35 protein-coding genes and 1 pseudogene are annotated in these 41,212 nt (G+C 40.3%); 21 read left to right on the top strand and 15 right to left on the bottom strand.

Going from position 1 to position 41,212, the window contains the following annotated elements:
- Positions 1-95: 95 nt before the first annotated feature.
- The 3 genes from HWQ36_RS32480 to HWQ36_RS32470 all read right to left on the bottom strand — a co-directional run bounded on the left by HWQ36_RS32480 (position 96) and on the right by HWQ36_RS32470 (position 4,382).
- Positions 96-1,676 (bottom strand): ABC-three component system protein, encoded by a 1,581-nt coding sequence (locus HWQ36_RS32480; protein WP_292710685.1) that lies wholly within the window; start codon positions 1,674-1,676, stop codon positions 96-98.
- A gap of 9 nt (positions 1,677-1,685) precedes the next feature.
- The gene (locus tag HWQ36_RS32475; protein WP_292710683.1) at positions 1,686-1,994 is read right to left on the bottom strand and encodes a hypothetical protein; all 309 of its coding nucleotides are present in this window, start codon (positions 1,992-1,994) and stop codon (positions 1,686-1,688) included.
- A gap of 174 nt (positions 1,995-2,168) precedes the next feature.
- Positions 2,169-4,382 carry a phosphoketolase gene (locus HWQ36_RS32470; RefSeq protein ID WP_292710680.1) on the bottom strand — a complete coding sequence of 738 codons (2,214 nt, stop codon included), beginning with the start codon at positions 4,380-4,382 and terminating at the stop codon, positions 2,169-2,171.
- Positions 4,383-4,900: 518 nt separating this feature from the next.
- Here HWQ36_RS32470 and HWQ36_RS32465 point away from each other — a divergent pair.
- The 8 genes from HWQ36_RS32465 (at position 4,901) to HWQ36_RS32430 (ending at position 12,644) form a co-directional block, all read left to right on the top strand.
- Entirely contained in the window at positions 4,901-5,653 is a 753-nt protein-coding gene (locus tag HWQ36_RS32465) for a DUF2993 domain-containing protein (RefSeq protein WP_292710677.1), read from the top strand.
- A 203-nt stretch (positions 5,654-5,856) separates the two neighbouring features.
- Positions 5,857-7,551 (top strand): beta-carotene ketolase CrtO, encoded by a 1,695-nt coding sequence (crtO, locus tag HWQ36_RS32460; protein WP_292710674.1) that lies wholly within the window; start codon positions 5,857-5,859, stop codon positions 7,549-7,551.
- Positions 7,552-8,395: 844 nt separating this feature from the next.
- Positions 8,396-9,139, top strand: coding sequence for a tetratricopeptide repeat protein (locus tag HWQ36_RS32455; protein WP_292710671.1), 744 nt, complete (start codon positions 8,396-8,398; stop codon positions 9,137-9,139).
- A 78-nt stretch (positions 9,140-9,217) separates the two neighbouring features.
- Positions 9,218-10,093 (top strand): NAD(P)-dependent oxidoreductase, encoded by an 876-nt coding sequence (locus HWQ36_RS32450; protein ID WP_292710669.1) that lies wholly within the window; start codon positions 9,218-9,220, stop codon positions 10,091-10,093.
- A 56-nt stretch (positions 10,094-10,149) separates the two neighbouring features.
- Positions 10,150-10,320, top strand: coding sequence for a hypothetical protein (locus tag HWQ36_RS32445; protein ID WP_292710667.1), 171 nt, complete (start codon positions 10,150-10,152; stop codon positions 10,318-10,320).
- A 54-nt stretch (positions 10,321-10,374) separates the two neighbouring features.
- A complete protein-coding gene (locus tag HWQ36_RS32440) occupies positions 10,375-10,725 on the top strand; it encodes a histidine triad nucleotide-binding protein (protein WP_012408957.1) in 351 nt (116 codons plus the stop codon).
- Between the two features lie 472 nt (positions 10,726-11,197).
- The gene (locus HWQ36_RS32435; RefSeq protein WP_292710657.1) at positions 11,198-11,707 is read left to right on the top strand and encodes a hypothetical protein; all 510 of its coding nucleotides are present in this window, start codon (positions 11,198-11,200) and stop codon (positions 11,705-11,707) included.
- 49 nt (positions 11,708-11,756) lie between these two features.
- Positions 11,757-12,644: a hypothetical protein gene (locus HWQ36_RS32430; protein ID WP_292710654.1), complete on the top strand. Its 888-nt coding sequence runs from the start codon at positions 11,757-11,759 to the stop codon at positions 12,642-12,644.
- Positions 12,645-12,772: 128 nt separating this feature from the next.
- Here HWQ36_RS32430 and HWQ36_RS32425 read toward each other — a convergent pair whose 3' ends face one another.
- The gene (locus tag HWQ36_RS32425; RefSeq protein WP_292710652.1) at positions 12,773-13,492 is read right to left on the bottom strand and encodes a hypothetical protein; all 720 of its coding nucleotides are present in this window, start codon (positions 13,490-13,492) and stop codon (positions 12,773-12,775) included.
- A gap of 669 nt (positions 13,493-14,161) precedes the next feature.
- Here HWQ36_RS32425 and HWQ36_RS32420 point away from each other — a divergent pair.
- The 3 genes from HWQ36_RS32420 to HWQ36_RS32410 all read left to right on the top strand — a co-directional run bounded on the left by HWQ36_RS32420 (position 14,162) and on the right by HWQ36_RS32410 (position 17,992).
- Entirely contained in the window at positions 14,162-14,824 is a 663-nt protein-coding gene (locus HWQ36_RS32420) for a class I SAM-dependent methyltransferase (RefSeq protein WP_292710649.1), read from the top strand.
- Positions 14,825-15,041: 217 nt separating this feature from the next.
- The gene (locus HWQ36_RS32415) at positions 15,042-16,424 is read left to right on the top strand and encodes an AAA-like domain-containing protein (protein ID WP_292710647.1); all 1,383 of its coding nucleotides are present in this window, start codon (positions 15,042-15,044) and stop codon (positions 16,422-16,424) included.
- Positions 16,425-16,429: 5 nt separating this feature from the next.
- Positions 16,430-17,992, top strand: coding sequence for an AAA-like domain-containing protein (locus HWQ36_RS32410; RefSeq protein ID WP_292710645.1), 1,563 nt, complete (start codon positions 16,430-16,432; stop codon positions 17,990-17,992).
- 33 nt (positions 17,993-18,025) lie between these two features.
- Here HWQ36_RS32410 and HWQ36_RS32405 read toward each other — a convergent pair whose 3' ends face one another.
- Positions 18,026-18,442, bottom strand: coding sequence for a transcriptional regulator (locus tag HWQ36_RS32405; RefSeq protein WP_292710643.1), 417 nt, complete (start codon positions 18,440-18,442; stop codon positions 18,026-18,028).
- 185 nt (positions 18,443-18,627) lie between these two features.
- Between HWQ36_RS32405 and HWQ36_RS32395 the strand changes: the two genes are divergently transcribed.
- The 5 genes from HWQ36_RS32395 to HWQ36_RS32375 all read left to right on the top strand — a co-directional run bounded on the left by HWQ36_RS32395 (position 18,628) and on the right by HWQ36_RS32375 (position 23,658).
- Positions 18,628-18,873 carry a hypothetical protein gene (locus tag HWQ36_RS32395; RefSeq protein ID WP_292710639.1) on the top strand — a complete coding sequence of 82 codons (246 nt, stop codon included), beginning with the start codon at positions 18,628-18,630 and terminating at the stop codon, positions 18,871-18,873.
- The gene (locus HWQ36_RS32390; RefSeq protein WP_292710638.1) at positions 18,866-19,150 is read left to right on the top strand and encodes a type II toxin-antitoxin system YafQ family toxin; all 285 of its coding nucleotides are present in this window, start codon (positions 18,866-18,868) and stop codon (positions 19,148-19,150) included. The genes HWQ36_RS32395 and HWQ36_RS32390 overlap by 8 nt, the downstream gene beginning before the upstream one ends.
- Positions 19,151-19,323: 173 nt before the next feature.
- Positions 19,324-21,489: a DNA helicase RecQ gene (gene recQ / locus HWQ36_RS32385; RefSeq protein ID WP_292710636.1), complete on the top strand. Its 2,166-nt coding sequence runs from the start codon at positions 19,324-19,326 to the stop codon at positions 21,487-21,489.
- Positions 21,490-21,882: 393 nt separating this feature from the next.
- Positions 21,883-22,455 carry a Uma2 family endonuclease gene (locus HWQ36_RS32380; RefSeq protein ID WP_292710633.1) on the top strand — a complete coding sequence of 191 codons (573 nt, stop codon included), beginning with the start codon at positions 21,883-21,885 and terminating at the stop codon, positions 22,453-22,455.
- 12 nt (positions 22,456-22,467) lie between these two features.
- Positions 22,468-23,658 carry an MFS transporter gene (locus tag HWQ36_RS32375; RefSeq protein ID WP_292710631.1) on the top strand — a complete coding sequence of 397 codons (1,191 nt, stop codon included), beginning with the start codon at positions 22,468-22,470 and terminating at the stop codon, positions 23,656-23,658.
- Positions 23,659-23,960: 302 nt separating this feature from the next.
- Here the strand turns inward: HWQ36_RS32375 and HWQ36_RS32370 are convergent, their stop codons facing one another.
- The 6 genes from HWQ36_RS32370 to HWQ36_RS32345 form a co-directional block, all read right to left on the bottom strand.
- Positions 23,961-25,454: a radical SAM protein gene (locus tag HWQ36_RS32370; RefSeq protein WP_292710630.1), complete on the bottom strand. Its 1,494-nt coding sequence runs from the start codon at positions 25,452-25,454 to the stop codon at positions 23,961-23,963.
- On the bottom strand, positions 25,447-28,239 hold the full coding sequence (locus HWQ36_RS32365) for an AAA family ATPase (RefSeq protein ID WP_292710628.1): 2,793 nt from the start codon (positions 28,237-28,239) through the stop codon (positions 25,447-25,449). Before HWQ36_RS32365 ends, HWQ36_RS32370 begins: the two co-directional genes overlap by 8 nt.
- 14 nt (positions 28,240-28,253) lie before the next feature.
- On the bottom strand, positions 28,254-29,912 hold the full coding sequence (locus tag HWQ36_RS32360) for a hypothetical protein (protein WP_292710626.1): 1,659 nt from the start codon (positions 29,910-29,912) through the stop codon (positions 28,254-28,256).
- Between the two features lie 5 nt (positions 29,913-29,917).
- Complete coding sequence (locus HWQ36_RS32355) at positions 29,918-30,805, bottom strand: trypsin-like peptidase domain-containing protein (protein ID WP_292710624.1); 888 nt, start codon at positions 30,803-30,805, stop codon at positions 29,918-29,920.
- A 6-nt stretch (positions 30,806-30,811) separates the two neighbouring features.
- Positions 30,812-31,153, bottom strand: a complete 342-nt coding sequence (locus tag HWQ36_RS32350; RefSeq protein ID WP_292710621.1) for a CU044_2847 family protein — start codon at positions 31,151-31,153, stop codon at positions 30,812-30,814.
- 1,354 nt (positions 31,154-32,507) lie between these two features.
- Positions 32,508-32,648, bottom strand: coding sequence for a hypothetical protein (locus tag HWQ36_RS32345; protein ID WP_292710619.1), 141 nt, complete (start codon positions 32,646-32,648; stop codon positions 32,508-32,510).
- Positions 32,649-32,877: 229 nt separating this feature from the next.
- On the opposite strand from HWQ36_RS32345, the gene HWQ36_RS32340 reads away from it, so the two are divergent.
- Entirely contained in the window at positions 32,878-34,827 is a 1,950-nt protein-coding gene (locus tag HWQ36_RS32340; RefSeq protein ID WP_292710617.1) for an AMP-binding protein, read from the top strand.
- A gap of 42 nt (positions 34,828-34,869) precedes the next feature.
- Positions 34,870-35,319, top strand: coding sequence for a YlqD family protein (locus HWQ36_RS32335; protein ID WP_012412623.1), 450 nt, complete (start codon positions 34,870-34,872; stop codon positions 35,317-35,319).
- Positions 35,320-35,398: 79 nt separating this feature from the next.
- Here HWQ36_RS32335 and HWQ36_RS32330 read toward each other — a convergent pair whose 3' ends face one another.
- The gene (locus tag HWQ36_RS32330; protein WP_292710612.1) at positions 35,399-35,923 is read right to left on the bottom strand and encodes a hypothetical protein; all 525 of its coding nucleotides are present in this window, start codon (positions 35,921-35,923) and stop codon (positions 35,399-35,401) included.
- Between the two features lie 390 nt (positions 35,924-36,313).
- A complete protein-coding gene (locus HWQ36_RS32325) occupies positions 36,314-36,493 on the bottom strand; it encodes a hypothetical protein (RefSeq protein WP_292710609.1) in 180 nt (59 codons plus the stop codon).
- Positions 36,494-36,595: 102 nt separating this feature from the next.
- Here HWQ36_RS32325 and HWQ36_RS32320 point away from each other — a divergent pair, with 102 nt between their 5' ends.
- The 3 genes and pseudogenes from HWQ36_RS32320 to HWQ36_RS32310 all read left to right on the top strand — a co-directional run bounded on the left by HWQ36_RS32320 (position 36,596) and on the right by HWQ36_RS32310 (position 38,949).
- On the top strand, positions 36,596-37,894 hold the full coding sequence (locus tag HWQ36_RS32320; protein ID WP_292710606.1) for a dihydrolipoamide acetyltransferase family protein: 1,299 nt from the start codon (positions 36,596-36,598) through the stop codon (positions 37,892-37,894).
- A gap of 161 nt (positions 37,895-38,055) precedes the next feature.
- Positions 38,056-38,250, top strand: a pseudogene (locus tag HWQ36_RS32315) (hypothetical protein); the annotation flags it as partial.
- Between the two features lie 93 nt (positions 38,251-38,343).
- Positions 38,344-38,949: a DUF411 domain-containing protein gene (locus tag HWQ36_RS32310; protein ID WP_292710602.1), complete on the top strand. Its 606-nt coding sequence runs from the start codon at positions 38,344-38,346 to the stop codon at positions 38,947-38,949.
- 218 nt (positions 38,950-39,167) lie between these two features.
- Here the strand turns inward: HWQ36_RS32310 and HWQ36_RS32305 are convergent, their stop codons facing one another.
- Positions 39,168-40,115, bottom strand: a complete 948-nt coding sequence (locus HWQ36_RS32305) for a tetratricopeptide repeat protein (RefSeq protein WP_292710599.1) — start codon at positions 40,113-40,115, stop codon at positions 39,168-39,170.
- A gap of 249 nt (positions 40,116-40,364) precedes the next feature.
- The gene (locus tag HWQ36_RS32300; RefSeq protein ID WP_292710597.1) at positions 40,365-40,835 is read right to left on the bottom strand and encodes a hypothetical protein; all 471 of its coding nucleotides are present in this window, start codon (positions 40,833-40,835) and stop codon (positions 40,365-40,367) included.
- Between the last annotated feature and the right edge of the window lie 377 nt (positions 40,836-41,212).

Genomic DNA, 41,212 nt, shown 5'->3' with positions numbered 1-41,212 from the left:
GAATTAAATCTTACCCTACCTCGGATGGTGTCACTTTGTTTCCAACAAAGATTGCTGATCAGGCAAGTCCTCTTGTCAATAGGCTTTGAGACGCGCTAACCCTGGGATACTTGTCTCTCATCTACACCATCAAAAATTGTGCTGTCATGAATTAATATACGCGGTGAGGGGTCACGCTCTGACCAAAGTTGCGCCAACATTAAGTCATAACAGAATATCTTCATCTTATCGATCCCTTCACTACCATCACGTCTAATTTCTACTCGGAAACTAAAGCCATTGCTTCCTACATCAATAACAAGTGTTCCTGGAACATCGTAAAGGAATCGAGAGTTAATGCTGAATAAATTAATAGCACGTTCTGCTTGCTCATTCCGTTCTCCATAGTCACGACGTGCGCGTTGTAGTAACTGTTCTTTTTCAATTTTTAAGGTACTTTTTTGTTCCTCAAATTGTTTTAGTTCTTCGATGCGTTTATTAATTTCATTGAGATTAGCTACATCATCAAGATAAATTTCTTGTAGCATTGTGTATTCTTCTAAAGCTCCATGCGTCTTTAGCACTTCTAAAAGTTCGGCACGCTCATTAGTTTTCTCTCTAATAAAACTTTCTCTAGAGGATATTTGCCTTCTAATACGTTGAATTTCACTTCCTAAAAACTCCCTACGATTCTCTATTAGTCTGCGATGAAATAGTTCTACTTCTTCTAGTCTTCTAATTACTGAACCTGGTAACTCAACACCTGCATTCTCATATATACGAACAACCTGATCTGGTCTGGGTTCATCCTCTGAGTCAAGACTAGATTGATAAAACTCCAGTAATTTATTTTCAATAATCTTTTTATTTGTTGCTTCGTGAATTTGTGAGGTTAAACGGTTAGCAGTTGCCTCTAATTCATGGTATTGGGACGCTACCCTAAAATTGTTAAGAGTTTCTTTTCTTTCACGTAATTGTGCTTCTACTTGAACCTTTAAAGCTTCAAGCTCACCTAGAGAACCAAAAATTGCAATTGCAACTCCAGGTTCTGTATCTTTTTTAAGTTTTTTAATATCTGCGATTAATTTCTGTTTATCCTTTAAAAGTTGTAAATCTCTTGCCTCTTCCCAAGCAAGACCTAATAAAAAAGCATTATTAACTTGCTTATCCCATCCAGGTTGCTTTGGATGATGCTCGAATGGTGTAGAAAATGCATCTCTTCCCCGACGGATAAAGTAAGAAATTAGTCCTCTAAAAGTAGGTTTATATTTTTTAGCTTCATTATCACTAGTTAATCCAAATGTTAACTCTCCCAAAACAGTCTTCCAGTCTTCCAAACTGAGAACTTTTTGATCTTCTTGTTGTTTTGGTTGAATAGGCCAGTTAGCAGTATCTCCATCAATTACTACCTGAGTCCTATCTTCAGTATTTCTTGTAACAGTGATAATTTGATTTGCAAGTGTAAGCTCTAAACTAAAAGCCCAACCACGAAGAGTCCTAGAACCAAGCCCTTTGGCAGTTGGAATCGTGCCTCCAAGACAAAAGTGAATAATTTCAATGAGAGTCGATTTACCCAATCCATTACGAGAATCTCTTCTGCCAGAGTCTTCTGTGCGATCTGCTAAAACTACGTTAAAGCCAGGTCTAAACTCTACGGTTTTGAATGATGCACGATTACAACGAACAGCATGAATCATCGGTGACACCTATGAAGTAATCCTGCATTCATGACCAGCAGATAATCTATCTATTCTGGTGTTTATCTGTTGCAATTGAATGGCTACATTCTGCATTTGTACAGTTGGCTCACCAGTTATTTGCATTTGCAGTTCATCGTATTCCTTCTGATAACGATTAGCCGATTCGCGCAATTGCTCAATTTCTCTTGTGTACTTAGCCTTGCGACGTGGATCATCTTCATACCGCAAGGAATCTTCATACTCTTTGAGTAAATCCTGGTCTTGTCTAATGTTGTCTTCTAAATGTTGGAGTCTCAAGTCGAAGTTTGAAGGCATCACTGTCTAAGAGTTATTATTTTAAGTTAGGCATGAAAAACACTGTAGCATTTTAGACTCAATAACGGTTAATTCTAATAGTTAACTTAAGTAATAATCCCAGTTTTTTAAACGTAAAAATTCCTACCCAGTTTTAGACTAGATAGGAATAATACATCCAGACTACATAGAATATTAATGCACTAACGCGATCGCACGTTTCGTCAACGCTTCAGCAGTCAATCCATTAAACGCCATCAACTCTCCAGCACTGGCTGTAGTTTCGCCACGTTTCCACGCAAAAGTATCACGCTTGGCTGTACTCCGTAACAAAATTGGTTCCAGCATCCCCGCAGCACCACCTGTCACCGCAATTAGCGCATCGCCATCAAATAATTCGGCAAATTTGGCATCATCCAAGAAACCGCCTTCGGGTTCAGAACAGGTATCCCACGCAGTATCATGGCTACGGTATAATTGCCGAGGATTGATGACAGTAACTATCTTCACGCCAATACCTTCAGTTTCTAAGAAAGCAGCAGCTTCAAATACTGGTATTAATGTTAAATCGCCAATTACAGCAAATACAACTTGTTTATCACCAGCGACTTCATGTAATAGCACCGCACCATCGCGCAACCCTTGACGAGTTTGTTCTAAAGTTGTGCGAATTGGCAATGGCGATTTACTTGCAGTTATCACAATTCCCTTATTCTTAGTTTTCAATGCCCAGTCATAACAGGCTTGAATACTATTAGCATCAGGCGGAAATAATGGGAAAACATTTCCATTTCGCATCAACGAGGCAAAGTAAGCTTCAATCTCTGGACGTTGGTGAGTCCAACCATTGCGCCCTTGCTCTAATGCGCCTGCTGTGAATAAAGTAATAGTCGAGGGAGTTTGACGGCGTAATTCTGCCATTGCTTGGGTTACAGTTTGCCAAATTGGTAATCCGTTGATGGCAAAAGATTCGTAAGAACACCACAAAGTTCTCGCACCCATTAACGCTAAACCCGCAGCTAAACCGGCACAAGCATCTTCACTCAATGGTTCATAAACTTGTCCATTTGGTGCTTGATTATATAAGTCGTCGGTTGTGGGGTGAATAATCTTTAATGCTTGGTTTATGTTGGCAATTCCTGATGCTTCATTACCATCGGCGTTGGTGACAAGGAAATTCCGATCTTTCTTTCCAACTATTCCTACTAATCGTCCCATTGCGGTTGTGGAAACTTTTGGTTCACCTCCAACGGCATATTCTTCTAAAGGTAATTCGCCTAATTCTGGCAATGGTAATTCAAATTCTGTAACTACAGTTTTTGCAGCTGGGCCACCGCCTGCGCGTTCGGCATTTGTTCTGACTAATTGCCAAGCTTCCGCAGACAAAGCACGGGTTTGCAATGCACTGACAATATGCGGCGCATCTAACGTGTCTTTAGGATAGAGGTTGTGAGATTTTGCACCCCGCGCGTGGACTCCTGCACCTTTGAGTTGTTTAATAATGAAGACGGTAAGTTTACCACTCAATGCCGATCGCGCTGCTTTATCTACACCTGAAAGTACTGCTTGCGTAAATGCTAGGCGTTTCTCGAAGGAAAAGGCAGTGCTATCAACGTAATCCCCTGGTTGGTTTTGATCGTCAAAGTCTTTGGCATCAACTAATATGACTTCATCAAAACCGTTACCTTGCCAATATGCTTGCATCTGTTCATTGGTTTTCAGGGAAACCATGCTGTGATGTTCTTGGCTGTAACCGTTCCACACCAATACCGGTAAAAAGTTAGTGACAGCAGGATAAGCAGTATGGAAATGTGCGATCGCACTTACAATATAAGGCTCACCCAATCCACCATCCCCAACTGTAAAGGGGAACAACTTATCTTTGTGCAACAGTGCAGCCGCCATTGCAAAGTGTTGTCCTTGTCCCAAAGGCCCCGCAGGTGCGAGAATACCGGGGATGAAACCAGAAAGATGTCCTAAAAGTCCGTGCTTTTCTCGGAAGCGATCGCGCAATTGTTGGACTGTAAAAATTCCCATGTCCTCTAGCGAACGATCCAAGAACATGGCACTATAAAATCCAGGGGCATGGTGTCCGACTTCGGTAATAATGTTCTTGTATCCCAGCATGACAAGAGATGCGTAAGCTTCTGCTTGGCTGGCGAATCCGCCGGGATGTCCAGAAGCCTTACTAGCAGTAACTTGCAAAGTTAGGTAGCGCAGGGCATCGGCAGCTAGTAAAGTTTGATATACAGCTGCTTTGTCTGTGGGAGATGCGATCGCTATTTTGCCCGACTCGATAGCAGGTGTTGCACCATGAGTTTCAAAATCTGGTAGCGCTTCACCAAAATATTGAATTCCTTCAGAAAAATTGGGAAGCGCTGAAGATGCTTTTGGGGAGATTGCAGTCATGCTGAGTACCTTATGACGATGAGATGAAACTGTAGATGCTCGTTGAATTTAACAAAAATTTTACATCTTTCAGGTTGTAACAGTTTATTGCTTTTTTGCAACGTTAGAATAAGTACTTTAAATGGTCACGCAACCAAAACTTGAGTTAGTTTAATATCAATTCTGTGTGAAGATGCGCCTATGGTGCAAGAAATAAAGAACGAACCGCCAAGTGCGCCAAGTACGCCAAGAAATAAGAAATTAAGAGATTTGGCGCAGCTTCACAAACAAACGGTATAAGATTCAAAGCCTCTCTCCTAAGAGGAGAGAGGTCAAAATCCATCGCATACAAATGAGCGTAGGCGTAGCCCGTCGTAGACATCGCTATATATATTTAGATAGATTTTCAAGCTAATGCATAATTAACGATCGCAATCCTGATTCCAAATCACGAATTACATATACCCCAATATAGATTCACTCTTCAGAATCTGCCTTTACAGTAAATAGTAGTAGGAAACTTATGAGATTACCACTTCATGCCTGATGAGCATCGGTTAGAAGAAAAATTTCTATCCCAGGAAGCTGAAAAGATAATATCTGAAAAGCTAGATGGAGCAGAAAAAATAGAAATAGATATACAAACTGATCTGTTGAAAATAGTTCAGGGACAGGCAGATGGAGTTTCGGTTGTAGGCCAAGGATTAGTAATCCAAGAAGACATTCGTATACAGGAAATAAGACTGCAAACAGATAGTATTGCCATCAATCCCTTCAGCGCTCTTTTTGGTCAAATAGAACTCAATGAGCCAGTAAATACTACTGCTCAGATTATACTCACAGAAGTAGATATTAACCGCGCATTAGCATCAGACTTTGTTCTCAGCCAGATACAAAACTTTTCTTTAGATGTCGATAGCGAAATTGTGAGTTTTGAGCCGCAACAAATTCAAGTATTTTTACCTGGTGATGGCAAAATAGAATGTAGGGGAAGAGTAATGTTAAAAGAAATGGGGAATACTCGCCCTTTAGCTTACACTGCGATCGCACGTCCACGCACTAATTCCCAACCCGCGATGCTGGAGAGTTTTAGCTGTACTGAAGGAGAGGGGATTTCAATAGAATTAGTTACAGCTTTTATGCAGAAAGCCAAAGAATTGATGAATATGCCATATTTAAAATGGGAAGATATGGCATTCAATATTAAAGATATAAAAGTAGAAATTGGTAGTTTAACACTTTTGATAAAAACTCAGATGAAGCAAATACCATCATCAACAACTGTAAGCTAATCGTCATTTATTTCTCCAGATTTATTCGCTTGTAGTCAGGGCTTCAGCCCTAGTTTTGTGATGCAATTTAAATGCTCACTAGCTTACTATCTCCTTCGGAAGATTGACTCTAGTTAAAGATAATTTTTGTTACTGACGGGTGATGTAAAGTTAATAAAAGTTTTCTATTATTTGTAAAGTTACTTAATTTCAAAATAACAATTATGCAAGAGTATGATGTTGTGCTGATCGGTGCTGGACACAATGGGCTAGTTTGTGCAGCTTATTTGCTAAAAGCTGGTTATAGTGTCCTGTTACTGGAAAAGCGTTCTGTTCCGGGTGGTGCAGCAACAACTGAAGAATGTTTACCTCAAGAAGCACCTGGGTTTAAATTTAACTTATGTGCTATTGACCATGAATTTATTCATTTGGGGCCAGTTGTTGAAGAATTAGAACTAGAAAAATACGGCTTGCATTATCTAGAGTGCGATCCAGTTGTTTTCTGTCCTCATCCTGATGGCAAGTATTTCTTAGGACATAAGTCAGTGGAAAAAACTTGTGCAGAAATTGCCCGTTATAGTGAACGTGATGCCAAAAAATACGCCGAATTTGTAGACTTTTGGCAGCGATCGCTAGGTGCAATGATTCCTATGTTTAATGCACCACCAAAGTCAATTATAGACATCCTTGGTAACTACGACATCACCAAACTGAAAGATTTGTTTTCGGTTATTGGTTCTCCAAATAAAACGCTGGACTTTATTCGCACCATGTTAACCAGCGCTGAAGATTTACTTAATGAGTGGTTTGATGAAGAATTTCTGAAAGCGCCACTAGCCAGATTAGCATCAGAACTTGGTGCGCCGCCATCGCAAAAAACCCTTGCTATTGGTGCAATCATGATGGCAATGCGTCACAATCCGGGGATGGCTAGACCTCGCGGCGGAACTGGCGCACTTGTGCAAGCTTTGGTGAATTTAGTCACAAGTAAAGGTGGCGTTATTCTTACAGACCAGCATGTTGAAAAAGTTTTAATTGATGATGGTAAAGCTGTTGGTGTGCGAGTTGGTGGTGGTAAAGAATATCGCGCTAAACACGGGGTTATTTCTAATATTGATGCCAAGCGGTTGTTCTTACAAATGACTGATAAAAGCGATGTTGATGGAGCCGACCCAGATTTATGGGAAAGGTTAGAACGCCGCATCGTTAACAACAACGAAACCATCCTCAAGATAGATTTGGCATTAGACGAACCACTGCGCTTTCCACATCACGCTCACAAAGATGAATATCTCGTTGGTTCTATCTTAATTGCCGATTCTGTTACTCATGTAGAACAGGCTCATAGTAAATGCACCTTGGGAGAGATCCCTGATGCTGACCCATCAATGTATTTGGTGATGCCTAGTTATTTAGATCCCACATTAGCACCACCAGGCAAGCACACCCTATGGATTGAGTTTTTTGCCCCTTATCAAATTGCTGGTGCAGAAGGCACTGGTTTAAAAGGTACTGGTTGGACAGATGAATTGAAAAACAAAGTTGCAGATAGGGTAATTGATAAATTGGCAGACTATGCACCAAATGTCAAGAATGCAACTATCGCTCGTCGTGTAGAAAGTCCAGCAGAACTAGGAGAAAGATTAGGTGCATATAAAGGCAATTATTACCATGTTGACATGACTTTAGATCAGATGATATTTTTCCGTCCATTACCAGAAATAGCGAACTACAAAACGCCAATTGACAATCTATTTTTGACTGGTGCAGGGACTCATCCAGGTGGTTCCATTTCGGGAATGCCGGGACGCAATTGTGCGCGTGCATTTTTACAGGCAAAGCATCCAATTAGTCAAACTTTAAAGGATGCGCGGGATTCGATTAAGTCAACTGTCGAATCAGTGTTTGGGATTAATTAGGTATTGCAAAGATAGAATCTATCGTTATCTATTTTGTGCCTTCGTGTCTTTGTAATGAAATCCAATTTTGGTATCACAAAGACATGAAGGTATTATTTTAAATGTCCTTTTATAGATATTAAATCGCTTTTTTTCATCTGCTATAGGAATCCGATTTGATTAATGAACATACTTGTGTAGGGAGGGAATAGGGAACAGAAAAGAAGGGAGTTAGAGGTGTACTGAGTTTTTTCAGAAATCAAATATGAGTCCTATATATACATTAAATTGATATACTTATCATAATTTTTGCAAATGTAATGATAATCATCATTACCAATCAGCTATTGGCATCCCCCTACCGACAGATGTTAATCTGATGCGCTTTTAATTTGCATAGTCTCAACCGCTAAAAAGACGCAAAGATGTAATTTAGATGATGATTAACTTAGATAACTGCTTGAAAGAATAAAGCAACTAACATCATTGTTTAGCGAAAAACTAGTATGATCGCCTACAGTGTGCGGGTATGTCACAGCATCCTTGTTAATTAAAAGGGAAATTACCAAACGCTTGCGATGTCTACGACGGTCACTGAGCGAAGTCGAAGTGCGGGCTACATCTACGCAATATATACAGCAAGACAAATAATTGTTTTTTTAATGAAATAGGTTCTAAGCAATTGCTTTATGTATATTTAATATGATAATCTAGCCTACGCTTGATTTTAATAAACATCTATGCGTCGTCAACAAAGCTCTTTCTGAAAATATAAGTGAATTAATGGGTAAAAACTAGTGTATTTTGATAATACTCAAAAAAAGAACGAATTTTAACATCATCTCATTAGTTTTGTAGGTACAGCATGATTGTTCAGCGCTGCTTCGTTGCATCTGGTTTGATAGCTTTCTTCACATTTGGTTGTAGTAGTGGGGCAAACTCATCAATAGAAAATACTACACAAGTTGTCCAAGAAAGTAATGTAACCCAGCTTTTCATAGAAGCGAAGGCTACCCAAAAAGCAGAAGACTTTTTTCATCAAGGTAATAATTTATTAGATGGGCAACTTTATGAAGATGCGATCAAAGCATACAACAAAGCGATCGCCATCAAAGCCGAGAATCCTGAAGCTTGGATTAACCGTGGCATAGCTTTAACATCGTTGCAACACTATAAAGATGCTCTGGCATCTTACGACAAAGCGATCGCCATCAAACCCGACAAATATGAAGCCTGGTATAATCGTGGCATAGCTTTGACATCGTTACAGCGCTACAAAGACGCTATTGCATCTTACGACAAAGCGATCGCTATTCAACCCGACAAATATCAAGCCTTAATTAACCGAGGCATTGCACTGACAAAGCTACACCGCTACCAAGATGCCATTGCATCTTATGATAGAGCGATCGCCATCAAGCAAGATTTACACCAAGCATATTACAACAAAGCTTGCTCTTATGCTTTACAAAGCAATCTGGAATTAGCAATTGAGAACCTAGATAAAGCAATCGAGCTTGTTCCTGATAAATACAAGAAATTAGCAAAAACTGACCCCGACTTTAACAAAGTGCGTAGTGAAAAGCAGTTTCGGGAATTACTGCAATAGTATTTTGTCCCCACCACTCAGTGTAGAATATAAGCCTGCTGTAGCAAGGATTTTTTCTTGAGCGGTTTACGATTAGACATGAAAAAATTGTTAATCACCGGAGCAAGTGGTTTTTTGGGATGGCATCTTTGCCAACTCGCAAAACAAGAATGGGAAGTTTATGGCACTTATTTATCCCATCCTTTAGAGATTCCTGACATTAAAATGTTAAAAGCAAACTTAACAAATTTCCAGGAATTGAAACGCATATTTAATGATGTCAAACCAGCAGCAGTTATTCATACTGCTGCACATTCACAACCAAATTTTTGTCAAACCAACCCTAAAGAATCGCACGCAATTAACGTCATCGCATCCTGCAATATTGCCGGACTTTGCGCTGATAATTCTATTCCTTGTGCTTTTACCTCAACCGACTTAGTTTTTGATGGGTTAAATGCCCCTTACCTAGAAACAGATGCTGTGTGTCCTGTCAACCTTTACGGTGAGCAAAAAGCGATCGCAGAAGCAGATATGCTAGAAAGGTATCCCATGACCGCAGTGTGTCGAATGCCGTTGATGTTTGGTGCGGCAACACCTACAGCTAAAAGCTTTATTCAGGCATTTATTCAAACTTTACAAGCCGAAAAAAAACTAAGTTTATTTATAGATGAATTTCGCACACCAGTAAGTGGAAAAACTGCCGCCAAAGGACTTTTATTAGCATTAGAAAAAGTTAACGGCATCATTCACTTAGGTGGAAAAGAGCGGATTTCGCGTTATGATTTTGGACAAATATTAGTGGAAGTATTTCAGCTTCCCGCCATTGGTCTTAAATCCTGCCGACAACAAGATGTGAAAATGGCAGCACCTAGACCGGCAGATGTTTCTTTGGATAGTTCCAAAGCTTTTGCATTAGGTTATCAGCCTTTATCTGTAAGGGAAGAATTGCAGGAATTAATCAATAGTCAATAAAATCCCTAATCCGATGGTAATTTATCAGGATTTACTGCAACACTCAATCAACTAATTTGACTTTTGGCGACTATGACCAAAGCGATCGCTCTCCAGGTGGGGTCATCTCACAAAATTGCATTGCTCCCATGCTTAACTTAGAGGCGCTGTCTGGTGAAAAGCCGCAAAGCGTCTATGTATTTATGGAAGACTCGATCGCAGAAAAGAGGATTTTGTCGTGTAGATAATCTAGTGACTACAGTAAACCTTTAAAATCTTTAGCAGATAATTAGGTAGATGGTATGAGTGAAACTACAGAAACGATTTTCAGCAAAATCATTCGTCGGGAAATTCCCGTTGATATTGTTTATGAGGATAATTTAGCCCTAGCCTTCAAAGACATCCACCCCCAAGCGCCTGTTCACATCCTCGTCATTCCTAAAAAACCCATTCCCACACTAGCTGATGCTGAATCTCAGGATCATGCTCTATTAGGGCATCTTTTATTAACAGCCAAACGTGTTGCAGAAGAAGCTGGACTGAAAAACGGTTATCGAGTTGTCATCAACACTGGTGATGATGGTGGTCAGACAGTCTATCACTTACATTTGCATATTTTGGGAGGACGGCAGTTAGACTGGCCCCCTGGTTGATCAAACCTGAATTTATCAAACAGAATACATGCGTCAGTCGCCAGAATAATGCCTCCGGCACGCTCTTCGCGTTCAGAATGAATTTTGTGCGACTGGTGGATGAATAAACGGCGTTTTTGCACCCCCACCAAATTGAAAATTTGGTGGTCAACAAGACAGTGGCGGGTCTGAATCCCCCACTGATTGCATTCTGACCGGAGGCGGAGCGTTTCCGGCTCCGCTCCTGAATTCTGTTAGCGGATAGCTAGGGTTTAGCCCCTTCTGAATTCTTCTTCAACTATAAATCAAAGATACTTTCTCGAAAGAGCTACGGTGTGTACACACCGTAGCCCGAAAGGGAGGCATTTTTGCGTTGAGTTTATTGGTATGTTAAGCACTTAGGCAATAATGATCAAAAAGTAAATTTTACGAGTAATAATTGCTAGCAGCGCAGATAATTGCCTCAAAGTTCAAGTATAAGGAAAAGCCAAGAATGATTTTACATAGTGGGCGTAGAGTGGTAGCTGCTTTATTGCTGTCAGTGGTACTACTGACAACAGCCTGTAGTCCAAAAGCACCTGGACGTTTTGACCAGGCGCAAAAAGAAAGCACTCAACAAAAACGCGGTCAAGCCGTAGCTAAGACCGCAACTCAGGGTAGCGAGTTTAATAAACTTTTCCCTGATGCAGGTAATGGCTACCAGCGTGTCTTTACCCAAGAGAAAAAAGGCTTTGCAGAAGCGAAGTTGAAAAAAGGTGGTAAAGATATAGCATTGCTGTCTATTTCTGATACTACTAGCACACCTAGTACAGCAGCAAAGTTCTCGAAAAGCACCAAAAAAATTGGCGGTTATCGCGCAGTAGAAGTTGGTAAGACGCAAACTGCAATTTTGGTAGGTAAGTACCAAGTAAAAGTACTTTCCCGCGATTCGTCATTTACAGCTAGCGATCGCGCCGATTGGCTAGAGAAGTTTAATCTTAATGGTCTGGCTAAACTGAAATGAGCCGGATTGCTGACATCGAAGATAACAAAACCTAAGTAAGGAGATTTTTGTGAGCAAATCGATTGTTGATTTAGTCGATCAATTGCCAACCGGCGGCTTGACTATTTCTATGTTGAAGTCCCTCGATTTTGTTGCTCCTGGAGAGTGGCAAAATACCGTCGGCTTTGTCAACACTATTAAGACCGTCACCGGCGAAGATGACGAAGATTTAATTCAACAAATTGGTGAAAGAGCGATTTATCTATTCAATGACAAATCCCAAGGATATCAAACAGCCTTGTGGTTATATCAAACTGTTGATGGTACAGATAAAGCCCTTGGTGCAGCCGCTTTAGCTAACAAAGTTGGCGAGAAAATTCCTTTGTTGGGTTTTTTAAACTCTGTTACTCCCAAACCAGACAAAGCCCAAACCATCGATCTGACATTAAAGTTAGTCGCTGAATTGGTAGCCTTCTGCCAAATTAATGGCATTCCTGGAGACAGCATTGGCGATTTTGTCGCCTCTTTAGGTGAGTATAGTGGTGAGTCACTCATCCGCATGGTGGCATTAGTTTGTGTTGATGGTTTAATACCTTTAGGCCCAGACTTTATCAGCAAAGCGATATCTGGGATTAATCAAACAAGTCCCAATGAGTTAGAACAGAACTCGACTTTCCAAAACATCAAAGATGTGATTCCAGGAAACAATGCTGGCAGCAAACTCAACTTTATCGGCGAAAGCTTTGACTCAGTTAAAGGTTGGATGAATGGTATTGTCAGTGCGAATAATTTAACGCCACACAAGGTAGTTAGCAACTTACACAGTTTTATCGATATTGCAGATGATAAGTTAGACTACCTGGCTGCATTCTTGGATGTATCTACAAATTATTATGAACACACTGGCACGCAAACTTTAGCACGTCGCTTGATTGAACGGGCGGTGGCTGAGATTTAGGTTGATGGGGACTGGGGAATGGGGAGAGAAGCAAGGGAGCAGGGAGCAGGGAGCAGGGAGCAAGGGAGAATTTTCCCCTCCGCCCCCCGCACATCTGCCTCTTTTCAATGCCCCATGCCCCATGCCCATTAGGGTAAACGCAGATCAGATGCGATCGCATACAAGTAAGGTTGAAAAATAGCCAAATCTTCCAGTTGCTCAAACTTACCTGTCTGCGTACCTGGATCAAATGCAGTGGTAATTACGTAAAGCTTACTGCCATCAAAGGCAACATGACCGATATATTGCTCTTTTACTCCACCTCGTTCCTTGAGTCCGGCGAACCCATAGCGGATTCCCTGAAGCTTACCAACAGGTACTGGTTGTGGTGGGTAGGCTGAGAAAGTAATCTCTTTACCATATTCACTCTGACGATCTTTCGCAAATGCAGCGTAGCGATCTGCAACCCAAGCCTTGAGTACTGGTAATACCTGGGTTTGGTATTGGGAACTTTGGTAATCCACTTGGAAACCACTTGGAATACCAGCTGCTAAGAGTTTTTTTCGGAAATCCTCATTGTTTGTTAGTGGATAAATGTTAATCTCAACTGTACCTAAACGTTTGCCTTTGGAGGAGACACACAACAGGGGCGCATTTCCCTCACAAGCAGCAACTTGCCAGTCTGTTGGGGCAGCAGTATTTCCCAAGATTTTCTGCCAGATATTACCCTCATTAGAGTTGGGAAGTTTTACAACAGCAGGGGACTTAACCTCTTTGGGTGGAGAAAATTGGGGAAAAACAAATTTTGCTCCCAGTGGTATTGACACCAGCAAAATAGAACCTAGTAATAAATGATAAAGTCTTAACATTTTATTGATTAATCCAGGGTCAAACAATTTTGGATTTTAGATACTTCGACTTACCTCGGCTTCGCCCTTCGGCTACGCTCAGGACAGGCTCGGCACAAGTCGCTCAGTACAAGTTTGCGATTTTGGATTGACCCCGCGCCACTTGCGGTACGGGGCATTATGATTTTCAATTTGGGATGAGAGGATTTGTTTCACTTAACTTCGGGTGGGGCATGAACCGAAATAATCTAAAATCTAAAATCTAAAATTCTTAGTCAAGGATTGCAGACTAACAATATCTACAATAAGTTAAACAGGGGGAAATCGCTTCTATTCTTCTATCTGTTTTTTAACGAACTTTGGGGGTTTAAGTCCCCTGTCTCTACAGACAGCGCGTTTTGGGTCGGGGTCTAAATCCCGGTCACAAAACTTAATTACGAATTACGAATTACGAATTACGAATTATTTAAAGTCCGACGAAATTATTTGTTATGGAGTTTGCATCTCCTTTTTTTCTCTGCTTCAATTTCTGGCGTTGCATATTTGCGGGATGATTTTACTATTTTTGTGGGATGGGCAACATGAGCGTCCCTTGTATTTCCGGGCGGACAGGATGCCGTTGGTAAGGGCTTTAAGCCTAAAAACCAGATAATTACTGTGTGGGGTTTAGGTAAAAGAAGAACGCATATTATGACCACTCAAACACTAGGACTGGAACAAAATCTTTATGACTATTTACTATCAGTCTCTCTCCGAGAACCAGAAGTTTTAACCCAATTGAGGCAAGAAACAGCCCAGTATCCAGTAGGGAGAATGCAGATTGCTCCTGAACAGGGGCAATTTTTGGCGTTACTGGTGCAGTTGCTGGGAGCGAAAAAAACTCTGGAAGTTGGGGTATTTACAGGTTATAGTTCCCTGGTGGTAGCTTTGGCATTACCGAGCGACGGGAAGGTGGTAGCCTGTGATGTGAGTGAAGAATTTACAACGATCGCTCGGCGTTATTGGCAGCAAGCTGGAGTGGCGGATAAAATTCAACTGCACATTGCCCCAGCTTTGGAGACTTTGGATCGGTTACTGGCAACGGGAGAAGCGGAAACCTTTGATTTTGCTTTCATCGATGCAGATAAGAGCAACTATGATGCTTATTATGAGCGATCGCTGCAATTAGTGCGATCGGGGGGACTGATTGCGATCGATAATGTCCTCTGGGCAGGTAGGGTTGCTGACCCCCAAGTGCAGGATAATAGAACTAAAAAGATTCGTGCCTTTAATCAAAAGCTGCATCAAGACCAGCGAGTTAGTCTGAGTTTAGTAGCGATCGCAGATGGCTTGACTCTGGCACTGAAAAAGTGATGTCTTTCTAACTTTTCAAAACCCAATCTACTTAGGTTAATACTTGACCTTCCCTAATCCTGCTTAAAAATGAGCAAGCTTTTTTAAGCAGGATTAAATTATAGTGCAAAAAACTGTATCCGTAGAAATTTATTTTTCTTTTTTTAAGTATTTATTCGGTTGTATATTATTAATAGGTCAAATTGGATAAGTGTATCTACTAATTGTTTAAACTTTAATGTCCGTGGAAGATATTCTGCAAGCAGTAGAAACAATTCTGCAAGACAAGCCTCTTGCTACCATTCAGTGCTTTGTGCTGTCTCAGTCGTGGTTGGGCAAAACTTACGGTGAAATGGCAGAGGAATCAGGCTACCGCAACAATTACATCAAGGAAGTTGGCTCTGAGTTGTGGCAAGACCTTTCCATTGCACTTGGAAAAAAAATAACCAAAAAAAATCTGCATTTAGCCTTGAAGAAATACCTGCAAGACGAAATAGGCGATCGGGAAAATCAGAGCCAACAAGAATTCAGTGAAGAATCTAGCTTAGAAATGGTTTCTCCAGACTTCTTTTCAGCAAGCAAGATTGAATTTCCTAGTGGCCCCGTACCACTAGGTTCTCCTCTTTACATCAATCGCCCCCCTCTGGAAGAACTTGTTTGTAACGAGATTTTATATCCTGGTTGCTTAATCCGAATCAAAGCACCTAGAAAGACAGGAAAAAGTTCACTGCTCAACCGGATGATTGCTTATGCTAAAGAGCAAGGTTATCAAATCGTCTATTTGGACTTTCAAGAAGCCGATCGAGACGTTTTTGCTTCTCTGGATAAATTTTTGCGTTGGTTTTGTGTTAATGTCAGCAGACAGTTAAATCTCCTTCCCTGTCTAGATGATTTTTGGGATACGGAAATGGGCAGCAAGGTAAGCTGCAAAATTTATTTTGAAGCATATCTACTGCAATACATTGATAATAGTCCTCTAGTTTTGGCTTTGAATGAAGTCCATCGAGTTTTTGAACATCCCAATATTGCCCAAGATTTTCTGCCAATGCTGCGATTTTGGCACGAACAAGCAAAGCAGGATCAAATCTGGCAAAAACTACGGATGGTGGTAGTTCACACCACAGAAATCTATATTCCACTCAAGCTTAATCAATCGCCTTTCAATGTCGGGATCACAATTACGCTCCCACCATTGACTCTCAATCAGGTACAGAATTTAGCATTGCATTACGGACTAAATTGGGCAGCAGACTCTGAAGGGGCAAAACGCCTTACACCCCTACAAGCAATGGTAGGAGGCCATCCTTATTTGGTGAGCCTGGCATTATATCATCTATGTCAGGAGGAAATGACATTAGAGGTATTACTAGAAACTGCATCTACACCAGTGGGAATTTATAGTCAACATTTACGAGAACTGTTGAGCTTATTGCAAAAAGAACCAAAATTAATGTCAGCTATGCAACAGGTAATTGTAACAGATGAAAAAGTAGAGCTAGACGCGATCGCTGCTTACAAGCTAGAAAGTATGGGTTTGGTTAAACTCAACGGCAATCAAGCTCATGCTATGTGTGAGTTATATCGCCTTTATTTTAGCCAACAGCTTGGAAATTTAAAATGAATTAAATGAATAATTATCGATACCAAGTTGGTGGCACTTTAACCAGTGATGCTCCTAGCTATGTTGAGCGCAAAGCGGATGTGGAACTTTACGAAGCCTTAAAACAGGGTGAATTTTGCTACATCCTAAGCAGTAGGCAAATGGGCAAATCTTCACTTATGGTAAAAACAAAGCATCGCTTGCAACAAGAAGGCTTTAGATGTGTCACCATTGATATGACTAATATTGGTTGCGAAAATATAACTCCAGAACAATGGTATAAGGGAGTTGTAGGCGATTTGTGGCTGGGTTTTAAACTGTTAGGAAAAGTCAATTTAAAAACCTGGTGGCAAGAAAAAAATGATATTTCTTTGGCTCAGAAACTCAGTCGGTTTATTTCAGAAATTCTGTTAGCTCAGTTTCCTAACGAAAGACTATTCATTTTTATTGATGAAATTGATAGTATTCTCGGTCTCGATTTCTCTGTGGATGACTTTTTTAGCTTGATTCGGTTCTGTTATAACCAACGAGCAATTGATTCAGAGTACGATCGGATTACATTTGCAATTTTCGGTGTTGCTACACCTTCAGACTTAATTTTATATCAAAATCACATTACCAAGTTTAATTTTGGTAAAGCAATCCGAGTAAATGGTTTTACATTTGAAGAAGCTCAACCACTATCTTTAGGACTTGATATTAAAGACAATCATCCCCAAAAAGTTTTGAAAGAAGTATTAGCTTGGACAAAAGGGCAACCATTTCTTACTCAAAAGCTGTGTCGATTACTTGTGAGTTTATCTCAAGATGATATGGGTAGAAAGTTAAAAATTCCCCCTGGCACAGAAGAATTTTGGATAGAAAATGTGGTGCGATCGCACATCATCGAGCAATGGGAATCACAAGATGAACCGGAGCATTTGCGGACAATTCGCGATCGCATCCTCAGAAACGAACAAATTGCCGCCAGATTGCTAGGAATTTATCAGCAAATCCTCCAAGGAGTGGAAGTACCAGCCGATGATAGTCGAGAACAAGTAGAACTATTGCTGTCTGGTTTGGTGGTTAAAAAGCAAGGTTTTCTCCAAATCAAAAACCGAATTTATGAAGAAGTTTTCAATTTAGAATGGGTTAGAAAAAAATTAGCTTACTTGCGTCCCTACTACGAAAGCTTCAATGCGTGGATAGCCTCAAAAGAAAATGATGAATCTCGCCTATTGCGCGGACAAGCCTTGATTGATGCCCAAACCTGGGCACATGGCAAAAGCTTAAGCAACTTAGATTATCGGTTTTTAGCTGCTAGTGAAGAATTAGATCGGCAAGAAATGCAGCAAGCATTAGAAGCCGAACGTGCCAAAGAAGTTGAAGCACGACTTGCAGAACAACAAAAAAGATTAGTTCAACAAAAGAGAACTTCTACAATAGTAACATTCTTGCTTGCGGGCATGACAATTAAGTTGGTGATTTCTATATTATGGGGAGTGTCGCTTTTACGAAAGATTGATGCTTTAGAATCACAGTTAAAATGTACCAAAATAGGACATCAAGGCAAAGTAATAACTGCAAATTCTCGGTTAGATGGATGCTGACTTAATTTTGGATTTTAGATTTTGGATTTTCGATTAAATAAAGTCAAGAGCCTTTAGGGAAAGTCCAGAATAATGGTCATTAAAAAACTTAGCTAGCGACTCTGCTTGAGATTGGCTAATTTGCCGTTGGCCATTAACCACTTCCCTAACAATCTCAACAGAGCTAAAAACCCCTACTAAAGAAATTGGCTCCACATCAAACTCATGCATGAGGGATTCCAAAGTAGCCACAGGTTTTGATTCACCCATCGAATAATGATGTTCTTCGTAATTCTCAATTAGAAGAACCAATAACTCAAAAAGCGCGGTTTCAGCCTCTGTCAATTCACCAGACATCATCCCTTCTACTACTGTTAAGGTTCTGTTATAATCCTGTTCTGTTTTAATTGGCTTAGGCTGATACTGAATCAGTAAGTCAGTATAGGTTTGTTGACTAGAAGTAGGGATCATCTTTCCACCTTTCCTTATCGTATTCAGGATGGGTAAGAACGTATTTAATAAAAATTGTCTTAAAATGAAGGTTGATGAGCGTGTGATAATTTAACATGAGTTTGACGAAGCTAAAAAAGCAATGAGGGTAAGACTAGTAAGTTTATATCTTACGAATTCTGTTATCAACCCAAATAATTAAGAGGATGAAGCAATTGAGTAACCTAGATAGAGTTTTAGATGCTGCAATGGAACTTACCTTAGAGCAACAAGAAATGCTGGTACAAATTCTCAAAAACCGAATTATTGAAAGTCGGCGAGATGAAATTGCGTCAGATGCAGCAGCTTCCATTGCTGAATTCCAAGCAGGTAAGCTCAAAGTTCAGACTGCTGCCGAAGCAATTCAAGAATTACAGGAATATCTCAATAACCCAAGTGCAGCCGATGTATAAGTTGGTTATCACGAGTAAATTTAAAAGAGCTTTCCGAAAATTTGCTCATCGTAATCCTAGCTTACAAGCCAGAATAGAAGAAACTATTGCTGCTATGGAGAATGATATATTTGCAGCTAACTTAGGCACTCATAAGCTAGAGGGAAAGCTCTCAGGGTTGCTTTCATGCTCTTGTGGGTATGATTGTCGCATTGTTTTTTCACTGAAAACCGATGACGAGAGTGAGGAAGAAGTTGTTCTTTTGCTAGACATTGGTACTCATGAAGATGTTTATTAGCTTAATATTAAGTGCGATCGCTAATCCGATCGCAACTGTCTTAAAATGAAGGTTGATCAACGTGCAATCGCAGTAGATAAACGCAGGTCTGACCAAAGCTGCCGATGATGTGAGTTAAAATCCTGATATCTTTAATAACTACTCACGCAGACAGCCCCGAAAAAGCGATCGCTATGCTTCAGTATCCCCATCTCGAACAAGCGCTAAAATATCACTTCGGTTACGACCAATTCCGCCCTGGACAACGGCAAATTATCGAAGATGCGCTGCAAAATCGAGATTTAATGGTTGTAATGCCAACTGGTGGGGGAAAATCTCTGTGTTTTCAGCTACCAGCGTTGTTAAAAAATGGACTAACTGTGGTGGTGTCGCCGTTAATTGCTTTGATGCAAGATCAAGTAGAAGCACTGCGAAATAATAATATTAATGCAACATTCCTCAATAGTAGTTTGAATCCTTACCAGGTGCGATCGCGGGAAGAAGCCATCCTCACTGGTAAAGTAAAATTACTCTACGTCGCCCCGGAACGTCTTTTGAGTGAAAGGTTTCTCCCCTTTCTCGATTTAGTTAAAGAAAAAATCGGTATTTCTAGCTTTGCTATTGATGAAGCGCACTGCGTTTCGGAATGGGGACACGATTTTCGTCCAGAATATCGCCAGTTGAAATCTCTGCGGAAACGCTATCCTGATGTTCCTACCGTTGCCCTCACTGCCACAGCAACCGATCGCGTCCGTAGTGATATCATTCAACAATTAGGACTAAAACAACCTAGCATCCATCTTGCCAGTTTTAACCGAGAAAATCTTTATTACGAAGTTCGTCCTAAAACTAAATATGCTTACGCTGAATTATTAGAACTAATTCGAGAAACTGAAGGTTCGACAATTATTTATGCTTTAACGCGGAAAAAAGTTGATGAACTCACTTTTAAACTCCAAAATGATAAAGTTGTTGTTCTGCCTTATCACGCCGGATTAACAGATGAGGAACGCAGTAGTAATCAAACGCGATTTATTCGAGATGATGTTCGGGCTATGGTGGCAACAGTCGCCTTTGGGATGGGAATTAATAAACCCGATGTGCGGTTGGTAGTTCACTTTGATATGCCCAGAAATATAGAAAGTTATTATCAAGAATCGGGGAGAGCAGGTAGAGACGGAGAACCATCTCGGTGTACAATATTTTTCAGCTTTGGTGATGTGAAAACAATTGAATGGAGTATCGATCAAAAAGCTGACCCTCAAGAACAGTTGATTGCTAAACAACAACTGCGGCAGATGATCGATTACGCTGAAGGCACTGATTGCCGGCGAACGATTCAACTAAGTTATTTTGGCGAAAGGTTTCCTGGGAATTGTGGTAACTGTGACAATTGTCGTCATCCCAAACCCATGCAAGATTGGACAATTGAAGCCATGAAGTTTTTATCTTGTGTGGCGCGTTGCAAAGAAAGATTTGGGATGCTACACATAATTGATGTGTTGCGGGGGGCAAAAAAAGACAAAATTATTCAGTACGAACACGATAAACTTTCTACTTATGGTATTGGTAAAGATAGAACTCTAGATGAATGGCGAATGTTGGGGCGATCGCTTTTACATCAAGGGTTAATAGAACAAACTAGCGATGGTTACTCAGTTTTGAAACTCAACGCCCACAGTTGGGAAGTGATGCGAAAACAACGCCCAGTTTCCCTAGCTGTAACCACAGTCCAAAAGATTACCTGGGAACAGGGAAGTGAAAAAGCAGAAGAAGCAGAAGTATTATTACAGAAATTGCGATCGCTACGTAAACAATTAGCTGATGAGCAATCTGTACCACCTTACGTCATCTTCCACGATTCCACTTTAAAAGTGATGGTACAGGTACAACCCCAAAACTTAGCTGAATTTGCCAAACTTTCTGGTGTAGGTAGTCACAAACTCGCTCAATATGGCGAAAAGTTTATTACAGAAATTCGCGCCTACCGCCAAGAAAAAGGTTTGCAAAATAAATCTGTTACTTCCGCTTCCGTATCCTCTTCCAACTCATCTTCTTCTTACACCGAATTACAGACATTCCAATTACATCAACAAGGTCTAAATATCGCTCAAATTGCCAAAAAACGCAACCTTAGTCCGGCAACAGTTAGCAATCATCTAGAAAAACTAATTGAGAAAAATCAGCCAGTTGATTTAAATCAATTAGTTCCTTTAGAACATCAACAAAAAATTTGGCAGGTTTTAGAAGTACTCGGTGATATTTCCCTCACTCCCATCAAAGAACAACTAGGAGAAAGCTACACTTTTGATGAAATTCGTTTAGTGCGGTGTAAGTGGCGGCGCGAAAATCGCAAGTGATGATTGAATTTTCAAGGACATTTTAAAAATATTGGGCGAATGGAATAGAGCCTCCGGCACGCTGACGCGCTAAGCGAAGCTATGCCGAAGGCTTTACGCGGCTACACAAGCAAAGTCCACCTCCGTGGACTAAGATAAAGTCAAGGTTTTAAACCCATGTAGGTGGGTTTTGTCTGTATAGCTGCGAATTCTATTCGCCAGGGCTAGGGCGTGTTTTCAAAGTAATCGTTTAGCCTCGTAACTTTTTAGATCCCCCTAAATCCCCCTTAAAAAGGGGGACTTTGATAAATTTTTGCCCCCCTTTTTAAGGGGGGTTGGGGGGATCTAAGACTTTGAAAACACGCCCTGGTATGAATTGAAAAAATACAAAAGCCAGATTAAAGAAGTTAACCCATGAGTCAGATTCTTAATACAGGAGTACGCTGGACAACTCAGGATGTGGAACTGTTACCAGAAAATGAAGGGACGCGCTACGAGATAGTTGATGGAGAATTATTTATGAGTAGGACACCTCACTTTAAACATCAGCAAACTTGTGGGCGAATTTTCGGACAACTTAACATTTGGTCGGAGTCTACTGGTTTAGGAGAAGCTGTAATCAACCCCGGCGTTTTGTTTTCAGAATCAGATAATGTGATTCCTGATGTAATTTGGGCTACTAAAGAAACCTTGGCGCTAACATTGGATGAAGCGGGACATTTAACTGGGGCACCAGATTTAGTAGTCGAAGTCTTGTCTCTTATCAACGAAGATATAAGACAAGATAAGGAAGCTAAACTTAAACTTTATTCTTCCAGAGGAGTAAAAGAATATTGGATTGCTGATTGGCGATCGCGTAAACTAGAGGTCTATCGCCGCGAACAAAATCAACTTAAATTGGTAGAAACTCTATTTAGTAGCGATGTTATAAGTTCTCCTTTATTGCCTGGTTTTAGCTGTACTGTAAACCAGTGTTTTCCTGTATAAATTTTAGATTGAATGCAAAAACAAATACCAACTAACGCATTAACTAAAGTCCAGGTACTGATTATGGCGATCGCATCCGGTGTTTGTGTCGCTAACATTTATTATAATCAGCCAATCCTCAAAGATATTGCATCTTCTTTTCGAGTCGGTGAAGGCGAAGTGGGTAGCATATCTGTGCTTTCGCAAGTTGGTTACGGTTTTGGACTTTTCTTTTTAATCCCCTTGGGGGATAAAATCAACAAGAAAAAGTTAATTCTTTCCTTACTGATATGTTTGTTTTGTTTGTTGATACTCATGACGTTTTCACAAAACATCATCGAAGTTTGGATCTTAAGTGTAGCGATTGGGATTGCGACAGTATCGGCTCAGGTTATTCTTCCCTTAGCAGCAAGTATAGATAGAGTAACTACAGGGAAAACTGTAGGCTATATTTTTACTGGTATATTGATTGGAGTTTTAGGAGCAAGGGTTTTTAGTGGATATATTGCTGAATGGTTTAATTGGCGTTATGTATATGGATTTTCGGCAGGAATGGTTTTAATTGTTACTGTCTTACTAAATATATATTTACCTAATATAAAAAATGAATTTAACGGTTATTACTTGGAATTATTAAACTCAACAATTCAACAATTCAAACGCTTTTCTTTATTAAGAGAAGCGTCTTTAATTGGCGGGTTATTATTTGGTGTATTTTGCTCATTTTGGACAACGCTGACTTTCCATTTAAGCGGAGCGCCTTTCAATTTTCAATCTGACACAATTGGGATGTATGGCTTTGTGGCGATCGCAGGTGCATTGATGGCACCAGTTTTTGGTAAACTAGCCGATCGAGGTAACTCGCAACGTTCCTTGACTATTGCTGTATCCCTCGTGATTGCAAGTTTAGTAATTGCTAAAATTGCTTCTAGTTCAGCGATCGCGATCGCTGTTGCTGTATTGTTACTAGATGTAGGTGTACAAGCAATCCAAGTCACCAATGTAGCCAGGATATACACTCTTGATGCTCAATCGAATAGTCGGATAAACACTGTTTACATAACTATCTATTTTATCGGCGGTGCTGTAGGTACTAGCATTGGTTTATTATGCTGGAATTTTGGTGGTTGGAATTTGGTAACTTGGCAAATGTTAGTTTTTACTTTGCTCGGATTTTTTATTATCGTCAGACCTAAAAATACTACAGCAAAAACAAATAAATAATCAAAGATTTTTTATCTTATATCAATTCGATTTGATTTTTGAAAAAATCTAAGTATATCTAAAGCAATACGGTTCAGTTAAGGCTAAAACTCTGCGCTCGAAGTCAATTTTTTAACGAACCGCCAAGGCGCAGAGGACGCAGAGAGAAAAAAGAAATGCTTAACCCAAGCGTATTGATATCTAAAGTGGATTGCTGCATAGCATAATGCACTTTATGTAGAATATTGCTTACTTAATCTGGATTTAGATCCCCGACTTCTCAAAGAAGTCGGGGATCTTGTTTCTCACAAATGATTCAAAGGTCAACTATATTTTATCAGACGTAAGCCCTCTAGTCGGAGAGCTTCAGGATAGAGAGCTTTGTAAATATTGCAATTTGGAGATTGAATATCATAACGGCCTGTAGCCTTAAACGTAGCCAGAGAGCAACCACCCGTACACCAGTATTTCCACTCGCATGTCCGACAGCCTTCTTTTTCCTCAACAGATAAATTCTGAATACCTGTTTTATCTTGTCGCACAACAGTTAAAGGATCTTGAGTATCAACGGAGGATACAGTTTTATGTAGCTGCATCTGACATTTGGCAATTTGTCCTTGATAATCAAATACGAGATAGCTTTGCCCAACTCCACAAGTTCGTTTATGAGGAGATGATAAATTAGCACGATCAACTAATGAACCTAATAAGCTTCGATTAGGTAATTTCAATTCAATAACTTTGAACGCTGCCAACATTCCTTGAATCAACTTAGATTCTTCTAGTTGCAAGTCTTCGTAAGAAGCTGACAGTTCATTTTCACGATAGAAATTTAAACTAAATGGCAAATTATGCTCTAATATCCATTCAATTAAATCGGGTAATCCTTCTGCATTCCGCCCGCTAACGGTGATAGAAATATCGGGTACAATCCCGTTTTGCAAAGCAATTTTAATACCCCGTTCAACATCTTGAAACGATCCCTTTCCACCTGCGTAAGTTCGTTGGATATTGTGGAAATCTGATAATCCATCTAGTGAAATCATGAGACGCAGATTCAATCTTTGAAGCATCTCAATAATCTCAGATGTAATTAATGTTCCATTACTAAGAACCACTCCATCTAATATAATATCTGTTTCTTTGCTAAGGGATTGAGCATATAAATGTAGTTCTTTAATTAAAGGAGAGCATAATAATGCTTCTCCTCCGGCATACTTCAGTTTGACGCGGCGATAATGATTTAAGCTGGCAGAGCGAAATGTAGATTCAATAGCGGCTTTACCTATATCTATTGACATATCCCTTGCTAAATGAGGAAGGTAGCAGTAATCACATCTTAAGTTACAGCGATCGGTTATATGTAACCATGCAGATAAAGTTTCTGGTATTTCATTTAGTTTAGATGAGCTATTATTTTTAGGAACAATTAAACGGGATTGATATAGTTCCTGAATAGCTGTCTGTAAGTCTATTTGGTTAATGTGAGAATTCTCTGTTGTGATATCATCTAATTTATGAGGATTTGTAAATAGTTTTAGTAAATATAATGCGGATTGATTCAGAACTGCTACTTTATGATCAGTCCCATAACAGATAGAGTAAGTATCATCTAAATTCATTATTTGCGAATTGGGAGATATAACAAACTCTGTCTCAAATATCCCCAAAGATAATGATATATCTGAGCTTAATTCTGCTAAAGGGGATAAGTCACAGGCACAGTCCCCTCCATCACAATCACATTGCCCAGTTGGTATGCAGGTAGAATTGAGAGAAACTAAAATTTGGGGTCGATCAATTTTTTTACTAAGCATGAGAAGATGGCTGTTTTGTTGCACGGATTCTAGTTAAAAACATTTGTTGATCGCACCATTCTTTAAGAGCTTTATTGTCTTGCCAGTGATGTTTGAGTTGCTGAATTAGGGTTTTAGAAAGTTCTATAGGCAACCGTTCGATTTTCTTTTGTAGCAGATTTAGCTCATGTTGGATCGAATAGGGGCCAAAACCTCCATCCTGGAAGATTTGGGGTATGCCTTGAGCATATTTTGCAAAGGCAAGATCGTAGTTCTCTTGTTGAAATGCCACATCACCTTCTATCCGTAAGATTCGACCAAAGTACAGTTGATAGGTATCTTGATATGACTGGAAGCGATCGCTAAGTTCTCGTGCATAATCTGAAATATGCTGGTATGCTTTTGCATAATAATCAAACTCTGCTTTCCCGACTAGGCTATCGATGGCATATCGCCTGTCATTGTACTCTAGACTAGTGTGGTAAGAGCGATCGTTTAGTTTGAGAGCTTGTTCTTGCAAGGTGCGATCGCACTTTTGAAACCCAAGATGCCAATAAACACTGGCCGTTTGGTGCAAAATTCCAGGTAATTCTTCTTCAATTCCGTATTTTTCTGCCAGTTTCAGGCTTTTTTTTAAAGCATCTTGAGCTTGACTGAGTAGATTCAAATCCCATTCTACCTGTGTCACATCCCAAACGGCTTCATTTACTACCTCAGCACTAAACCACTGATTTAAGCCTAATTGAAAGTATGCCCTACACAATATTCGATTATCGTTTTCCTCATTGTCGCAACGGCTTAATGCTCGCTCAAGTAGCTGTTTAGCTTTAATATAATTACCATTATCTATCGAAATAGTAGCAGAGGCAATTTCGGCGTGGGCTATTTCGCGTTCACTATCAACACTCGACCACATATCAATAGCAGCCTTAAAACACTGTTCAGCCTTTATGTAATCTTTTTCTCGTCCATACAAGAATCCCAAGTTATTCTGAATGCTAGCCATCACTTGAGTTAAGCCTTTGTTAGGAGTGTCAACTTCCATAGCAGCATCCCAACCTAGTTTGTAATATTTTTCAGCTTCCTTAAAGTTGTTGAGTTGTCGATAAAGATAACCAACTTGGTTAGCTACACCAGGAATAGCAGATGATAGTTTCTTCCCTTGAACTAGGGATAAACACTTTTGCTGATATTTCAAGGCTTCGTCATAAAGATGCAACTTGGTATTCAGCATTCCCAAGACATTGTAAATATCTGCTTGATTATAAGAATTAGAAGATTGTTTGGATAGCATTACCTCTAACTTTCTCACCTCATCTTCTGTTCTACCCTTGTCTTGAATATCGTGAGCAATCTTGGAGTCAAAAATAATCAGTTCAGATTTTTGATCGGGGTTGAGGTCTTTTTCAAACCCTTTAGCAATTGCCACCAATTGTTTGACAAAGCTAAATTTCTTAGCTTGACGGCGTATCCTATCAGTCACTTCCCGCCAAGTTTCAAAGCCTTTTATCGGATCGGCATATAAAGCATTCTCTAGCCATCGGATAGTATTAAATTCCCGTAGTTGTTTAATTTCTTCAATCAGAAACTCAATGTTAGCGACTTGATGACAATCATCAGAGTAACGTTGAACCTCCAGTTTCCTTTTTTGTGGGCCTAAATCATAATCTTTTTGCTCAAAATATTTGGCAGCAATCCGACTATCTCGTTTTCTCCATTCCTTATCGGGGTCAATATCTGCCCATACATATTTATTAACCAAGTCTCGCACAATATCATGCAATGCTATTTGAGAACCACCGATTACTGGTTTGATAAAAAAGTAGCTTTGGGCATCAATAAATAATCTTTGAGCATCTTCTGTCGATAGTTCTAATAAATTAGCAATATCATCACTATCTAATGGATAAATACGTGAAAGCAACAGGGTTAGCCGATCCATTGATGTCCGAAGCTGCGTAATATGTCGAACCATCTCAGCTTCAAATCCACCAGTTTCTTCTAACCGACTTGGAATAGTTTCTATATCTTCACTCTCTAACCAATCTGGTATAACTTCCCGATAAGCATACTCTACTCCAAATTCAATCATGATGGGGCTACCACCAGAAAGAACTATAATCTTTTGAACTAAGTCTTTTCCAAGAGTAAAATGAAGTTGCTCCTCTTTGGAAAGAATGTATGTCTGCACATCTTCATGAGTAAATTCATTTAATTCAAAATAAGTTAATTCTTCTTCTTTAAATGTCTTTTCTAGAATTTGACGGGCAATACTAGGGCGACCGGCCAAAATAAATACGGCGTTATCTAGTTGCTGACATAAATTACCAATATATTCCCAAACTTCGGCTCTTACCTCTGCTTGTCCTAACTTCTCAACTGTATCAATTAAAAATACTAATCTCTGTTGTTTAGATTTTCGATTAATTTCATCGACTAAAAACTTTTCAAGTTGTTTGCGTTCTTCTTGATATGAGGTTTGACTGAGGCGGTTTTCATCTTCTCGCAGTTGTCGTAACCGGAGTAGCCATTCTTGATATGTCGTATCATACAATTGTTTGGCGATTTGAGTGCATAAATCTTCTGCATCATTAAAAACAGGAGTATCACAATCAATAATTTCACTTGTTCCGATTTTAACTTGGTTGAGGCGGTTTTGTAATTCATTAAGTAACCAAGTTTTGCCAATTCCGCCTCTACCCTCCACCAAAACAACATGCAGTGTATTAACTTCTTGAATCAGGGTAATAATTCGATTTAGATGTTCTTCACGACCAACAAACTCTAATTTATCTATTTCAGACATAATCGGCTCCTGAGTTAATTATTTTGAATAGCTTCATCAAGCTTATGAATTAAATATCTATAGGGTGTATCATTATATTCGTCATTGTGGAGATAGTAATTTACAAGAAACTGAAATTCCCAGTCATGCTCTACTTCAGATTTTAGTGTAGACAGAAATTCATGGGTTTGCTCTCGGTCTGTATGGCGGAATATTCCAATAGTTTCTTCAACAGTTTCATCAAAGAAAGTTCTGCGAAGTTCTTGTCTATAAGCTAAACTATCGCCACCACAATTGATAAATCCAGCATGTTGCTGAAGGCTTTGAAAAAAATACTGCATTGACCAAGTTCCCGCTACAGCACAATCATTCTTAGATTTAAGCTCGTGAACATATTCCCAGCAAATTTGAGCCGCTTCGCTACAAAGCTTTTGAAAGCTATCAGGCGAACTTTCTCGGAGAAGACCAATAACTAGCAGCCGACGGGTCATTCCATCTTTGATAATCGTTTTGTCACGAGTAAAAATTGATGTCTTTGTCAGTTCAGCGTTTAATTTAAAACTATCATCGCTGAAAGGTAACTGAAATCTTCTAACGGCTTCCTTTAATATCCAATGACCATTTAGTATGGGAAATATACTCAGTTTTTCAATAGATTCATATAGATGATTATTTTCTTTAGCCAAGCTTTCTTTTATTTGATCTCTACAATGTTTTAGGGTTTTTTCCCATAATTTACTACCATAACTTTTTAAAAATAAATTAACTGTATAACCGCCACCTCGATAAACTTTTAGCGCTTCAGCAATCCCTCCTGGATGCCCGCCAGTTAAATACAGTAAGTGTCCTGCTAGTAGTGCAAGACTTTCAGAGGTCATCTCGATAGGCTTGAGATATTTTGTTGCTGTATCCTGAACTACTTCCCAGTTAAAAGGAGAAAGGATTAGTTTAGGAAAAAGCCGATCTGGGGGGAGGTCTGTAAGACATCGGGCTGCAATCACAACTCGAAGACTCTTGGAATTATCCTTAAAAAATTGTAATTCTTTCAAACATTTTTCAATTCTCCATCCCAATTCTTTAAGTTGATCAAAAATTTCGCTTAAACGTTGTTTTTGTGGTGCATTTCCATCCAGATCGATTAATAGTACAATACCTTTCTGTCCCTCCGATTGCCACCTAGCCCAATTTCTACGTAATAATAAACCTAAGCGCTCTCCCCAAGGCAACTCATTTCCTTCTTGGATCTGAAGATTGAGAGAACTAGCTAATTCCTTTTCTAACTCTTCAATACTTTGATCGCCAGACATAGAAGCATAAGCGCAACACCATTGTAATTGTTGAAACCGCTTCTGGATCTGTTTGAGAAATTCTGTTTTTCCGTAACCTTTGGGAGCCGTTATCAGACGATAAGTAGGAGAATTATTTCCTGTAATATCACTAATTGCAGCATCCCGATTAGTGAATGGGATTTTATCAGGGTCAACTTGCTCTAGAGATTCTTGATTTAGCTGGTTTAACTCTGAATCAGCTTTTTTTATTTCCTCAAATTTATTATCAAGTTGCCTTTGCAATTTATTTTTATCTACATCATTAACCGTCCACCCTATTTGGTCGCTAATACTTTCAATGTCACTTTTTAAACGGGCTATTAGCTGCTCAAGATACTTCTTTCGGAAATCTGAAGAATTTTTCATTGCATTTAAATGGCATTAAGTTCACTTTCTACTCGATCGAGTTCTTGTAGTATGGTATTGATTTGGCGTTGAATGATATTGCGATCGCTCGCAGCGAGTGTATAGTTAAGCTGGTTGTAAGCTGCTTCATAGTCACTGCTTAGAATCTCAAAGCGTTGTTGCAGAGTTTTGATTTTGAGTTGTTGTACCCGACTCGGACTGTTCTGAGTATGTGTATTTGATGAAATCGGCAAGGTTATTTCATCCCATGCTTTGCTCAATACATCCGCCGGAATCATGAAAGCAGTCTTGATATCTTCTCGCTGTTTCTCCGCCGCCACAGCCATACCAACCACTCCTGCAAGGGTTTCATCCCATATAGGCGCACCACTAAAGCCCGGTTCTACCTTGTAGCCAGTTACCTTACTGTCTTCCAGTTGCACCCATCCCTTTCCTTGCCCGTCTCGTAATACCCCCGTAGACCAAACGCCATCATTGTGTCCGTGAGGAAAACCGAATATGCGGAAAGGATGCCCCCAGACGTTATTAGCCCAAATGAGCTTGATAGGTTGCGTTTCATAAGGCAACTGCTCTTCTATTTGCAACCCGGCAATATCTTCAGGTTCGGAGGTTGATACATTGTTGACAACAGGTTGCCAAAAAACAACTTTAGCTTTTAGTTTTTGCCCTGGTGCAATTAGAGGGAAATCGAAGTAAATATCATGACTAGGAGCTTCAACTATATCCTGTGGTAAAGATAGAGCCAAGGTAACAACGTGAGCGCATGTCAGGATATAATTTTGACTTCGCCCAGATACTAAAAAACCTACACCAACTACCGCACCATTCGGATGAAAAATCCGAGCGATCGCTGACCTAAAAGCTGGAATATAATTATCTACAATCGATGCCATCTGTTACTATGCCTTGTCTTGCTTCCATTTCAAGGTAATTTCGTAGTTAGCCTCACCACCTACAGAAGTGAAAATTGCACCCGCAACAGCATTTAACTTAATACCAAATTTCACCTCTACCTCATCGGCAGGTGTATTAAGCTGACTCAGTTTGATGATAATTGCTGAAGCCACAGGTTGTATTTGGTCTAATACTTCATCAAATTTCTTTTTAGCTTCAACTACCATTTGCCCAGCATCTGGTCTGGCAACACGGACAAGAGAATTGCTATTTTCTGGCTCATCAACCTCAGCTAAAAACTTTGTGCCATCTTCTAGATAAAACTCTGTGATTTGTTTCCGAATCATGGGAGAACCTGTGATGTTGAACTAATAGTTGAATATGTCGATAATCAAGATAGTTTGTAGAAGTTGTTGTACATGATATTGTTTTTATCTAAGAGGTTGTTTTAAAAGTGTTTGGCTGTGATTTTAGGCAATTATTGATCCCCCCTAACCCCCCTTTTTAAGGGGGGAACCGGAATCAAAGTCCCCCTTAAAAAGACGTGAGTTCGACGACTGCTATTTTGACCTCTCCCCCAGCCCCTCTCCTACGAGGAGAGGGGAGCAAAAACCCTATTTTCTCGTTACTCCTCCCTTGCCTTTTAGGAGAGGGAGGCTGGGAGGGAGAGGTCTATCGAACTCACGTTAAAAAGGAGGCAACCGGAATCAAAGTCCCCCTTAAAAAGGAGGAAACCGGAATCAAAGTCCCCCTTTTTAAGGGAGATTTAGGGGGATCTAGAAATACCGACAAGTAGACTTTTAAAACATCCTCTAAGTAGCAAGGTGTAAATATAAAGTTTGTAGTTAGGACTTTAGTCCTGATAAACCTTGCTATGAGCGATGAATCGCTCACTACGAACAATGCTTCCTGCAAACTTTTCTTGGGTCAATCTTAGAAGTTTGTGAAGTTTATTAAGAAACTTACCAACTGTCGGCTGTTTGGGCGTTAAAGCAGTTTGACTCTCATGTAATAGATTTAACAATTAATATATTAATTGTTATATTAGTTATATGTGTACCCTAACTTCAATTAGTAAATATACTGAGTTGAACTCTGGCAAGGAAACAAAGGTGGAGTGGAAGCCTAAGAGTTTCAAGTAGTTCTTAGCCTTGCACTTCGAGTCTTGGCGGGACTAGTAATACTCTTCGGTTAAGGCAAGAGACGCGATTTATCGGGTTTTTGTGATCTTTATAGCAATCCTGAATCATTGGTGATAAACAAGAACCCCAACTTCTGAAAGAAGTCAGGGCTGTATGGGTTGCAATTATTACAATTGAGATAGATACACTACTGAACGACGCGATCGCACTGTGAAAGTATGTACGTACTGTTCAATAAGCTTGTGTGGAAATGATAAATACTTACAGCATAACAGTTTCAGCAATCCCTTGCATAAGTAAACGCATAAACTCTTATTTGAAATGCAAAAATATAGGTGTCGGAAAAAAATAAATTTTTCCAATTTGGCAAACAATCCATTAGTTCGGAGAACACTTAGAACAAAAATCAGGACTGAATTTGCAATATTGACTACCTGTTAATGAGTACGCTGTACAATAAGGAAAACTCGTAAGTTCAATTTTGGCTGTTAGCAATTTTGAACCGTTCCGCAACACTCCATTAGGTTTGGTTTTATCAGCCAGAAGGATAGCTACAAGCTTAGGAAACGCTATGCAAATAGTAATATTGAGCAGCGTTAGCAGTATAGCGTCTATCAAATTCATAGGTAATCATCTCCTGTGAAAAATAGGCGTAGGCGTAGCCCGCACTTCGACTTCGCTCAGTGACCGTCGTAGACATCGCTGTTTTGAGGTGCAAGCATAATATTATGTGTAGGATTGACCTTTAGTACATCTATTGCTTGCACTCTATGTAAACTAACTTTAACATAAATTTTTGTAAATATAAACGTGGAATTCCTGGAATTATTATACACAGAAGGAAATGTGGATAATAATGACGATTATTGTAGCGGGATAACAAAATAAACTGGAAAAACAATTAATTTACGATATTTAGGTAAGGTGTTATGTCAAAAACCCAAACCGCGTCTTCTTTTTTATCTAACATCACTGAGCAAGAACGTGAGGCATTAAAGCGGTTGGTAGATTACACAAATGTGGAATCGCTACCAGAAGTTTGGCCTTTGGCATCTCAACGATTTGGTGATGTTATCGCCCTCCGCAGTCCTCACGCCAAACCAGAGATTGTGATTACTTATACACAGATGGCGGAGCAAATACAATTATTTGCGGCTGGGTTACAGGCGTTGGGAGTGAAGGTAGGCGATCGCATTTCCTTAATTTCTGACAACAGTCCCCGGTGGTTTATTGCCGATCAAGGCATAATGACTGCTGGAGGCGTTGATGCGGTGCGTAGTTCCCAAGCGGAAAAAGAAGAATTGCTGTTTATCATCGCTAATAGCGGTAGCACGGCGATAGTTGTTGAGGATTTAAAGACACTTAAAAAACTACAAGATCGTCTCCAAGATTTAGCAATTCAGTTTGTCATCTTAGTTTCAGATGAAACACCACCAACAGACGAAACCCTAAAGATACTGAATTTTGCACAGTTGCTCGAAATTGGGAAAAATCATAATTTTGTGCCAGTTAAACAAAATCGTGACGCTCTGGCAACCCTAATTTATACCTCTGGCACTACGGGCAAACCCAAGGGTGTAATGCTGTCTTATAAAAATTTGATGCACCAAGTAACAACATTTGGCACAGTATTACAACCAAACGCAGGCGACATTGTTCTCAGTATTCTACCTTCGTGGCATAGCTACGAGCGGACTGTTGAATATTACCTACTATCTCAAGGTTGCACGCAAGTTTATACTAACTTACGTTCCGTGAAAGGAGATTTGAGACAATTTAAACCCAATTACATGGTAGGTGTACCCCGCCTGTGGGAATCGATTTATGAAGGAGTGCAAAAGCAGTTCCGCGAACAACCAGCGAAAAAGCAACGCCTAGTTAACTTTTTATTAGGCATTAGCGATAAATATATCAAAGCGCAGCGAGTTGCTCAGGGATTGGATTTAAATAATCTTCATGCCTCAGCCGTCGAACGATTAACAGCTAAGATCCAAGCATTGGCTTTATCACCCCTCCACGCCTTGGGAGAACGACTAGTTTATGCCAAAGTGCGAGAAGCCACAGGAGGACAAGTCAAGCAGATGATTAGTGGCGGTGGTGCGCTTCCCAGACACATCGATAACTTCTTTGAAATTATTGGTGTGCAGATTTTGCAAGGTTACGGTTTAACAGAAACTTCTCCTGTAACCCATGTGCGCCGTCCTTGGCGAAATTTGATTGGTGCATCAGGGCTACCACTCCCCGCTACAGAAGCTAAGATTGTAGATCCTGAGACAAAAGCGCCTTTACCAATAGAGAAGCGAGGCTTAGTATTGTTGAGGGGGCCGCAGATTATGCAAGGCTATTACCAAAATCCCGAAGCGACAGCGAAAGCAATTGATGCTGAAGGTTGGTTTGATAGCGGCGATTTGGGCTGGTTGACACCACAAGACGACTTAGTGCTGACTGGCAGAGCAAAAGATACGATTGTATTGACTAACGGGGAAAACATCGAGCCACAGCCGATCGAAGATGCGTGTTTGCGATCGCCCTACATCGATCAAATTATGCTCGTCGGCCAAGATCAGCGCAGCCTGGGAGCCTTGATTGTCCCCAATGTCGAAGCCTTAGAAAAATGGGTGCAAAACAATCCGGCCACTTCTTCACCTAGTCAAAAAATTGACTGGGAGAGTAGAATGATCCAGGATTTATTTCGGCAAGAATTGAATCGAGAAGTGCAAAATCGTCCAGGCTATCGACCGGATGACCGCATTGGGACATTCAAACTCATTCTAGAACCGTTTTCCATCGAAAATGGTTTGATGACACAAACACTAAAAGTTCGCCGACATGTCGTCACGGAACGTTATCACGATATTATTGACGGCATGTTTGCCTGATAATTCCACCTCCCAACTGTAAAGAGTGAACGTGAAATATTTATGGATGTCTCCAAATCTAATTTGCTTCTGAAACGTGTCGTTAACGTCAAAGTTATTGTGACTCCCCTGTGGAAAGAGGAAGTACAACAGCAGCTGCAAACCCAGATCAATCAACTCGATCAGCAACTGCAACAGCTAGACGTAGAAGGACAAAGAGCGATCGCCGCAATTCAAAAGCAGAGTCTGCAACCACCCGGCCCCCAGACCCTCCAACAAATTGACAATATCCAACTCCAAGTCAATCAAAAGAAAAGTGAATTTCTAGAACAAAAAAATCAGTTGCTGCAAAATCTCCAGCAAGTGCAGTTTCTCCAGCAAGATCAGGAAGTCAACCAATTCCAAATGGAAGGCTTTTTCCGGGTAGAGATAGGAGATAACCTGATTAGCAAAATGCAAGTAGAAATCGTTCTGCGCGATGGCGTTGTAGAAGAAATTCGTGGCGATATTTAGATTTGTCATTTGTCATTTGTCCGTTGTCATTTGTTTTGTGACCAATACTTCGACTACGCTCAGTACAAGTGACCAATGACTAATGACAAATGTGATTTAACTTAGTTTGGGAGCGGCTCCCAGCCAAACATTCTACCTGGGAGCCAGCCCAAACTATTTGCCAGACTGGAGGAGAACTAATAAATAGCGATCGCCCGAAGGCTGACATCTCAACTCGATATTTAACTGCACTAACTGCATCATCACCCCGCTTGAATTGGGTAATCGTCACTAAAGCCTGATTTCGTTGTGGATAAGCTACCTCTACCTTTCGCGTTCCTCCCACTGCTGCTATGTTATCAAAGGCATTCAGAGCGAGGGTAGCAGGATCGCTTCCTTGGAGAGATGAGTTGATATTTTCTAAAGGTATAGTTTTATAATCGAAACGCTCTGAGTATGCCACAACCTCTTGAGACTGATGTATTGCTCTCACCTGCTGGGTTTGCCCATAACTAGTCTCAACAATCGGTGCAGATTGCTGGCGCTGGGTAATATAGACCCCAGCGCCAGCAGTGGCAAAGATACCCAGTATCACAATCAAAAAGAATTTTAGCTTTGCCGACATAAAAGTAAACAGGAATTTCAAATAGGTTTATTACCAATTTTGAATTCTAGATTGAACTGCATCCCATATCCTCTACCTGTGAGAAGCTCTTGTATCTTAAGCATTCGGCATGAGGAGTATAAATAGCAATCTCATTTAATCTGTGAGAAACTCGTGGTTGTTTTTGCAAGTCAACGATTAAAACGAGATATTGGCTAACCCTTAAGGATAGCTCTGTATTATAGACCTCTAAGTTATATTTAGGTTCCTGGAGTGAATCGATTAGTCATTAGAGATATGAGTGAAAAAGAATTGTTTTGACGTAGCAGTGCTACGTCTCTACAAGGGTTCTGGGTAACGCATATTTAATTTCTGGAGATGTCTATTAGTAGGACTTACGCAAGAAACCTTTCAAACTCCTATTTCTCCGTGTCCTCTGCGTTCTCTGTGGTAGCCTGCGGCAAGCCCTACGGGTTCGCCAGTTATTTTATGCAGGCGTTCCCGTCCACCGGACTGGCTCACCGCTTTGCGTCTACGATTTTCCGTTACCTGTGCGTAAGTCCTAATTAGTTCCCAATCCCCAATTCCCAATCTAAAATATTAAATCTCCAGCCCAAAACTCTCCCGCCAAGATACAATTCGATCTGATGAAAGCTGTTAAAGTCCATAAACCATTGATTTCCAAACCACCCTATGAGCATTCACGAAGTATTTATGCCGGCGCTGAGTTCCACCATGACGGAAGGCAAAATCGTCTCCTGGGTGAAATCGCCAGGGGACAAAGTGGAAAAAGGCGAAACAGTGGTGGTTGTAGAGTCAGATAAGGCAGATATGGATGTAGAAACCTTTTATGAAGGCTTTCTTGCCCATATCATAGTTGAAGCTGGTGAAACTGCCCCGGTAGGATCTGCGATCGCCTTCATAGCCGAAACTGAAGCTGAAATTGAACATGCTAAATCTCTCGCCAATTCCTCTGGCGCGGCTGCTACTCCTACCTCTTCCCCTGAACCAATCCCCGCCACAGCCTCAGTTGCAACACCTGCCTTATCTCAAAATGGCTCTAACCACAAAGAAGGTAGACTTGTAGTTTCACCCCGCGCCCGCAAATTAGCCAAAGAACTCAAAGTTGATTTAACTACACTCCAAGGCAGTGGCCCCCACGGTCGCATTGTCGCTGAAGATGTAGAAGCATTGTCCAATAAGGGCAAACAACCCGCTACTGCCCCAGTTGCCCCACCAACACCTGTACCAACCAGCGCCCCAGTTGCATCCCCAGCACCTCGGACACCAGCACCCGCACCAGTGGTAGCGGCTGTTCCTGGTCAAATCGTACCTCTAACTACCTTCCAAAATGCCGTAGTGCGGAACATGGTAGCCACCATATCCGTGCCCGTCTTCCGTGTCGGTTATACAATTACCACAGACGGATTAGACAAACTTTATAAACAAATTAAATCCAAAGGCGTGACAATGACAGCGCTACTGGCGAAAGCTGTAGCAGTGACATTGCAAAAACACCCATTGTTAAATGCTAGCTATTCAGACCAGGGTATTGTTTATCATTCTGATATCAACATTTCCGTAGCAGTAGCGATGGATGATGGCGGATTAATTACACCTGTGTTGCAAAATGCAGATGCAGTGGATATTTATTCTCTATCGCGGAATTGGAAGTCTTTGGTAGAACGTGCCAGAGCAAAACAACTACAGCCCCAAGAATACAACAGTGGCACTTTCACCCTGTCTAATTTGGGAATGTTTGGCGTAGACACATTTGATGCGATTTTGCCGCCTGGACAAGGTTCAATTTTAGCGATCGGGGCATCCCGTCCGCAAGTAGTAGCAACACCCGATGGTTTATTTGGCGTGCGGCAACAAATGCAGGTGAATATTACTTCTGACCACCGCATTATTTATGGTGCCCATGCTGCGGCGTTCTTGCAAGATTTAGCAAAATTGATTGAAACAAATCCTCAATCTTTGACAATGTAATTTTGAAAAGACACCAAATTTAAATGTTAGCGCTATAAGCGAGCAACCGTTTTTCGTAGAGTAGCGCTAACAATAAATAATACTTACACTTAAATTTTTATGAACAAACCATGTAGCGATATCACATCTCTACATGGGTTTATGTCCAAAGTGATATCAAAGTGACATACGACAACACCCTGAAATATCTGGTTGAGCAGTATCCAGAAGATTTTATCCGCTACTTACTTGCATCTGAGGCAAGGGATATCCAGATTCTCAAAACAGAATTAAATCAAGAACCAATTCGTGCTGATTCAGTAACCTTTTTGCAAACTGCCAATCAAATACTGCATTTAGAGTTTCAAACTTTACCACGCAAAGCAAGCGCAAAAGAAAAGTACGCAGAGTCTTTTTGAAGAGAATTTGTTACAACAAATTTATGCAATGTTGTAATCAGGAAGCTTTAGATGTCACATAAACAGTTTATTTATTGCTGGCAAAAATGGTTACTTCCCGTCTTGGTACGTGTAGTAGTAACGATTTGTCTCACAGTAGGGGTGTTAGGCATCTTGGGAAGCACTGCTTCTATGAGTAATGCTCAAGCTGTTTTTCCTGCTTCTGTTACAGCTAATGCTCAACTAGTAAGTACTACTAGGCACATCCAGAATAAGCATATTCCATCAAAACCAACAGCGTTAAATGCCACTGTATATCACAGTCCCGATTGTAACTGTTGTGGCGGGTGGATTGACCACTTAAAAACACAAGGTTTTCAAGTCACAGACTTTTCCACGCCTGACATCGAAACAGTTAAACAAAAGTACAACGTGCCGGATAACTTGTCATCTTGCCACACAGCAATTGTTAATGGATATGTCATCGAAGGACACGTCCCAGCAAACGACATCAAACGTTTGCTTCAAGAAAAGCCAAATGTTGCTGGTTTATCTGTTCCTCAAATGCCTGTAGGCACTCCTGGGATGGAAATAGGAAATCAAAAAGACCCGTTTACTGTGTTTGCTTTTGATGGCAAGAACTCAGTTGCGGTATTCAATAAATATCCGTCTTCTTGATATCATCTCACTGGATTCAGAGGATGTTTTAAAAGTGGATTTTAATCTATGTTTAGCGATTAAAAATGGCCAAAAGCTTTTAAAATATCCTTGTATTATAGCGGTTCTCAGTTGAGTGAAATACAGACCTAACAAGAACAGCCCCTTCCTTACAAGGGAAGGGGAGTAGTATTGCTTCCATTCGAGAACCGCTATACCTGAATCAGTGGTAGAAGATATTACTGGTTAGAATCAGTTTTGATTAACTGCGACAAATGACTGAACCATCTCTCAAACCAGAAGCGAGATGTTATGGTTGAAACATTTTGAGAAAGAAGCTCAATCGCATGGTTACAATCTTGTAGGCTTGCATCGATTCCCATTGTGTGATAAATTCCGCGAGCATTGCAAAAAGCATTCATCGCTTCTGATTCTCGATTGATTTTTTCTAACACTAAACCTAAATTAAACCAGGCGTTTGCTTCTGCATTTTGGTCATCAAGATTCCTTCTAATTTCTAATGAATACTGATGAAACTCAACTGCCCTTTGGTACTGTCCCAGAGCCTTATAAGCACTTCCCAACCCACTTAAGGCCATGCCCTCACCATTGCGATCGCAGATGAATCTTGTCAGTTCTAACCATTGCTGGTAAAACTCAATTGCCAGTTGATACTGCCCCAATGATTCATAAGTATTGCCCAAACTTCCTAGACAAATGCCTTCTCCGGTGCGATCGCCTGTTTTCTTTGCGATGCTCAACCACTGCTGATAAAACTCAATCGCTTGCTCGTATTTGCCCAGGTATTCATAAGTATTGCCCAAACTTCCTAGACAAATGCCTTCCCCAGTGCGATCGCCTATTTTCCTGGTGATACTCAACCACTGGTGATAAAATTCGAGCGATCGCTGATATTTCCCCAGTGATTGGTAAGCGTTGCCCAATCCAGACAAAGATTTGGCAACGCCTGCGCTATCGCCTATTTCTTTCGCTATCTCCAACCATTGCTGATAAAACTCAATTGCCAGGTGGTACTCCCCAATGGACTGATAAGCATTGCCCAAACTTGCTAAACAAATGACTTCACTATTGCGATCGCCTATTTCTCTGGCTTTGTGCAAGCACCGCTTTTCAAACTCAATGGACTCGATGTTATTTAGGCTCCCTGTTCTAATTACTTCTGTCATTCTCTATAGAAAACGAAATTTTTGCTTGATAGGTTGTTGATTATACAATTTTCCGTGCCTTCAGCACACAATAACAGAACTTATAGGTACAAGTTCTGTCAAAATCTAGGAATTGTTCTTCAATATGTAACTTTGTTTTATACAGCAGCGATCGCTGTGTATAAAAGGCTTTTATTTATATTTGGTAAGAAGCACACGAATATAGTATACTCATAAATTTGGCTTTAGAAAAAATATAAGAAAAACCAATCAATCAGCAGCAGCATAATCAGGCAATGCGTTAAGTTGTAAATTAACAGCACTTAGATAATTTTGGTCATTTAAAACTTTTGATGGTAATTTATCCGCATTAACAGCAGCCTTCACCAAATCGTTTGCAATAATCTTTCTGTTCTGAGTTTCAAATACTAGTATTTCTCCACTAGGAATGCCGTGCTGCTTCAAACCTCCTTGATACGCAAAAGTAACTAGATTGAAAGGCTGGAGGTAATTCACAGAAGTAGAACTAGTGGATAAATTGTTAGAGTTAATAGCGATTATTTCACTACTATTGTTAGTAGCTGTTTGAGCGCCAGCGATTCCAGGTACAAGAGTAATAGAAGCAAAAATAAGTGCAGATTTTATTAAAGTAACGAGTTTCATAAGGTGATTCTTAGGTAAAATGCGATCGGTTTCTTTAGTAATAGAATCTTCTTTATTATTAATTTCAGCTTCCTTCATTCAGGTCATCTGATCGGTTGATATCTGACTCACCCAAAAGGGTGAGCCAATTGAGCGATAAAAAGTCCGTTAAGTCGAGATATATAACAGAGCGATTGTAATTTTCTAGTACTTAACTGAGGCGAGTTGAAAATTTATGCAATTTTTCAATTTGCATCTTTCCGAAGAATCCTCAAAGATTTAGGTTTCCCAAATAACGCTGTTGGACAGCAACAGTCAAGGGAGCATCCCAATGCAAGCTTAAATCTTTTCCCTCACCCCCAGCCCCTCTCCCATCTTTGGGAGAGGGGAGACATAACTCTAGTTCCCCTTCTCCCATCTTTGGGAGAAGGGGTTAGGGGATGAGGGCTATCAAGGTTTTTGCACATTTGGGATGC

Origin of the sequence: Nostoc sp. NMS2 (genome assembly GCF_017115105.1) — a bacterium.
Lineage (GTDB): Bacteria > Cyanobacteriota > Cyanobacteriia > Cyanobacteriales > Nostocaceae > Nostoc.
This window is presented reverse-complemented; position numbering and strand designations above follow the sequence as displayed.

What these genes read in the sequence shown, in the direction of transcription:
- HWQ36_RS32340 (WP_292710617.1), top strand. Translation starts at nt 32,878, where the DNA reads ATGTCAAAAACCCAAACCGCGTCTTCTTTTTTATCTAACATCACTGAG.
- HWQ36_RS32300 (WP_292710597.1), bottom strand. Translation starts at nt 40,835, where the DNA reads ATGAAGGAAGCTGAAATTAATAATAAAGAAGATTCTATTACTAAAGAA.
- HWQ36_RS32480 (WP_292710685.1), bottom strand. Translation starts at nt 1,676, where the DNA reads ATGATTCATGCTGTTCGTTGTAATCGTGCATCATTCAAAACCGTAGAG.
- HWQ36_RS32435 (WP_292710657.1), top strand. Translation starts at nt 11,198, where the DNA reads ATGATTTTACATAGTGGGCGTAGAGTGGTAGCTGCTTTATTGCTGTCA.
- HWQ36_RS32390 (WP_292710638.1), top strand. Translation starts at nt 18,866, where the DNA reads ATGTATAAGTTGGTTATCACGAGTAAATTTAAAAGAGCTTTCCGAAAA.
- HWQ36_RS32335 (WP_012412623.1), top strand. Translation starts at nt 34,870, where the DNA reads ATGGATGTCTCCAAATCTAATTTGCTTCTGAAACGTGTCGTTAACGTC.
- HWQ36_RS32375 (WP_292710631.1), top strand. Translation starts at nt 22,468, where the DNA reads ATGCAAAAACAAATACCAACTAACGCATTAACTAAAGTCCAGGTACTG.
- HWQ36_RS32455 (WP_292710671.1), top strand. Translation starts at nt 8,396, where the DNA reads ATGATTGTTCAGCGCTGCTTCGTTGCATCTGGTTTGATAGCTTTCTTC.
- HWQ36_RS32355 (WP_292710624.1), bottom strand. Translation starts at nt 30,805, where the DNA reads ATGGCATCGATTGTAGATAATTATATTCCAGCTTTTAGGTCAGCGATC.
- HWQ36_RS32395 (WP_292710639.1), top strand. Translation starts at nt 18,628, where the DNA reads ATGAAGCAATTGAGTAACCTAGATAGAGTTTTAGATGCTGCAATGGAA.
- recQ (WP_292710636.1), top strand. Translation starts at nt 19,324, where the DNA reads ATGCTTCAGTATCCCCATCTCGAACAAGCGCTAAAATATCACTTCGGT.
- HWQ36_RS32470 (WP_292710680.1), bottom strand. Translation starts at nt 4,382, where the DNA reads ATGACTGCAATCTCCCCAAAAGCATCTTCAGCGCTTCCCAATTTTTCT.
- HWQ36_RS32450 (WP_292710669.1), top strand. Translation starts at nt 9,218, where the DNA reads ATGAAAAAATTGTTAATCACCGGAGCAAGTGGTTTTTTGGGATGGCAT.
- HWQ36_RS32440 (WP_012408957.1), top strand. Translation starts at nt 10,375, where the DNA reads ATGAGTGAAACTACAGAAACGATTTTCAGCAAAATCATTCGTCGGGAA.
- HWQ36_RS32320 (WP_292710606.1), top strand. Translation starts at nt 36,596, where the DNA reads ATGAGCATTCACGAAGTATTTATGCCGGCGCTGAGTTCCACCATGACG.
- HWQ36_RS32420 (WP_292710649.1), top strand. Translation starts at nt 14,162, where the DNA reads ATGACCACTCAAACACTAGGACTGGAACAAAATCTTTATGACTATTTA.
- HWQ36_RS32425 (WP_292710652.1), bottom strand. Translation starts at nt 13,492, where the DNA reads ATGTTAAGACTTTATCATTTATTACTAGGTTCTATTTTGCTGGTGTCA.
- HWQ36_RS32465 (WP_292710677.1), top strand. Translation starts at nt 4,901, where the DNA reads ATGCCTGATGAGCATCGGTTAGAAGAAAAATTTCTATCCCAGGAAGCT.
- crtO (WP_292710674.1), top strand. Translation starts at nt 5,857, where the DNA reads ATGCAAGAGTATGATGTTGTGCTGATCGGTGCTGGACACAATGGGCTA.
- HWQ36_RS32360 (WP_292710626.1), bottom strand. Translation starts at nt 29,912, where the DNA reads ATGAAAAATTCTTCAGATTTCCGAAAGAAGTATCTTGAGCAGCTAATA.
- HWQ36_RS32415 (WP_292710647.1), top strand. Translation starts at nt 15,042, where the DNA reads ATGTCCGTGGAAGATATTCTGCAAGCAGTAGAAACAATTCTGCAAGAC.
- HWQ36_RS32410 (WP_292710645.1), top strand. Translation starts at nt 16,430, where the DNA reads ATGAATAATTATCGATACCAAGTTGGTGGCACTTTAACCAGTGATGCT.
- HWQ36_RS32405 (WP_292710643.1), bottom strand. Translation starts at nt 18,442, where the DNA reads ATGATCCCTACTTCTAGTCAACAAACCTATACTGACTTACTGATTCAG.
- HWQ36_RS32475 (WP_292710683.1), bottom strand. Translation starts at nt 1,994, where the DNA reads ATGCCTTCAAACTTCGACTTGAGACTCCAACATTTAGAAGACAACATT.
- HWQ36_RS32370 (WP_292710630.1), bottom strand. Translation starts at nt 25,454, where the DNA reads ATGCTTAGTAAAAAAATTGATCGACCCCAAATTTTAGTTTCTCTCAAT.
- HWQ36_RS32380 (WP_292710633.1), top strand. Translation starts at nt 21,883, where the DNA reads ATGAGTCAGATTCTTAATACAGGAGTACGCTGGACAACTCAGGATGTG.
- HWQ36_RS32310 (WP_292710602.1), top strand. Translation starts at nt 38,344, where the DNA reads ATGTCACATAAACAGTTTATTTATTGCTGGCAAAAATGGTTACTTCCC.
- HWQ36_RS32345 (WP_292710619.1), bottom strand. Translation starts at nt 32,648, where the DNA reads ATGTCTACGACGGTCACTGAGCGAAGTCGAAGTGCGGGCTACGCCTAC.
- HWQ36_RS32365 (WP_292710628.1), bottom strand. Translation starts at nt 28,239, where the DNA reads ATGTCTGAAATAGATAAATTAGAGTTTGTTGGTCGTGAAGAACATCTA.
- HWQ36_RS32350 (WP_292710621.1), bottom strand. Translation starts at nt 31,153, where the DNA reads ATGATTCGGAAACAAATCACAGAGTTTTATCTAGAAGATGGCACAAAG.
- HWQ36_RS32330 (WP_292710612.1), bottom strand. Translation starts at nt 35,923, where the DNA reads ATGTCGGCAAAGCTAAAATTCTTTTTGATTGTGATACTGGGTATCTTT.
- HWQ36_RS32305 (WP_292710599.1), bottom strand. Translation starts at nt 40,115, where the DNA reads ATGACAGAAGTAATTAGAACAGGGAGCCTAAATAACATCGAGTCCATT.